The sequence below is a fragment of the Methylobacterium sp. XJLW genome (genome assembly GCF_003254375.1).
GTDB lineage: Bacteria > Pseudomonadota > Alphaproteobacteria > Rhizobiales > Beijerinckiaceae > Methylobacterium > Methylobacterium fujisawaense.
In genome coordinates this window covers 2163509-2219639 of record NZ_CP016429.1, presented here as the reverse complement: position 1 = coordinate 2219639, position 56131 = coordinate 2163509, and the positions used below count along the sequence as shown (strand labels likewise).

At 70.8% G+C, this 56131-nt stretch carries 53 protein-coding genes, 2 pseudogenes and 1 riboswitch (2 of these 56 cut by a window edge); of the genes and pseudogenes, 20 read left to right on the top strand and 35 right to left on the bottom strand.

Translation table 11 applies throughout. The features are described 5' to 3' along the window. Positions 1 to 578: the 5' portion of a peroxidase-related enzyme gene (locus A3862_RS10235; RefSeq protein ID WP_111473562.1), read on the bottom strand. It extends 1 nt beyond the left edge of the window; only the first 578 of its 579 coding nucleotides appear in the window; the start codon lies at positions 576 to 578; only part of the stop codon is in view: it crosses the left edge, with 2 bases visible at positions 1 to 2. A 717-nt stretch (positions 579 to 1295) separates the two neighbouring features. On the opposite strand from A3862_RS10235, the gene A3862_RS31490 reads away from it, so the two are divergent. After that, complete coding sequence (locus A3862_RS31490) at positions 1296 to 2168, top strand: hypothetical protein (RefSeq protein WP_158498468.1); 873 nt, start codon at positions 1296 to 1298, stop codon at positions 2166 to 2168. Between the two features lie 13 nt (positions 2169 to 2181). Here A3862_RS31490 and A3862_RS10225 read toward each other — a convergent pair whose 3' ends face one another. Beyond that, on the bottom strand, positions 2182 to 3141 hold the full coding sequence (locus A3862_RS10225; protein ID WP_052083692.1) for a YiiG family protein: 960 nt from the start codon (positions 3139 to 3141) through the stop codon (positions 2182 to 2184). 376 nt (positions 3142 to 3517) lie between these two features. Here A3862_RS10225 and A3862_RS10220 point away from each other — a divergent pair, with 376 nt between their 5' ends. Next, positions 3518 to 4114 carry an HD domain-containing protein gene (locus tag A3862_RS10220; RefSeq protein WP_053611335.1) on the top strand — a complete coding sequence of 199 codons (597 nt, stop codon included), beginning with the start codon at positions 3518 to 3520 and terminating at the stop codon, positions 4112 to 4114. 19 nt (positions 4115 to 4133) lie between these two features. Here the strand turns inward: A3862_RS10220 and A3862_RS10215 are convergent, their stop codons facing one another. From A3862_RS10215 to rho, 12 genes are all read right to left on the bottom strand, one after another. Beyond that, positions 4134 to 5294: a glutathionylspermidine synthase family protein gene (locus tag A3862_RS10215; protein WP_111473561.1), complete on the bottom strand. Its 1161-nt coding sequence runs from the start codon at positions 5292 to 5294 to the stop codon at positions 4134 to 4136. Then, complete coding sequence (locus A3862_RS10210; protein WP_236961928.1) at positions 5294 to 5995, bottom strand: DUF1190 domain-containing protein; 702 nt, start codon at positions 5993 to 5995, stop codon at positions 5294 to 5296. The genes A3862_RS10215 and A3862_RS10210 overlap by 1 nt, the downstream gene beginning before the upstream one ends. A 7-nt stretch (positions 5996 to 6002) precedes the next feature. Continuing rightward, complete coding sequence (locus A3862_RS10205) at positions 6003 to 6401, bottom strand: DUF350 domain-containing protein (protein WP_043353858.1); 399 nt, start codon at positions 6399 to 6401, stop codon at positions 6003 to 6005. A 220-nt stretch (positions 6402 to 6621) separates the two neighbouring features. Then, entirely contained in the window at positions 6622 to 7518 is an 897-nt protein-coding gene (locus tag A3862_RS10200) for a TIGR01459 family HAD-type hydrolase (RefSeq protein ID WP_043759579.1), read from the bottom strand. A gap of 127 nt (positions 7519 to 7645) precedes the next feature. Further along, on the bottom strand, positions 7646 to 8875 hold the full coding sequence (locus A3862_RS10195) for an extracellular catalytic domain type 1 short-chain-length polyhydroxyalkanoate depolymerase (protein WP_051044910.1): 1230 nt from the start codon (positions 8873 to 8875) through the stop codon (positions 7646 to 7648). Between the two features lie 201 nt (positions 8876 to 9076). Further along, entirely contained in the window at positions 9077 to 9799 is a 723-nt protein-coding gene (dnaQ, locus tag A3862_RS10190) for a DNA polymerase III subunit epsilon (protein ID WP_043759580.1), read from the bottom strand. A gap of 71 nt (positions 9800 to 9870) precedes the next feature. After that, a complete protein-coding gene (locus A3862_RS10185) occupies positions 9871 to 10086 on the bottom strand; it encodes a hypothetical protein (RefSeq protein ID WP_043353881.1) in 216 nt (71 codons plus the stop codon). A gap of 66 nt (positions 10087 to 10152) precedes the next feature. Then, entirely contained in the window at positions 10153 to 10791 is a 639-nt protein-coding gene (gene coaE / locus A3862_RS10180; RefSeq protein ID WP_043759582.1) for a dephospho-CoA kinase, read from the bottom strand. Continuing rightward, positions 10788 to 11636, bottom strand: coding sequence for a shikimate dehydrogenase (locus tag A3862_RS10175; RefSeq protein WP_043759584.1), 849 nt, complete (start codon positions 11634 to 11636; stop codon positions 10788 to 10790). Before A3862_RS10175 ends, coaE begins: the two co-directional genes overlap by 4 nt. Beyond that, entirely contained in the window at positions 11633 to 12634 is a 1002-nt protein-coding gene (locus A3862_RS10170) for a cation diffusion facilitator family transporter (protein WP_043759585.1), read from the bottom strand. The genes A3862_RS10175 and A3862_RS10170 overlap by 4 nt, the downstream gene beginning before the upstream one ends. A 12-nt stretch (positions 12635 to 12646) precedes the next feature. After that, positions 12647 to 13258 carry a Maf family nucleotide pyrophosphatase gene (locus tag A3862_RS10165; protein ID WP_043353868.1) on the bottom strand — a complete coding sequence of 204 codons (612 nt, stop codon included), beginning with the start codon at positions 13256 to 13258 and terminating at the stop codon, positions 12647 to 12649. A 373-nt stretch (positions 13259 to 13631) separates the two neighbouring features. Next, positions 13632 to 14981: a transcription termination factor Rho gene (rho, locus tag A3862_RS10160; protein ID WP_043386160.1), complete on the bottom strand. Its 1350-nt coding sequence runs from the start codon at positions 14979 to 14981 to the stop codon at positions 13632 to 13634. A 406-nt stretch (positions 14982 to 15387) separates the two neighbouring features. Between rho and A3862_RS10155 the strand changes: the two genes are divergently transcribed. The 5 genes from A3862_RS10155 to hisG all read left to right on the top strand — a co-directional run bounded on the left by A3862_RS10155 (position 15388) and on the right by hisG (position 20190). Continuing rightward, on the top strand, positions 15388 to 15891 hold the full coding sequence (locus tag A3862_RS10155; RefSeq protein ID WP_043353871.1) for a DUF3429 domain-containing protein: 504 nt from the start codon (positions 15388 to 15390) through the stop codon (positions 15889 to 15891). 147 nt (positions 15892 to 16038) lie between these two features. Then, on the top strand, positions 16039 to 17586 hold the full coding sequence (gene hisS, locus A3862_RS10150) for a histidine--tRNA ligase (RefSeq protein ID WP_043759587.1): 1548 nt from the start codon (positions 16039 to 16041) through the stop codon (positions 17584 to 17586). A gap of 78 nt (positions 17587 to 17664) precedes the next feature. Next, complete coding sequence (locus A3862_RS10145; RefSeq protein WP_043353874.1) at positions 17665 to 17907, top strand: hypothetical protein; 243 nt, start codon at positions 17665 to 17667, stop codon at positions 17905 to 17907. A 151-nt stretch (positions 17908 to 18058) separates the two neighbouring features. Then, on the top strand, positions 18059 to 19201 hold the full coding sequence (locus A3862_RS10140) for an ATP phosphoribosyltransferase regulatory subunit (protein WP_043759589.1): 1143 nt from the start codon (positions 18059 to 18061) through the stop codon (positions 19199 to 19201). After that, positions 19198 to 20190, top strand: a complete 993-nt coding sequence (gene hisG, locus A3862_RS10135; protein ID WP_043386169.1) for an ATP phosphoribosyltransferase — start codon at positions 19198 to 19200, stop codon at positions 20188 to 20190. Before A3862_RS10140 ends, hisG begins: the two co-directional genes overlap by 4 nt. Before the next feature lie 46 nt (positions 20191 to 20236). On the opposite strand, the gene A3862_RS10130 is transcribed toward hisG, so the two are convergent. The 3 genes from A3862_RS10130 to A3862_RS10120 form a co-directional block, all read right to left on the bottom strand. Continuing rightward, positions 20237 to 20590: a lysozyme inhibitor LprI family protein gene (locus tag A3862_RS10130; protein WP_043386172.1), complete on the bottom strand. Its 354-nt coding sequence runs from the start codon at positions 20588 to 20590 to the stop codon at positions 20237 to 20239. A gap of 67 nt (positions 20591 to 20657) precedes the next feature. Beyond that, positions 20658 to 21089, bottom strand: a complete 432-nt coding sequence (hemJ, locus tag A3862_RS10125; RefSeq protein ID WP_043346260.1) for a protoporphyrinogen oxidase HemJ — start codon at positions 21087 to 21089, stop codon at positions 20658 to 20660. A 10-nt stretch (positions 21090 to 21099) separates the two neighbouring features. Further along, the gene (locus A3862_RS10120; protein WP_043759592.1) at positions 21100 to 22251 is read right to left on the bottom strand and encodes a uroporphyrinogen decarboxylase; all 1152 of its coding nucleotides are present in this window, start codon (positions 22249 to 22251) and stop codon (positions 21100 to 21102) included. 463 nt (positions 22252 to 22714) lie between these two features. Between A3862_RS10120 and A3862_RS10115 the strand changes: the two genes are divergently transcribed. After that, on the top strand, positions 22715 to 23545 hold the full coding sequence (locus A3862_RS10115; protein ID WP_043346269.1) for a pyruvate, water dikinase regulatory protein: 831 nt from the start codon (positions 22715 to 22717) through the stop codon (positions 23543 to 23545). A 116-nt stretch (positions 23546 to 23661) separates the two neighbouring features. On the opposite strand, the gene crcB is transcribed toward A3862_RS10115, so the two are convergent. From crcB to A3862_RS10060, 10 genes are all read right to left on the bottom strand, one after another. Beyond that, a complete protein-coding gene (gene crcB, locus A3862_RS10110) occupies positions 23662 to 24051 on the bottom strand; it encodes a fluoride efflux transporter CrcB (protein WP_091955375.1) in 390 nt (129 codons plus the stop codon). Between the two features lie 83 nt (positions 24052 to 24134). After that, a riboswitch (Fluoride riboswitch) is annotated at positions 24135 to 24205 on the bottom strand. A 181-nt stretch (positions 24206 to 24386) separates the two neighbouring features. Further along, a complete protein-coding gene (locus A3862_RS10105; RefSeq protein WP_043346263.1) occupies positions 24387 to 24896 on the bottom strand; it encodes a hypothetical protein in 510 nt (169 codons plus the stop codon). A gap of 179 nt (positions 24897 to 25075) precedes the next feature. Next, positions 25076 to 25507, bottom strand: coding sequence for an EF-hand domain-containing protein (locus A3862_RS10100; protein ID WP_043346265.1), 432 nt, complete (start codon positions 25505 to 25507; stop codon positions 25076 to 25078). Positions 25508 to 25598: 91 nt separating this feature from the next. Next, positions 25599 to 26882, bottom strand: coding sequence for a BatD family protein (locus tag A3862_RS10095; protein WP_051976193.1), 1284 nt, complete (start codon positions 26880 to 26882; stop codon positions 25599 to 25601). After that, on the bottom strand, positions 26876 to 27796 hold the full coding sequence (locus A3862_RS10090) for a tetratricopeptide repeat protein (RefSeq protein ID WP_075381014.1): 921 nt from the start codon (positions 27794 to 27796) through the stop codon (positions 26876 to 26878). Before A3862_RS10090 ends, A3862_RS10095 begins: the two co-directional genes overlap by 7 nt. Further along, positions 27796 to 28725 (bottom strand): VWA domain-containing protein, encoded by a 930-nt coding sequence (locus A3862_RS10085; protein ID WP_111473560.1) that lies wholly within the window; start codon positions 28723 to 28725, stop codon positions 27796 to 27798. The genes A3862_RS10090 and A3862_RS10085 overlap by 1 nt, the downstream gene beginning before the upstream one ends. 172 nt (positions 28726 to 28897) lie before the next feature. Then, complete coding sequence (locus tag A3862_RS10075) at positions 28898 to 29935, bottom strand: VWA domain-containing protein (RefSeq protein WP_205782339.1); 1038 nt, start codon at positions 29933 to 29935, stop codon at positions 28898 to 28900. Next, positions 29932 to 30405 carry a DUF4381 family protein gene (locus tag A3862_RS10070; RefSeq protein WP_053611328.1) on the bottom strand — a complete coding sequence of 158 codons (474 nt, stop codon included), beginning with the start codon at positions 30403 to 30405 and terminating at the stop codon, positions 29932 to 29934. The genes A3862_RS10075 and A3862_RS10070 overlap by 4 nt, the downstream gene beginning before the upstream one ends. Positions 30406 to 30429: 24 nt before the next feature. Then, positions 30430 to 31299, bottom strand: a complete 870-nt coding sequence (locus tag A3862_RS10065; protein WP_043386180.1) for a DUF58 domain-containing protein — start codon at positions 31297 to 31299, stop codon at positions 30430 to 30432. A gap of 233 nt (positions 31300 to 31532) precedes the next feature. Beyond that, positions 31533 to 32534: an AAA family ATPase gene (locus A3862_RS10060; protein WP_051976195.1), complete on the bottom strand. Its 1002-nt coding sequence runs from the start codon at positions 32532 to 32534 to the stop codon at positions 31533 to 31535. A gap of 251 nt (positions 32535 to 32785) precedes the next feature. On the opposite strand from A3862_RS10060, the gene A3862_RS10055 reads away from it, so the two are divergent. The 3 genes from A3862_RS10055 (at position 32786) to A3862_RS31485 (ending at position 36376) form a co-directional block, all read left to right on the top strand. Continuing rightward, positions 32786 to 33496 carry an MgtC/SapB family protein gene (locus A3862_RS10055; RefSeq protein WP_043759600.1) on the top strand — a complete coding sequence of 237 codons (711 nt, stop codon included), beginning with the start codon at positions 32786 to 32788 and terminating at the stop codon, positions 33494 to 33496. Positions 33497 to 34191: 695 nt separating this feature from the next. Beyond that, a complete protein-coding gene (locus tag A3862_RS10050) occupies positions 34192 to 35772 on the top strand; it encodes a methyl-accepting chemotaxis protein (protein ID WP_100794027.1) in 1581 nt (526 codons plus the stop codon). A gap of 445 nt (positions 35773 to 36217) precedes the next feature. Next, positions 36218 to 36376 (top strand): hypothetical protein, encoded by a 159-nt coding sequence (locus A3862_RS31485; RefSeq protein WP_158498469.1) that lies wholly within the window; start codon positions 36218 to 36220, stop codon positions 36374 to 36376. 29 nt (positions 36377 to 36405) lie between these two features. On the opposite strand, the gene A3862_RS10045 is transcribed toward A3862_RS31485, so the two are convergent. Continuing rightward, complete coding sequence (locus tag A3862_RS10045; RefSeq protein ID WP_374701292.1) at positions 36406 to 37776, bottom strand: HD-GYP domain-containing protein; 1371 nt, start codon at positions 37774 to 37776, stop codon at positions 36406 to 36408. 195 nt (positions 37777 to 37971) lie between these two features. Here A3862_RS10045 and A3862_RS32030 point away from each other — a divergent pair. Next, a pseudogene (locus tag A3862_RS32030) lies at positions 37972 to 38308 on the top strand (IS110 family transposase); the annotation flags it as partial. A gap of 208 nt (positions 38309 to 38516) precedes the next feature. On the opposite strand, the pseudogene A3862_RS10035 reads toward A3862_RS32030, so the two are convergent. Next, a pseudogene (locus A3862_RS10035) lies at positions 38517 to 38609 on the bottom strand (IS6 family transposase); the annotation flags it as partial. A gap of 323 nt (positions 38610 to 38932) precedes the next feature. On the opposite strand from A3862_RS10035, the gene motA reads away from it, so the two are divergent. From motA to A3862_RS10015, 4 genes are all read left to right on the top strand, one after another. Next, positions 38933 to 39796: a flagellar motor stator protein MotA gene (gene motA / locus A3862_RS10030; RefSeq protein ID WP_043346294.1), complete on the top strand. Its 864-nt coding sequence runs from the start codon at positions 38933 to 38935 to the stop codon at positions 39794 to 39796. Between the two features lie 22 nt (positions 39797 to 39818). Then, positions 39819 to 40679: a flagellar motor protein MotB gene (locus tag A3862_RS10025; RefSeq protein ID WP_043346296.1), complete on the top strand. Its 861-nt coding sequence runs from the start codon at positions 39819 to 39821 to the stop codon at positions 40677 to 40679. A gap of 705 nt (positions 40680 to 41384) precedes the next feature. After that, positions 41385 to 42200, top strand: a complete 816-nt coding sequence (locus A3862_RS10020) for a DUF3658 domain-containing protein (RefSeq protein WP_043759602.1) — start codon at positions 41385 to 41387, stop codon at positions 42198 to 42200. Between the two features lie 259 nt (positions 42201 to 42459). Beyond that, positions 42460 to 43146 carry an SDR family oxidoreductase gene (locus A3862_RS10015; protein ID WP_043346306.1) on the top strand — a complete coding sequence of 229 codons (687 nt, stop codon included), beginning with the start codon at positions 42460 to 42462 and terminating at the stop codon, positions 43144 to 43146. 21 nt (positions 43147 to 43167) lie between these two features. Here A3862_RS10015 and A3862_RS10010 read toward each other — a convergent pair whose 3' ends face one another. After that, entirely contained in the window at positions 43168 to 43500 is a 333-nt protein-coding gene (locus tag A3862_RS10010) for a hypothetical protein (protein ID WP_236952744.1), read from the bottom strand. A 316-nt stretch (positions 43501 to 43816) separates the two neighbouring features. Between A3862_RS10010 and A3862_RS10005 the strand changes: the two genes are divergently transcribed. From A3862_RS10005 to rnhA, 4 genes are all read left to right on the top strand, one after another. Continuing rightward, positions 43817 to 44662, top strand: coding sequence for a C40 family peptidase (locus tag A3862_RS10005; RefSeq protein ID WP_043759604.1), 846 nt, complete (start codon positions 43817 to 43819; stop codon positions 44660 to 44662). Between the two features lie 223 nt (positions 44663 to 44885). Continuing rightward, positions 44886 to 45887, top strand: coding sequence for a 4-hydroxy-3-methylbut-2-enyl diphosphate reductase (gene ispH / locus A3862_RS10000; RefSeq protein ID WP_043346311.1), 1002 nt, complete (start codon positions 44886 to 44888; stop codon positions 45885 to 45887). 102 nt (positions 45888 to 45989) lie between these two features. Beyond that, the gene (locus A3862_RS09995) at positions 45990 to 46955 is read left to right on the top strand and encodes a homoserine kinase (RefSeq protein ID WP_043759606.1); all 966 of its coding nucleotides are present in this window, start codon (positions 45990 to 45992) and stop codon (positions 46953 to 46955) included. A gap of 7 nt (positions 46956 to 46962) precedes the next feature. After that, complete coding sequence (rnhA, locus tag A3862_RS09990; RefSeq protein WP_052083696.1) at positions 46963 to 47448, top strand: ribonuclease HI; 486 nt, start codon at positions 46963 to 46965, stop codon at positions 47446 to 47448. A gap of 429 nt (positions 47449 to 47877) precedes the next feature. On the opposite strand, the gene zwf is transcribed toward rnhA, so the two are convergent. The 5 genes from zwf to A3862_RS09965 form a co-directional block, all read right to left on the bottom strand. Beyond that, positions 47878 to 49404 (bottom strand): glucose-6-phosphate dehydrogenase, encoded by a 1527-nt coding sequence (gene zwf / locus A3862_RS09985; protein WP_043346314.1) that lies wholly within the window; start codon positions 49402 to 49404, stop codon positions 47878 to 47880. Between the two features lie 292 nt (positions 49405 to 49696). Further along, a complete protein-coding gene (locus tag A3862_RS09980) occupies positions 49697 to 51247 on the bottom strand; it encodes an efflux transporter outer membrane subunit (RefSeq protein ID WP_442919054.1) in 1551 nt (516 codons plus the stop codon). Positions 51248 to 51438: 191 nt separating this feature from the next. Then, positions 51439 to 54906: an efflux RND transporter permease subunit gene (locus A3862_RS09975; protein ID WP_043346320.1), complete on the bottom strand. Its 3468-nt coding sequence runs from the start codon at positions 54904 to 54906 to the stop codon at positions 51439 to 51441. Further along, positions 54903 to 55658, bottom strand: a complete 756-nt coding sequence (locus A3862_RS09970; protein ID WP_078947380.1) for an endonuclease domain-containing protein — start codon at positions 55656 to 55658, stop codon at positions 54903 to 54905. The genes A3862_RS09975 and A3862_RS09970 overlap by 4 nt, the downstream gene beginning before the upstream one ends. Before the next feature lie 101 nt (positions 55659 to 55759). After that, positions 55760 to 56131, bottom strand: partial view of an MdtB/MuxB family multidrug efflux RND transporter permease subunit gene (locus tag A3862_RS09965; protein WP_043759610.1) — the 3' portion only. 2754 nt of this gene lie beyond the right edge of the window; the window shows 372 of its 3126 coding nt (coding positions 2755-3126); its start codon lies beyond the right edge, outside the window; its stop codon occupies positions 55760 to 55762.

Sequence of the window (56131 nt, the reverse complement as noted above, 5' to 3'; positions counted from 1 at the left end):
CAGCCGCGCCCCAGCGTGTAGAATTCCGGGTTGGGCCGCAGGCCGGTCACGTTCGCCAGCCGGTTCGACAGGCCGAAGAAGGCCGCGATGGCGGCGATATCCCAGGCATCCGCGTCGTCGAAGCCGTGCGCCCCGAGCGTTTCGAACGCGGCCTCCCCCACGAGATGCGCGGACTGGCTGACCAGCATGGCGAAATCGAGCATCGCCTTCTGCCGATCGGTGAGGTCGGCCTTGCGGTAGTTGATCGCGACCTGATCGGCGATCAGCGGGTCCTTGGCGCGGATCCGGAGGATCGCACCGTGGGCGATCACGCAGTACTGGCACTGGTTCATGGCCGAGGTCACCACGACGATCATCTCGCGCTCGGCCTTGGTCAGGTTGCCCGGCTTGTCCATGAGGGCGTCGTGATACGCGAAGAAGGCTCGGAATTCCTCCGGGCGATGGGCGAGCACCAGGAACACGTTCGGGACGAAGCCGGACTTTTCCTGCACCGCCTCGATCCGCGCGCGGATGTCGGCCGGCAGATCCTCCAGGCGGGGGATCGGGAAGCGGCCGATCGGGGCGTGTGCGGCTGACATGGGCGCGCTCCTCGCGGATCGAGCCGGCGCCCGAGGCCGCCGGCCGTCCTGCGCAGGCGATAGACCGAACGGTCTCCTCAGCGCAATCGATCGCGGCCGCGCGCACCGGACCGGCCGCTTCCGATCGAGACCGGGTGAAACGTGGGTCCCGGGATCGGTCTCGCAGGGATGCTGTCGTGTGACGATCGCGGGATGCTGTGCGGCGCTCTCGCTCGTCGGGGCTGCCGGCATGCGTCACCGCGAAGATCCGGCCGACGGCACGATCGTGCGAGGCAGCCTTGACCGGGCGGCACGAAGCGGCAGCCGGTGCCCCTCGATCATCGACAGTTCGTTGAGCGATGCCTTTCTGTTTTGGCAAATAAATCTGTCAACAAAACCGTCCGACAGATCATGGAGAACGATCTCCGGGAATCAATGTCCGGTGGTTTCGCCGCGTACCCCTGTATCGCGCGCTCGGGTCGGGAGACGACATCCGCCAGGCCGGGCACACGGGTGCGCAGGCGACGCCGACGGCAGCGTTTTCACTCCGCCTCGACCCTGTGCGGGCTTCACGGTCGGCCTCAACTCTGCCCGAAAGCTTTCGTTCGGTCCGCCGACGATCCGGTGACCCGGGCTCCCGGCCCGTTCCGGGATGTGGCGGCGCGCTGGAGGGAGGATGTTGTGCTGCGACGGAAGACGCCTCCGCCGAAGCGATCACGGCCGGCAGGCGGCGGATCGATGCCCGGTCCCGCCCGGGCTTCCGGTCAGGCCTCGCCGAGAGCGGCGTTCGCGGAGCGCCCGGCCTTCCGGCCGCGGCGATGGCGGGCCGCGTGCCCCGTGCTGGCGCTCGGCTTCGGCCTGAGCGCGGGCGCGTCTGCCGCGCAGGCGGCTCCGGATTGCGCCGGGAGCCGGAGCCGGGTCGAGACGCTGATCTGTGCCGACCCCGCTCTGACGAGGCTGGACGACGAACTCAGGCGCCTGTTCGACAGGATCGCCGGGGAGACCCGTGGGATCGACGGAGAGACCGGCCGGGCGATCGACACCGTCGGTGCGGACCACGCACGCTGGCGCACGCGGATCCGCGATGCCTGCCCGGATGCCGCCTGCCTGGCGCGGGTCTATACTGCGCGGATCGCGCAGGTCCGGCGCGACTGGAGCGGGGCGCTGTCGGATACACCCGCGCTCCGGCACGTGGTCAATGCCCGTTTCGGCTTCTCCATCGACGTTCCCGCCGACCTCGTCGCGGAGCCGCCGCCCGACAACGGCGACGGGCAGGCCTTCCATTCGGCCGACGGCCATCTGCACCTGACGGTGTCGGGCCTGAACGACGGGCTCGACCAGGATCTCGACGCCGTCGTGGCCGCGGACCGGAAGACCTGCCTGCGGCAACCGCCCGAATACGGGGCGCGCAAGCCCGGCTGGATCGTGTTTTCCTGCACGACCGCCGACGGCATCCTGTACCGGAAGACCCTCCGGGCGGGCGGGCGCGGCGGCGCCTTCGTCACCCTGCGCATCCGCTATCCCGTGGCCGAGCGGGCGCGCTGGCAGGCGGCCGTCACCACGGCCGCGACCTCGCTGCGGCTGACGGAACCGGGCCGGGACAGCCGCTGACGGCGCCCCCCGATCACCGCGAGAAGGTCGTGGCCGTCTGCGCGGTCGAGACCATCGTGTTGTAGTCGTTCACGATCCAGGTCACGTCGCGCCCGGCGCCGCGGCGGGCATCCCCCTTGGCCTTGGCGAGCTTGGCGTCGAATTCGCGCAGCTTGCCGAGCAATGCGCGCGGCCGGCTCTCGAACACGTGGAAGGCGTTCGGGTTGGCGGCGCTGTACCCGTCCAGGTCCTTCACGGCGACGGCGTAGCGCCCGAGCGCGGCCTCGAAGGCCGCCATGTCGACGACCGGCTTGGCGTCGGTGGGCAGCAGGTCCATGACCTTGCGCGCCTCGGTCATCACGTTCGCGACGTGCCAGCGCGCCTTGCGGCCCTCCCGGGCCTCGATGGCGGCGAGTTCCAGCGCGTCGCTCTTCTCCTTCTCGACCCGCAGCGCGGCGTCGACCAGGGCACGCGCCGCCAGGAAGGCCGGCCCCGCGACGGCGAGCTTGGCGTGGAGCGCCTTGCCCTGCTCCATCTTGTCCGCGCGGTAATCCTGCCGCTCGTAATAGCCCTCCGCCTCGGTGATCGTCGGCGCGAGGGCCTGGTAGGCGGCGATGTAGCGCGTCATGGCGCCGTCGAGGTTCGGCATCGCGGGCGGCTGCGCCGTCGCGGCCTCCGCCTTCGCGATCTCGCCGCGGACATCGTAGAGCCCGTAGAGGCCGTAGATGATCCGCTCGCGGCCGGTCGGGCCGGTCTTCATGTTGACCCAGCTCTGATAGCGGCTGAGCGATTCCTGCGCCCGCAGGGTGCGGTTGAGGAGCCCGACATAGGCGTTGAGCTTGCGGATCGTCTCCTGCGCGGGATCGACATCGGGCTTGGACGCCTGACCCGCCGGGGCGGGGGCGGAGGCAGGGGCCTGTGCGCGAGCCGGGGCGGCGGCGAGCAGCGTCGTCAGAACCAGCCACGTGGTCGCTGTCAGGGTCCTCGTTCTCATGGGCGCGGGGGATCCTCCGGATTCGTTCAGCCCGTGTAGCCGGCGCCCGGCGTGAAGACCAGATGCGATAACCGGTGTCATCCGTCCAGTAGAGACCCTGTCACGGACAACGGCATTGCATTGCGCAAAATCGAAGATTGCATGATTGATCATGGATGTGGAGACGATGGTCTCGCCGGACGCGACCGATTCAGCCTTCGGACGCACAGCGCCGCTTGAACCGGGCGGCGCATGCGGATGTCAGGATTTGCGCCGGAGCGGGCCACGACAGGCCGGACGTTGCCCGACATACCGCGCGCGGACGGGCCATCGACGAACCCGGATCGGTGCGGTCCCGTCTCGTCCCGCGGAGGCGGATCGGATAGAGGATCGGACGATGCTCGACGGCCATCCCCGCATCCTGGCTGACCTGCGTGCCCGGCTGGCCGAGCCGCAGCGCGTCTATCACGGCCAGGCGCATATCGACGCGCTCCTGGAGGCGTTTCGCGCCCACCGCGCGACCGTCCGGAATCCCGACGCGGTGGAACTGGCGATCTGGTTCCACGACGCCGTCTACCAGCCGGGCGCCCCGGACAACGAGCGCCGCAGCGCCGCGCTCCTGCGGGTGCTGCTGGAGGGCGCGGTCCCGGCACCCACGCTGGCGGCGGCCGAGACGATGATCCTGGCGACCGAGCGGCACGCCGTCCCGGACGGTCTCCCGGCCGCGCTCGCCGCGGACGTCGCGCTCTTCCTCGATCTGGACATGGCGATCCTCGGGGCGGCCCGAGCCGCCTATGACGGCTACGCCGCGGGCGTGGCGCGGGAATTCGTCCCGGTCGTGGGCGAGGCCGCCTACCGGCAGGGGCGCGCGGCCTTCCTGCGGGGGGCCCTCGCATCCGGCCGGCCGCTGTTCGTCACCGCCCGGGCCCGGGCGGAGCTGGAGGGGCCGGCGCGGTCGAACATGCGGCGCGAACTCGCGGCGCTGGGCCGGTGACCGGCGACCCGGGCCGCGGTCACGGCGCGATGAGGTGCGGGACGAACCGGGCCCGGTCGGTGGTGATGAGGCCGTCCGACTCGCGCAGGCACAGGCCGGCGGGTCGATCGCCGACCATCCAGCTGCCGACCAGCGCGCGGCGGCCCTCGAAATCGGGCAACGCGGTCAGGGCCTGCCGCACGAAGCCTTCGCCGCCATAGGGGCCCTCGTCGCGCGCCGCGACGGCGCCGTCGCGCACGATCAGCACGTTGGCGCCCTCGCGCCCGTAGAGGGGCTTCCTCACGAAGCTCCGGCCCAGCGCGGCCTTGGCCGGGTCCTCCTCGAAATAGGTCGGCAGCAGGTTGGGATGGCCCGGCGCCATCGCCCAGAGATGCGCCAGCATCCCCTTGTTGGAGAGCACCGCCTTCCAGGGCGGTTCCAGGAACCGGGTCGATGCCGTGCCGACCGCGCGGCCGAACGGGTCGGCGAACATCCATTCCCACGGGTAGAGCTTGAACAGGCAGCCGATCGGGGCACCGGCCGCGTCCACGAAGCGCCCGTCCTCGGCGAGCCCGATCGCCTCGACCGGCAGGAAGGGGGCGGCGCGGCCGGCCTGGAGCGCGCAATCCTGGAGATAGGCCAGCGTGCCGCGATCCTCCGGCGCGTCGGGGAAGCCCGCGAAGGCGACGCCCTCCGGGGGCGCCACCACGGCGAAGCGCGCCACCAGCGCCTCGTGCAGGGTGTTGAACTGGTCGGCGCCGGCGGGAAGGCGTCCCCAGGCCAGCCCGTCCTCCAGCCACAGCCACTGGAAGACCGCGCTCTCGTAGAGGGCGGTGGGCGTGTCGGCGTTGTATTCGAGGAGCTTCGCCGGCCCGGTTCCCCCGTAGCTGAAGTCGAAGCGCCCATACAGGCTGGGGTCGCGCCGCTCCCAGCTCGCCCGGATCGCGTCCCAGGCATGCTCGGGGATCCGCAGCGCGGCGAGAATCGCTTCGTCGCGGACCGCCCGGTCCACGAAGGCGAGGCAGAGCTCGTGCAGCGCGGCGCTCGGCGCCTCGATGGCGTCCTCGATCTCGGCGAGGCTGAAGGCGTAGTAGGCGGTCTCGTCCCAGTAGGGGGCGCCGTCGAACGTGTGGAAGGCGAAGCCGGCCCGCGCGGCGTGGAGCCGCCAGTCGGGCCGCTCCGGGATCGCCACCCGGCGCATCAGCCGCCTCCGAAACCGCCCGTGCGGCCGCCCGAGCCTCCGGAGAACGCCGTCGCCCGCCCGGTGCCGCCGAAGCCGCCGCGGCTGATCGTGCGCGGGGTCGTGCTCGTGGTGCGGGCGACCGAGGCGGGGACATGGACCCGCGAGACGCCGCCCGCATAGGCGACCCGGCCGCCCGTGCCGGTGCAGTAGCCGCCCCCATGTCCGGCCGTCCCCGCCTCCGCCGCGTCGCGCTCCTCTTCGGGGGCGTGCGGGTAGAGCGGCTGGACCGGCAGGTCCTGCGCGTCCGTCCGCCCCATCAGGAAGGCGGCCATCACCGGCAGGTAGCGGCCGCGCGCGGCCTCCGTGACCGGCCCGCCCGGCGTGCAGCCGCCGGTCCCGTGGTGGCGCTGGCAATCGGCCTCGGTCTCGTAGCGCGGCGCCGTCGCCGCGTAGGCCTCCTGCGCGGTCTTGTAGGCGGCGATGCAGGCCTCGGCGCTGCGCAGCTGCTGGGCGATGCAGGCGCCGAGCGTCCCGTAGACGAGCGCCTCCTCCTCCCGCTGGGACGGGTCGAGGCCGCCGAGGGCCAGGGCGGCCGCGCCGGCGCCCGCGACCAGAACCAGCGACACGGCGGCCGAGCGCTTGGAGCGGCGGGCGGCGGCGAAACCGGTTTCGGGCGCGCCGACGGCTGCGGGGGCGGGGGCGGGGGCGGTCTCCGTCACCGGCCGCTCAATAGGTCATCGCGGCGGCGTTCACGACGCCGCCCGCCAGCGAGGCCGCGCCGAGGAGGAGCGCGGCGGCGGCGCGATCCTCCTCGATGCGCCGCGACAGGTCCGGCACCGCAAGGCGCACGAGCCAGTAGATCGCGATCTGGATCACGAGGGCGATCAGGCCCCAGATCAGGCAGTCGAGCAGGGACCGTGCGTTGTAGATCGCCACCGCCAGCGGCAGGGTGAAGCCGAGCAGGCTTCCGCCCAGCGCGATGGCCGCAGCCGTCACGTCCCGGCGGATCAGCGCGACCTCGTTATGCGCGGTGGCGAGGGTGTAGATCAGCAGGTAGAGGCCGATCAGTCCGGTCGCGGTGCCGAGATAGAGCAGGAAGTCCGGCAGTCCGGAGACCAGGGTCACGCAAGACCCGCCGTCTCACCGGCCCCGATCGTCGAAAGCACCGCAGCCGGACAGGTCTCCCGGTCGAATCGCATGACGAGCGAAGCGAATGTCGGAGCTGATTGTTGGACGCGGGATCGATTCACGCCCGTAAATCCACGCAATTTCCCGCGCGGTGTCAAGCTTGTCGCGGATTTCAGAGAGTTGGACTGACGGCAATACGCCGAGGTCCGGAAGGGCGCTACCAGACCAGCCGCTCGATCACCCCGTCCGGATGCACCGCCTGCCGGCCGAGCCACTCGGCCACGTCGCCCAGGCGGTGATGCGCGGCCGTGACGCCGAGTTCCTCCGCGTGGATGCCCCGGGCCACCAGCACGCTGGCGATGCCGAAGCCGCGGGCGCCCGCGATGTCGGTGCGGATCGCGTCGCCGATCGCCAGGACCCGCGCCGGATCCACCGGGGCCCCGGTGAGGGCAGCCCCCTTGGCGAGGGCCGCCTCGTAGACCGGGCGGTGCGGCTTGCCGGCATAGACCACGGGGCCGCCGATCTCCGCATAGGCCGCCGCGAGCAGGCCCGCGCAGGGGATCAGGCGGTTGCCGCTCTCTACGACGAGGTCGGGATTGGCACAGATCATGGTCAGCCCGCGGGCGGCCAGACGCTCCAGCTCCGGCCGGTAATCGTCCGGGGTCTCGCTGCGGTCGTCGAACAGGCCGGTGCAGACGACGAGGTCGGCCTCCGATTCCGGGACGAGGCTGAGGTCGAGCCCCTGGAAGATGCCGAGGTCGCGCTCCGGTCCGAGATGCCGGATCCGGGCGCCCGGGCGCGCGGCGATCAGGTCGTGGGTGAGGTCGCCCGAGGTCAGGATCGCGTCGTAGGCCTCCCGCGGCACGCCGAACCGGTCGAGGATGCGGCCGACGCCGTCGCCGGGCCGGGGCGCGTTCGAGACGAGGACGACCCGGCGGGGCCGCGCCCCCGGAAGGCCACGGAAGCGGATCAGCGCCTCGCCGGCGGCCTCGTGGGCCTTCTGGCCGTCATGCAGCACGCCCCAGACGTCGCAGAGGATCAGGTCGTACCGGTCGGCGACCTCGGCGAGACCCTGGAGGGTCGGGATCGGCGCGGGGGTGGCGGTCGCGGTCATGGAAGGTCCTGGAAGGTCCTGGATTCAAAAGGTCCGGGACCTTTTGTGGGTGCAGGGCAAAGCCCTGCGATACAGCAGGGCCGCGCCCTGACAACCCGCCAGAGTGCGCGGCCCTTGGGGAAACCCCTTACGGGCGCCGGGCCGGTCCCAGCCGGTGCTCGGCGAAGAAGTCGAGCATCGCCCGGGACGCGTCGGGCCCCTCGGGGTCCGTGTAGCTGCCGTCGGGGCGGCCCCCGGACCAGGCATGGCCGGCGCCGCGCACCCGCCAATCCTCGACCACGACCCGGCCCGCCTCGTCCCGGTAGCGGGTGCGGGTGAAGGGGTGGCCGCGGCCCTCGAAGGTCTCGGACCGGGCGATCAGACCGGCGACGTGCGCCTGGGCCAGAACCTGATCGGCGTTGCGCACGCTCACCGTGCCGTCGTCCTCGCCGTGGAAGATGATCGTCGGCACGCGGGTGGCCGGGGCCGGGCTGCCGAAAGCCGTGGCGGTGCCGAGGCCCGGGGCGCCGACCTGCATGGCCATCAGCGCCGAGCCGAGATCCCGGGCGCAGCCGGCCGCGAGGCCGGAATGCACGCCGACGGCGGCGAAGAGGTCGGGATAGGCGCGGGCGATGTTCAGGGCGGCGGCGCCCCCCGCCGACAGGCCGGCGATGTAGACCCGGGCCCGGTCGATCGGGTGCTCCGCCATGATGGCGCGGGCGAGGCCCGCGATGATCGCCGGCTCGCCCGTGCCCCGGCCCTGGTCCCGGGGCTCGTACCAGTTCCAGCAGCGCTGGGCATGGGCCTGACGGCTCTGGGCCGGGTAGGCCACGAACACGCCGGCGCGCTCGGCGAGGGTGTTCATGCCGGTGCCGGCGGCGAAATCGTCCGGATTCTGCGTGCAGCCATGCAGCATCACGATCAGCGGCGCGGCCGCGTCCGGATGGCTCGGGATGAACAGCTTGTACTCGCGGGTGCCGGCGGGCTCGGCATGGGTCAGGGCGACGAAGCGGCCCCCGGTCCCGCCCCCCCGGTCGGCGGGCGGCGGAGCGGGGTGCCGCAGCGGGTTGCCCAGGCCCTTCAGCACCGGTGCAAGGCCGCGCACGACCTGCCCCACCACCTCGCGCATCCGCGTCCCGGATTCCGCTGCGGGAATCTGCGGCACGGCCGACGGATCGGCGTGGTGCGGGGAAGAGTCTGTCGACGCGTGTTCAGCGGGTGCGGCCCTCTGGCCGGCTAGGCTGCGCTGGATCAGGGCGGTCGCCTCCTCGAGCCGGCCGAGGCCGGTCAGACGGGTGGCCTCGATCATGTCGGCGAAGGGCGACAGGCCGGTCTTGTCGTCGCGCTGTCCGTCGCGACTGCCGAAATTCTCGGTCATGCGTGCGCGCCTCACTGCCTCAATGTCTCTGTCACGGCCGGACCCGATGCGCCTGCGCCACCGCACGGGCATCGCATGAGCCGACCCTCACCATCTTGCGAGATGATGTGTCGAGGATGTTTTGTGCATTGCAATAAACGCCCCTGTGCAATGCGACAACCGTCGGCGCCGCGCAGCAGGCTTAGGGATCAGACCGCCGGATCAGACGGGATCGTCCGCCCCGATATAGTCGGCCCAGATCGCGGCAGGACCGAGGCTCGCGCGGAAGCCGTCGTGGCGGGCGCGCTCCGCATCGGTAAGACGGCTCCGGTAGGGACGGGGCGCCACGGGGGCCACGGCCTGGACGGAAGATCCGGCCACCGGGGCGGCTTGCTCCGCGTCCAAGAGCCCGAGGCTGGTCTGCTTGCCCCCGAGGAGCTCGACATAGACCTCGGCCAGGATCTGCGCGTCGAGGAGCGCCCCGTGCTTGGTGCGCCGGGTGTTGTCGATGCCGTAGCGGCTGCAGAGGGCGTCGAGGTTGTTGGCCGCGCCCGGATGCTTGCGCCGGGCCATCGGCAGGGTGTCGACCACGTCCTCCAGCCGGATCGGGGGCGGGGCGTTCGCGCCGAGCCGGGCGTATTCCATGTTGAGGAAGCCGACGTCGAAGGGCGCGTTGTGGATGACGAGGCGTCCGTCGGCCAGGAAGGCCAGCAGCTCGCCGACGATCTCCGCGAAGACCGGCTTGTCGGACAGGAACGCGTCGGACAGGCCGTGGACATTGAATGCCCCCTCGGAGACCGCCCGCTGCGGGTTGCAATAGCGGTGGAAGCTCCGGCCGGTGGGGATGTGGTTGAGGAGTTCCACCGCGCCGATCTCGATCAGCCGGTCGCCTCCCTTCGCCTCCGTGCCGGTGGTCTCGGTGTCGAGGACGATCTCGCGCAGCATGGGTCTCGCGACTCGCGGGGTGGGGGCGGACCCTAGCCGGATAAGGCGGAGGGGTTAAGCTCCCGTGCGCCTCAGCGGGACGTGTTGCGGTAGACGCAGACGGGTCCCCGGTCCTCGTAGCCGCCCGGACAGGCGGTGACGCAGGCGCCGGCCGCGAACTTCTTCGGTGGGGGGCAGCTGGCGGCGTACTGGGCCTGCGCGGGCATGGCCGCCAGCAGCACGAGAAGGGTCGCGGCCCCGAGGCCGCCGGACCGGACCGGATCCATCCCGCCGGAGTGCCGTGCCATCACGTCCATCCTGCCGTTCGTGTTCCCCCCGGAACGCAACCGCAGATATTCATCCGCGCGGGCATGTCATCCGGTGCCGTGGTGCGGCTCCGCACGATGCGCCGTGAGGCGCTCGACGATCCGCGCCACCTCGGCCTCGGCGGCGGGAAAACCCCGGCTCGTGTCGATGACGAAATCCGCCCGGGCGCGCTTCTCGGCGTCGGGCATCTGCTTGGCCAGGATCGCCGCGAAGGCCGCCTCGGTCATGCCGGGGCGGGCGAGCACCCGGGCGCGCTGGATCTCGGGCGGGGCGCTCACCACCACGACCGCGTCGCAGCGGCCCGCGCCGCCGGTCTCGTAGAGGAGCGGGATGTCGAGGACGACCAGCGGCGCCGCCGCGTGCCGCGCCAGGAAGTCCGTGCTGGCCGCCCGGACCAGGGGATGGACGATGGCCTCCAGCGCCGCCATCCGGTCGGGCGCGTCGAGCACCGCGGCGCGCAGCCGCGTCCGGTCGACGCCGCCGTCGCCGTCGAGCACGCCGGGAAAGGCCGCGCCGATCGCCGCGGCGGCCGCGCCTCCGGGCCCGTAGAGGGCGTGGACCGCGGCGTCGGCGTCGTGAACCGGGACGCCGCGGTCGGCGAACATCCGGGCGGTGGCGGACTTGCCCATGCCGATCGAGCCGGTGAGCCCGAGGATGACGGGTCCGGATCCGGCCTTCGGGGTCATCCGGCGAGATCCGCCACGATCCGGTCGCGCAGCGCAGGGGTGACGGCGGGGCGCGGGCCGAACCACGCCTCGAAGCCCGGCACCGCCTGGTGCAGCAGCATGCCGAGCCCGTCCACGGCCGCGAGCCCCCGGCGGCGCGCCGCCGCGAGGAGCTCCGTCTCCAGGGGTGCGTAGACGATGTCGGCCACGGCCGCCTCCGCCGGCAGGGGCGACAGGTCGATGGCGAGGGGCGGCTGGCCCTTCATGCCGAGGGACGTGGTGTTGACCAGGAGACCGGTCCCGGCGAGCGCCGCCGGCAGGTCGTCCCAGGCGAGCGCCGCGCCGATGCCCGACGCGAGCGCCGCCACCGCCTCGGCCCGGGCCGCGGTGCGGTTGGCGACCCAGATGCGCCGCAGGCCCCGCTCGGCCAGCCCGACCACGATCGCCCGCGCGGCGCCGCCGGCGCCGAGCACCAGAGCGGTGCCGCCCGCCCGCGCCGGCCAGGCTGCGCCTAAGGTGTGGTCGAGATGGGCGCAGAAGCCCGGCGCGTCGGTGTTGTCGCCGCGGATCCGCCCGTCGGGCTCGACCACCAGGGTGTTCACCGCGCCGATCGCCTTGGCCCGCGGCGTCAGGGTGTCGGCCAGCGCGAACGCCGCCTCCTTGTGGGGGATCGTGACGTTGCCGCCCCGGAAGCCCGAATCCGGCAGGGCGCGGATGAAGTCCGGAAACGCCGCCGGCGGCACGTCGAGCCGCTCGTAGGAGCCCGGGATCCCGTGCGCGGCGAGCCAGTAACCGTGGATCAGCGGCGAGCGCGAATGGGCGATCGGGTGGCCGACCACGAAGGCGCGGGGATTCGCGACGCTCATGCCGCGCAATCCTGCGCGAGGCGGCAGGCCGGGCCGCCGGCCTCCTCGATCTGCAAAGTCGCGTGGCCGATGCCGAACCGGGTGCGCAGGCCCTCGGCGGTCTCGTTGAGGAAGCCGTTGCCGGGGTGGCCGTGAGCCTGATGCCCCTCCGCCATCACGAGATGGACGGTCAGGGCGATGCTGGTGGTGCTCATGGGCCAGATATGCAGGTCGTGCAGGCCGGCAACGCCGGGCCGTCCGAGGAGGAAGCCGGTCACGGCATCGGGAGAGATCTGCGGCGGCACGGCGTCGAGGGACATCGCCACGCTGTCGCGCAGCAGGCCCCAGGTCGCCCAGACGACCAGAGCCGCGATGACGAGGCTGACCGCCGGGTCGAGCCAGGCGAAGCCGGTGAGCTGGATCACGAGGCCCGCGATCACGACCCCGGCCGAGACGGCGGCGTCGGCCGCCATGTGGAGGAACGCCCCGCGGACGTTGATGTCGCCCTTGGCGCCGCTGACGAAGAGCCACGCGGTGAGGCCGTTGACTAGGATTCCCACCGCGGCCACCACCATCACGGTCGTGCCCGCGACCGGCTCCGGATGGACCAGCCGGACCAGCGCCTCCCAGATCACCGCCCCCATGGCGATCAGCAGGACCACGGCGTTGAACAGGGCGGCCAGGATCGAGGAGCCGCGATAGCCGTAGGTGAAGCGCGCGGTGGCGCGGCGGCGCACCAGCAGGGCGGCGATCCAGGCCGCCGCGAGGCCCAGAACGTCCGAGAGGTTGTGGCCGGCATCGGCCACCAGGGACATGGAGTTGCTGAGATAGCCGTAGGCCGCCTCGATCACCACGAAGGCGGTGTTGAGGACGATGCCGATGGCGAAGGCCGTGCCGAAATCCTTCGGCACGTGCGCGTGGCCGCCGTGGCCGCCATGGGCATGGCCTCCGTGAAAATGGCCTCCGTGAGCGTGGCCGTCGTGGGAATGGCCGTCGTGGGAATGGTCATGCCCGGCCAAGGGGAGGCTCCCTCAAAAATCCAGAACCCCGGCCCCGCGCAGGCGGGCGAGGAGCGGCAGCAGCGGCAGGCCCAGCACGGTGCTGTGGTCGCCCACGACCGATTCGAACAGGTGGATCCCAGGCCCTTCGAGCTGGTAGCCGCCGACGCTCGACCGCACCCGTGCCTCGCCGGCACAGCCCACATAGGCCGCGATGGCCCTTTCATCGAGGGGGCGCAGGGTCAGCCGGGCGGTCTCCACGAAGGCGTCCTGCACCGCCCCGGCCAGGACCACGGCGGAATGCAGGGCGTGGGTGCGGCCGGACAGACGGGCGAGCTGGGCCCGGGCGGCCTGCGCATCGGCCGGCTTGTGGAACACGGTGCCGTCGAGATCGAGCACCTGATCGGCGCCGATGACGATCCGGCCGGGATGGCGCGCCGCCACCGATTCCGCCTTCGCGCGGGCGAGCACCAGGGCGAGGTCGGGCGGGGACAGGCCGGCGCACTCCGCTTCCAGGGCGCGCTCGTCGACATCCGGGGCGGCGGTCTCGACCGGCAGGGCGGCGCTCTCCAGGAGGAGGCGCCGGGTCGGGCTGGTCGAGGCGAGGAGGAGCGGATCCGGACCGGTCCAGGGCGAGCGGAGCATCGCGCCAGTGTCACGGATCCGGGGATCGGTGCAAGCCGGGGATCGCCCGGGCTGCGACGAGCCCCGCCGCCGGGATGGACCGGCCGGCGGGGCTGTCGCGGCGCCGATACGCAACCTGGCGCCCGAAGAGGACCTTGGCAGGGAGGGGTTAGGAGACTGTCAACGGCCGCATCGCGGAGCCGGTCGCTTCCGTGCCGCGGCGGGACAGAGGCACACCGGCCCTCCAACCCTCCCCCTCATCCTGAGGTGCCGTAGCGCAGCGGAGGCCTCGAAGGAGGCCACCGGATGCCCTGCGATCCCTGGAGCTCTCCTTCGAGGCGGCTGCGCCGCATCCGAGGAGGCGACGGGTTGGGATGCCCGTTGAACCGGCGCCTCAGGTGTTCATCGAGTCGAAGAAGTCGCTGTTGCTCTTGGTCTGGCGCAGCTTGTCGAGCAGGAACTCGATCGCGTCGGTGACGCCCATCGGGTTGAGGATGCGGCGCAGCACGTAAGTCTTCTTGAGCGAATCCGGCGGGACCAGCAGCTCCTCCTTGCGGGTGCCGGAGCGGGTGATGTCGATCGCCGGGAAGATGCGCTTGTCGGAGACCTTGCGGTCCAGGATGATCTCGGAGTTGCCGGTGCCCTTAAACTCCTCGAAGATCACCTCGTCCATGCGCGAGCCGGTGTCGATGAGCGCGGTGGCGATGATCGAGAGCGAGCCGCCCTCCTCGATGTTGCGGGCCGCGCCGAAGAAGCGCTTGGGCCGCTGCAGGGCGTTGGCGTCGACACCGCCGGTCAGCACCTTGCCGGAGGACGGCACCACGGTGTTGTAGGCGCGGCCGAGGCGGGTGATCGAGTCGAGCAGGATCACGACGTCGCGCCCGTGCTCCACGAGGCGCTTGGCCTTCTCGATCACCATCTCGGCGACCTGCACGTGGCGGGTGGCCGGCTCGTCGAAGGTCGAGGCGATGACCTCGCCCTTCACCGAGCGCTGCATGTCGGTGACCTCCTCGGGCCGCTCGTCGATGAGCAGCACGATCAGGTAGCACTCGGGGTGATTGAGGGTGATCGACTGCGCGATGTTCTGCATCAGCACGGTCTTACCCGTGCGCGGCGGCGCCACGATCAGGGCGCGCTGGCCCTTTCCGATCGGCGCCACGATGTCGATGATCCGCGGGGAGAAATCCTTCTTGGTCGGGTTGTCCAGCTCGAGCTTGAACCGCTTGGTCGGGAAGAGCGGCGTCAGGTTGTCGAAGTGGACCTTGTGCTTGATCTTCTCCGGGTTCTCGAAGTTGATCGTGTTGACCTTGAGGAGCGCGAAGTAGCGCTCGCCGTCCTTGGGGCCGCGGATCGGGCCCTCGACGGTGTCGCCGGTGCGCAGGCCGAAGCGGCGGATCTGGGTCGGCGAGATGTAGATGTCGTCGGGGCCGGGCAGGTAGTTCGAGTCGGAGGAGCGCAGGAAGCCGAAACCGTCCTGCAGCACCTCGACGGTGCCCGAGCCGATGATCTCGACCTCCTTGGCAGCGAGCTGCTTCAGGATGGCGAACATCAGCTCCTGCTTGCGCATGGTCGAGGCGTTCTCGACCTCGACCTCCTCGGCGAAGGCCGTCAGGTCGGTGGGCGTCTTCGACTTGAGGTCCTGGAGCTTGACCTCGCGGACGCCCTCGAGGGCGGCGGGCATGGTGGGCGCATCGGCCGGCTCCGCGGTCTCGATGTCGGCGAGGGCGTCGGGGTTTGGCGTCATGGGGTGTCTTGCAACCGACGGAAGAGGTGGGAGGGCCGGTTCAGTGCCAGGCACCCGGGGGATGGGCGCCGAAGAGCGGGCCGCGCTGCGGCGAGGGGCCCGGGGTCAGATTGGCGAAACCGATGAGGCAGGACCCTCGCGGCTCACGGGCGCGCTGCGGCGCAGACCTTGTGATGAGGGCGCAGTAGAGATAACGCCTTTTTCGCCCGCACTCAAGGGCCCGGCGCGGGATGCCGGCGCGGGGACCGCAAAGGCCCGGCCGCAAGGGCCTCGCCGGGGCGCCGAGCCGGCGCTAGAGAGGCAAGCCCGCAGACGGGGTCATCGGAACCGGGCCGGCGCGCGGCCGTTCCCCGTCCCGGTGCTGCAGCGCAGCAGACCGTCCAACCGAGAGTCCCCCCTGACCGCCATGCGCGACGACGCTACCGGACGCACCCTCACCACGCGCGAGCCGCGCCGGATCCCCTGGCTCGACCTCGTCTTCGGCTTCGGCCCCATGGTGCCGATCGCCGTCGGGGCCGCGGTGGCGTGGTGGCTGAACGGCCAGCCCCTCGATTATCTGGTGGCGCTGTTCACCCTGCTCTATGCGGCCTCGATCCTGCTGTTCCTGGCCGGGGTGCGCCGGGGCGTCAGCTTCCGGACCGAGGGCGGCCCGCAGGTGTCGCAGCTCGTGACGATGCTGATCCTGTACGGTCTCGGGCTGGCCAGCCTGTTCACGGCGGTGATGGGCAAGGCCGTGCCGGCGCTGGCGATGCTGATCCTCGGCTACGCCGCCATCGGGATCCTCGACCCGATCGCGGCGCGCGCCGGCGAGGTGCCGCTGGCGCATGCCCGCCTGCGTCCGCTGCAGATGCCGATCGCCGTGGTGAGCCTCGCGGCCCTGCTCTGGCTCAAGCTGACGGCGCCGTACTGAGCCCCGCCAATCGAAGCCCCGCCAACCGAATTCCCCTTTCGCGCGGCATGCTTTAGAGCCCGGCCAAGGGTTCTCCGCCCGGCGGAGACGATTCAAGATCCGATGCCGGACCCGGGCTCCGGGTCCGCGAGAAGCGAACGCGCGCACATGTCCAAGGCCGACACCCCCAAGGCCGAGAAGGCCGAGACCTTGAAGCCCCGCCTGCCGCGCGGCTTCGTCGACCGGCGCGCCGGTGAGATCGCCGCGCAGGGGCGGATGCTGGAGACGATCCGCAAGAGCTTCGAACTCTACGGCTTCGAGGCCCTGGAGACGCCCTTCGTCGAGTACACCGAGGCGCTCGGCAAGTTCCTGCCCGACCTCGACCGTCCGAACGCGGGCGTGTTCTCGTTCCAGGACGACGACGAGGCGTGGCTGTCGCTCCGCTACGACCTGACGGCGCCGCTCGCGCGCTTCGTCGCCGAGAACTACGACGCCCTGCCCAAGCCGTATCGCAGCTACCGGGCCGGCTACGTGTTCCGCAACGAGAAGCCGGGGCCGGGCCGTTTCCGCCAGTTCATGCAGTTCGACGCCGACATCGTGGGCGCCGGCAGCGTCGCGGCCGATGCCGAGACCTGCATGCTGATGGCCGACACGCTGAACCGCCTCGGGCTCGGCGGCCAGTACGTGGTCAAGGTCAACAACCGGAAGGTGCTCGACGGCGTCATGGAGGCGATCGGGCTCGCCGGTCCCGACAAGGCCGGCCAGCGCCTGACGGTCCTGCGGGCGATCGACAAGCTCGACCGGCTCGGCGTCGACGGGGTGCGCGACCTCCTCGGCGCCGGCCGCAAGGACGAGAGCGGCGACTTCACCAAGGGCGCGGGCCTCGACGCGACGGCGATCGGCCGGATCCTTGCCTACGTGTCGTTCCAGGCCGATGCCGGGGACGGCGCCGACAAGATGGCGTTCTGGGAGAAGTTCTTCGCCGGCTGGCACGACGCGGTCGGCGAGTCCGAGACCGGCCGGGAGGGCATCGCCGAATTGCACGCGATCATGCGCCTCTGCGCCGCCGCCGGCTACGGCCACGACGTGATCCGCGCCGATCCGAGCGTGGTGCGCGGCCTCGAATACTATACCGGCCCGGTCTACGAGGCCGAGCTGACGTTTCCGGTCACCAACGAGGACGGCCAGACCGTGCGCTTCGGCTCGGTGGCGGGCGGCGGGCGCTACGACGGGCTCGTCGGGCGGTTCCGGTCCGAGCCGGTCCCGGCCACCGGCTTCTCGATCGGCGTCTCGCGGCTGTTCTCGGCCCTGCAGCTCGTGGGCAGCCCCCTGCTCGCCGGCGCCGAGGCGCCCGGGCCGGTGGTGGTGCTGGTCCTCGACCGGGAGAACATGGCCGATTACCAGCGGCTGGTGGCGCTCCTGCGCGCCGACGGCATCCGGGCGGAGCTCTACCTCGGCGCCGCCGGCATGAAGGCGCAGATGAAATACGCCGACCGCCGGCGCGCACCCGTGGCGGTGATCCAGGGCTCGAACGAGCGTCTGGCCGGCGAGGTCCAGATCAAGGACCTGATCGCGGGTGCCCAGGCGGCCGAATCCATCGCCAGCAACGCCGAGTGGAAGGCGGCGCGGCCCGCGCAGATCTCGTGTCCGGAGGCCGATCTGGTGGCGCAGGTCCGCGCCGTGCTGGCCCGGCATTTCACGGCTTCGGAGACCTGAGGCGCGCAGGTCGAACGCGGCGGCTCCGGCGGCGTTATCCTCGGTCGGTTCCGTGGAGGGGTCGGGGGAGATGTCGGGATGCGCGCGAAGATCCTCATCCTGTCGGCCGGCCTGATCTGCGCCGGGACAGGCCCCGTCTGGGCCGCCCGGCCGGTCCTCGACCGGTTGCCGAGCGCCGTCGCCCAGGCCACCCCCGGGACCGGCAGCGCCCCCGTCCTGAGCGCCGGGATCGCCGGAGCGCCGGCCCTGACCGTGATCGCCCGCCGCAAGCCGGTCCGGCGCCCCCGCGGGGCGCGTCTCGGCGGCGGCCGGCCGCTCTGAGCGGCTGCTCCGAGCGGGTGAAGTCTGTGGCGCCGTAGCGCGTATCGGTCCGCGGTACGGGGACCTGCGCAGTCCTGCGCACCGCACCGCCCTGCGACGTGTCGCCAAGTCCGGCCACGGTTGCTACAGAGCGCCCGCGAGGATGGATCCGATGACACGACCGGAGGCAGGCGAGACGGGGGCGGGGGACGCGGCGCGCACGCGGCTGCTCGCGCATCTGGCGGCGGCGGGCTATCGGCCCGTGACGCCGCCGGTGCTGCAGCCGCTGGAGCCGTTCCTCGAATTGTCGGGCGAGGACATCCGCCGGCGGATCTTCGTCACGCAGGATGCGGGCGGCGCCGAGCTGTGCCTGCGGCCGGAATTCACGATTCCCGTCTGTCGCCTCCACCGGGCGGAGGCCGACGGGCAGGTGGCCGATTACAGCTATTGCGGTCCGGTCTTCCGCCTCGCCGCCGACGAGCCCGACGAGTTCTTCCAGGCCGGCATCGAGTCGATCGGGCGCACCGACACGCCGGCCGCCGACGCCGAGGTGCTGGGTCTCGCCCTCGAGGGCCTCGCCCTGTTCGGCCGGACCGATCCGGCGGTGCGGCTCGGCGACATGGGGCTGACCGTGGCGCTCCTCGACGGCCTCGCGGTCCCGCCCGCCGCCAAGCGCCGGACGCTCCGGGCGCTGGCCGCCGGGCGCTCGCTGGACGTGGTCACCAACGGCGCCGAGGGGACCCGCCCGGAGGATCCCCATGCGGGCCTGCTGGCGGCGATCCAGGGCCAGGACCCGCGGGGCGTGCGCGCCTTCGTGGAGGACGTGCTGGCGATCGCCGGGATCTCGGCGGTGGGCGGGCGCAGCGCCGGCGAGATCGCCGAGCGCTTCCTCGCCAAGGCCTCCGCGCAGGCCCATGGCGGGGCCGGGCTCAACGCCGAGAACCGCATCCTCCTCGACCGCTACCGGGCCATCGCCGGCCATCCGGATGCCGCCGCCCGCGACCTGCGGGCGCTGGTGGCCGACGCGGGCATCCGCCACGACGCCCTCGCGGCCGCCCTCGACCTGTTCGAGGAGCGCACCGGCTTCATCGCGGCCCGCGGGCTGCCGATCGAGCGGTTCCGCTTCCAGGGCGGCTTCGCCCGCAACCTCGACTATTATACCGGCTTCATCTTCGAGGTGACCGAAGGGCAGGGCCCGATCCTGGTCGGCGGCGGCCGTTACGACGGCCTGCTCGGCCATCTCGGCAGCCCGGCGCCCCTGCCCGCGGTGGGCTGCACCTTCTGGATCGCGCGCGTGGCGGGAGCCGGCCGATGAGTGCTTCGGACGCGACCGCCATGCCGCTGATCCTCGCCGTGCCATCCAAGGGCCGCCTGCAGGAGAACGCCAGCGCGTTCTTCGGCCGGGCCGGTCTGAAGCTCGCCCAGGGCGCCGGCGCCCGCGACTACCGGGGCAAGCTGCTCGGCGTCCCCGACGTCGAGGTGCGCTACCTCTCGGCCTCCGAGATCGCCGCGCAGCTCGCCTCGGGCGCCGCCCATCTCGGCGTCACCGGCGAGGACCTGATCCGCGAGACCCTGCCGGACGTGCGCGGCCAAGTGGAGCTGCTGACGCCGCTGGGCTTCGGCAACGCCACCGTGGTGGTCGCCGTACCCCAGGCCTGGATCGACGTGCGCGACATGTCCGACCTCGACGAGGTCGCCGCCGGCATGCGCACCCGCCACGGGCGGCGCCTGCGGGTCGCCACCAAATACGTGAACCTGACCCGCCGGTTCTTCGCCGAGAAGGGCGTCGCCGATTACCGGATCGTCGAGAGCCTCGGCGCCACCGAGGGGGCGCCGGCGGCGGGCTCGGCCGAGATCGTGGTCGACATCACCACGACGGGGGCGACGCTCTCCGCCAACGCCCTGAAGGTGCTGGACGACGGCATCATCCTGCGCTCGGAGGCGAACCTCGTCGCCTCGCTGAAGGCGCCCTGGGGCGAGGGCCAGCGGGCGGCGCTCCGCACCGTGCTCGGCCGCATCGCCGCCGAGGAACGCGCCCGGACCACCCGGGAGGTGCGGGCCGCCCTGCCGGAGAGCGGCACCATCGACCTCGCCACCCTGGCGGGCCTGCACGAGGCCGAGCTGCCCTACGGCGCCCCGAAGGGCCCGGAGGGCGAGATCGTCCTGCGCTGCCCTGAGGGCGCGGTGTTCGACCTCGCCGGCGCCCTGGTCGAGGCGGGGGCGCGGGCCGTGACGGTGCGGCGGGTCGACTATGCCTTCGCGGCCGAGAACCCGCTGGCGGAGCGGCTGCTGGCGCGGCTCTGAGGAGGGCGGACCGTCGTGGTGGTGTCCTTGCGGACCACCGCGACGGCTACGGGCCCTGCTTGGCGAATTCGGACAGCACCCCGCGCAGCACCTTGAGCCGCCCGTCGTAGGCGGCTGTCAGGCAGGCGACGTCGCCGCTGCAGGCGCGCCGCTCCGTCAGCCACGCCTCCTGATCGTCGCGCAGCTTGGCTTGGCCGCCCATGGGCAGCACGCTCTTCAGGATCTCGAACCGGGTCGCCATCTCGACGTCCCGGTCGTTGAGCGGGAGATGGGCACAGATCGCCTTCTCGTCCGGAGCCTCGGCCCTGTCGCACGGGAAGCTCGCGGCCCGGGCAGCCGGGGCGGCGATCGGAGCCGCGAGGGCGGCGAGGGCCAGGGCGAGGACGAGCGGCTTCGGCATGGCCAGGCAACGGCCCGGCGGCGGAAAGGCTCCGCGCAGCGCGGCAGCCGGGTGAATCGAACCGGGATCAGAAGCCCGGCTTGACGATCGCCAGGATGACGATGCCGATCATGAGAAGCGTCGGCACCTCGTTGAGCACCCGGTAGAACCGATGACCGCGGGTGTTCCGGTCGGCGGCGAAATCCTTGACCATCCGGGCGAGCCAGCCATGGATACCGGTCATCGCCAGGACCAGCGCGAACTTCGCCTGGAGCCAGGGGCTCGCATAGAAGCCGCTCATCCAGGCGAGCGCCACCCCGAACAGCCAGGTGGCGATCAGGGCCGGGTTCATGATCGCCTTGAGCAGGCGGCGCTCCATCACCTTGAAGGTCGCGCTCTGCGCCTCCGAGCCTGGCGGCAGGCTCGCATGGTAGACGAACAGCCGCGGCAGGTAGAGCATGCCCGCCATCCAGGCGATCAGGCTGATGACGTGGCCGGCCTTGATCCAGTCGTACAGCACGGGCGCAGCCTCAACCCTGGCCGCGCAGCCGGTCGAGCATCCGCTCGACATGGGCCACCGGCGTCTGGGGCGTGATGCCGTGGCCGAGGTTGAAGATGTGCGGCCGGCCGGCGGTCGCCTCCAGGACGGCATCCACCGCCGCGTCGAGGGCCGCGCCGCCCTCGATCAGCGTCTCGGGATGGAGGTTGCCCTGCGTCACCGTGGTGGCCGGCACCGTCGCTCGCAGGGCCTTCAGGTCCACCCCCCAGTCGACGCCGACGGCATCGGCGCCGGTCTCCGGCACCACCCGGGCATGGCCGTCGAGGCCCGAGCCGCGGGCGAACACGATGATCTTGGCGCCCGGCACCCGGGCGCGGACGCCCGCCACCATCCGGGCGATCGGCTGCAGGGACCAGCGGGTGAGGGCGTCCGCCGCGGGCGCGCCCGGCAGGGCGCTCTCCGCCACGTCGCCGACGGGCTCGACGGTGCCGTCGGAGGTCGGCACGGCGAGGGGCAGCGTGCCGGCATGGGACTCGAAGATCTGCACGGCGTCGGCGCCGGCCTCGAGCTGGCGCACGAGGTAATCGGTCTGCACCGTGACGAGGCGGTCGATCAGCGCGTCCACCAGCGCCGTGTCGCCCTCGGCCAGCGCCCGCGCGGGGGCGAGGTCCGGGGTGCCGCGACCGCCGATCATGTAGCTCGCCACCGTCCAGGGGGCGCCGCAGAAGCCGAGCAGCGTGGTCTCGCCGGGCAGTTCCGCGCGCAGCCGGGTCACCGTCTCGAAGACCGGTGCGAGATGGGTCATCACCGCCGGGTCGCCGGCCTCGCGCAGCTTCGAAAAGGCCTCCCGGCCGTCGAGGGGATCGAGGCGCGGCCCCTCGCCCTCCACGAAGCGCACGTCCTGACCGAGCGCATGGGGCACGACCAGGATGTCCGAGAACAGGATCGCGGCATCGAAGCCGAACCGCCGGATCGGCTGGAGCGTCACCTCGACGGCGAAGTCGGGGCTGTAGCAGAGGTCGAGGAACGAGCCGGCCTCGGCGCGGGTCGCCCGGTATTCCGGCAGGTAGCGGCCGGCCTGCCGCATCATCCAGGCGGGGGGCGGACCGATCGCCTCCCCGTCGAGGACGCGCAGCACCTTCCGCTCGGACTTGCGCTCCGTCCCCGTCATCGTCGTTCCCATCCCGTATCCGTCATCCCGCATGCCCGTCGGCGGGCCTCCTGTCGAGTCGAGGCGCGCCGATCCCCACACGGGCCCCTTCGAAAAGAAAAGAGAGAATCTAGGACTCTGTTTTTTCTCTTGGGGGGCCGAATCACGGGGGCACAAAAGCGTCCACAGGCGGTCCCCGGCGCCGCGCCGTTAACGAGGCTTTAAAGGATTTGCTCCATCTTGCGAGAACGACCAGATCCGACAGCGCCTTGGCAACGCCGAGTCGTGTGCGGACCCCGGACGCGTCCCGGATTCTCCCAGTGAGGCGGAATCCATGCGCCCCGATCGTCTGCCTGTGAACGGCGGAGTCGATAGCGCGCACCGGTATCGCCCTGGACCGGCCCGGCGGGGCATCCTATCCACACTCATCGACTCCCCTGGCGGCCGGCGGTGGACAACGTGGGCGCCGCGAAAGGCGACCGCAGAGGCGATCGGAATGGGCCGCAGCTACTTCCACCTCCACCTCGTCTCCGACTCCACCGGCGAGACGCTGATCAATGTCGGGCGCGCGGCGGCCGCGCAGTACGAGGGCGTGTCGGCGATCGAGCACGTCTATCCGCTGGTGCGCTCGGCCGCGCAGCTCGACCGGGTGATCTCGGAGATCCGGGCGGCGCCGGGTCTCGTCCTCTACACCCTGGTGGGGGGCGACCTCGGCGAGCGGCTGGAGGAGGTCGCCCGGGAGACCGGCTCGCCCTGCCTGTCGGTGCTGCGGCCGGTCCACGACCTGCTGCGCGCCTATCTCGGCGCCGAGACCACAGCCCGGCCCGGCGCCCAGCACATGCTGAACGCCGAGTACTTCAAGCGCATCGACGCGATGAACTTCACCCTGGCCCACGACGACGGCAACCTGCCGGAGGATCTCGAGGACGCGGACGTCATCCTGCTCGGCGTCAGCCGGACCTCGAAGACGCCGACCTCGATCTACCTCGCCAATCGCGGCCTCAAGACCACCAACCTGCCGCTGGTGCCGGGCATGCCGCTGCCGCCGGCGATCGAGCGCGCCCGCAAGCCCCTGGTGGTCGGGCTGTTCGCCTCGCCGGAGCGGATCGTGCAGATCCGCCAGAACCGGCTCTCCAGCCTCAACGCCGACGAATCGTCCCTCTACGTCGACCGCTCGGCGGTGGCGGACGAGATCACCGCCTCCCGCCGGCTGTTCACCCGGAACCGCTGGCCGACCATCGACGTGACGCGCCGCTCCATCGAGGAGACCGCGGCGGCGATCGTCGACCTCTACCGCGACCACCGGCTGAAGTTCATCGCGGATTGAGAGGGGTTTCCGAAGGGCTCAGCCCTTTGGCGGGGTCCGGGGGCGGAGCCCCTGAACGACCCGGGCTCCGCCCCGGATCCGCAAGAGGTCGCAGCCCTTTTGAAGCCGGGACGGCCTCAGCTGCCGCTCAGGACCGCCCGCACCAGGGTGAGGCCCGCCACCAGCCCGATCAGACCGGTCGCCACCGAGGCCCCAACGTAGAGGGCGGCGGCGGCGGTCTCGCCCCGGTGGTACAGGCTGATCGCGTCGAGGGAGAAGGTCGAGAAGGTGGTGAAGCCGCCGAGCACGCCCGTGGTCAGGAACAGCCGTGCCGGGTGACCCGCCGCGCCGCGCAGGGCGAAGCCCTCGGCGAGCACGCCCATCAGGAACGAGCCCAGCACGTTGATGATCAGCGTGGCCAGGGGGAAGCCGAGGCCCGGCAGCAGCCGGGCGACCGCCACGTTGATCCCGTGGCGGCACCCGCCCCCGAGCCCGGCTCCGACAACGACGATGAGGGTGTTGATCATGCCGGCCCTTCCTGTTCGGTCGGGCAGCCACGTCCTGTCGCGGCTTCGGCGCACGGCCCCACCGCGGACGGCTGAGGCGCGCCCGTGCGGTAGGAGCCATCAGCCCGGCCTCCGAGTCGGGCGGTTGTCGGGGCGCTCCATCCCCATCGGGACAGGCTTAGCGCAGGATGCCGGGAAGGGGAATCCGGTTTTCCGGCTCACGCGCTGGTGGGTCGGGGGGCGCGGCGGGTTCACAGATCGGTTCGGATCGGCGCGGGTCCCCTCCCGTGCGGGAGAGCGGACCCGCGCCCTGTCATGAACCCACCGCGCTGGATCGATCGGCGAAGCCGCAAGGCTCAGCGGGCGTAGGCGAAGTGGCTGCGCTGCTCGATCTGGGCGGCATAGAAATCCTCGACCACCTCGCGGACCACCTCGGCCAGCTCGTCGCCCCGGTGCTCGTCGAGCTGGATGTCGCTGCCGACGGTCCGGCCGATGGCGCAGCTCGCAGCCCCCGGCACGAGGCGCTCGTTGTAGCGCTGGTTCAGGCCCGAGACCGAGATGTAGTTGCTGCCGCCGAGTTCCGGACCGTACTTGATCTTGATCTTCTGCTCGGTGTCGGTCCCGCGCAGCCGCGCGCAGAGGCTGATGAAGTTGTCCTGATCGATCTTGGCCTCGAGGCCGGTGATGCTGCCGTGGACGTTGTCCTCCTCGTTGAGCACCTCGGCCATGAGGTTCAGGACGCCGACCACCGGCTCCAGCGCCCGGGCGCCTTCCTCCAGGAGTTTCTTGCGGAAGTCGTTGCTGCGGGCATCCGCCTCCTGCAGCCGCGCGCGGAACCTGTCCTTGACCTCGTTGGCGCGTGCCATCGCGCTCCTCCCTGGTGGTTCATCCGATGCTTTGCCGCCCGGATGACCGAAACCTACGAGGCCAATTCAGATGACGCAAGATAGTGCAAAATATTGATGCCTGCCCAGAACTTGAGCCGTTGCACAGGAATAATACTTGCTCATGGACTGTGCAACGGCGGAGTCTCCGGGATCCGCGCCTATTTCAGGAGCTGCAGCAGGCTGCGTCCGGCTGGGGTCTTGAGTTCCTTGGCGTCGAGCGTGCCGTCCTTGTCGGGATCGGCCGCCTTGAAGCGCTGCTCGACCAGGGCGAGGTATTCCTTGCGGTCGAGGGTGCCGTCGTTGTCGGTGTCGGCGGCCTTCAGGTCCGTCTTGCTGACCCGGCCCTTCAGCTCCTTGGCGTCGACGGTCCCGTCCTTGTCGGTCTCGGCGGCGTCGAAGACCTTGCCGGCCGCGGCCTGGGCCTCGGCCAGATCGATCGTGCCGTCCTTGTCGGTGTCGACCATCTTCAGCGTGCGCTCGGTGCCGGAGGACCGGGCGAAGGCCGCCGACGGCAGCGCGGTGGGGACGACCAGGCCGAGGACGAGCATCGCGGCCAGCGCACATGCGGGTCTGTTCAGGATCGCGGGCATGAACGAAATCTCCGGTGGCGATCAGCGCCGGCAGCCCAAGCCGCCATGCGGCGCGCCGTTCCCGGAGGCGCGTTCACAAGCCGACGATCAGTCAGCGGGCCGGACCGTCGAGGGGGGCGAGCCGGTCCGGTTCCCGGGCCGCGGCGGCGACCGGTTCGGACCGGGACAGGGCGTTGGCCAATGCCCTCAGGTCCGGGACCGGCGCGCCCGAGGCGCCGAACACCGACCGGTCGAGAGCCGCGAAGGATGCGACAAGACCGGGCCGCGCCCGCCAGATGCGAGCCAGGTCCGGCGCTTCCCGCATCGCCGTGTCCAGGACCGCGCGGAACCCGGCGGGATCTCCGGAACGGGCCGCCGCCTGCAGCGCGCGCCGGGTCGGGCGGGACAGGCGCAAGGAGGGCCGGCCCAGGCCGAAGCCGATCAGCGCCAAGCCCAGCCCGAAGGCGGCCAGCGCCGAGGCGGCGACCACGAGCGGCGAGGGGATCGCGGGGGGCGCCCGGTCGGTCTCCCGGTCGGGCAGGCCGCCGCCGATCTGCCGGGCCGGGATCTCGGTCTCGCGCATGGTGCGGGTGTTGGTGTCGAACCACGGGATCGCGATGGCGTCGAGGGGGATGATCTCCGGCACGCCGGGCTTCACGTCCCACTGGTAGGTGGCCCGCGCCACGGGGCCCGAGGGGGTCAGCAGGGTCTCGCGGGTGACGGGGCCCGCGAAGGTGATGATGCCGCGCGTGCGCATGACCGGCCGGGGCGGCAGGCCCTCCGCGACCATGCCCTGCGCCTCCAGGGTGACGATCCGGCGGGTGGTCTCGCCGACCTTGATGGTCTCGGGATCCGGGCTCCAGGAATCGGTGATCGCCACGTCCTTGGCCGGCAGCCACCAGGGCTCCTTGGCGTCGGGGCCGCCGCTGGGCTCGGTCCATTGTGCGACCGGGAAGGGGATCGGCTTCGAGCGCACCTCGACCACCCGCCGCTCGCCGACATCGTTGACGGTGAGCTTGTGGGTGAACGGCTCGATGGTGAACTGCCCGGCATGGTGTGGGAAGACCGCCACGGTGCGGTCGAACGCGATGGCGCTCTGGCCGTCGGGAAGCTTGGTCTTGCTCCAGTGATCCCGGCCGAGCTGCGTCCAGGAGAAGTTGGCGAGGGAGGGCTGCACCACCTCCTCGAGCAGGATCGGCTGCTTGTAGACCCCGTGGATCTTCAAGAGCACCATCTCGCGGGAGAAAGGCGCGCTGTTGCCGTTCAGTTCGGCGGTCACCGTCAGGGTGAGGTCGCCCGGCTCGATCTCCGCGCGGGCGGGGAGGGGAGCGAGGAGGGGGGCGAGGAGGAGGAGCGCGCGGGCGCGCCTCTCGAAGATCCCAGAAAAACTCACCACGGGTTGCTCCCGGCGGGAATCGCGGTGCCGGCCTCGACCCGGCGGGTCTGCTCGGCGCGCAGGCGCAGCTTGAGATAGCGGCCGGGATCGTCCGGCAGGGTCTGGAGCCAGAGCCGGTCCGGTCGGATCTCGTGGGCCTCGAAGCTCTTGGTCACCCGGCGGACCTCGCGCTCGGGCGCCTCGGCCACCATGGCGGAACCGCCCCCGGTCCGGCCCCGGCCCGCCGCGTCGCCGGCCGAGCCCCGGGCCTGGCCCTTGCCGGTGTCGATCGATTGCTGCTCGGCCTTGCCCCGGCGGGACACCTTGCTGTTGCCGGGCAGCGACGCGCTGGCGTTCGATTCCTTGTTGCCGGCGAGCCCCTCGCCGCTGGAGGCGGCGTTGATGTCGTTGTTCTGGTCCTGGTTGGCGGTGTTGTTGTAGCGGGCGCCGTACTGGGCGGTGCCGTTGGCGATACCGCCGCCGGGCCCGCGATCGATCACCTCGGCCCGCATCCGGGCGATCAGCGAGCGGTTGGCCTGGGCGTCGGCATCGCGGGGGTTGAAGCGCAGGGCCTCGTCGTAGGCCGCCAGCGCGCCCTCGAGGTCGCCCGCCTTCGCGAGCGCGTTGCCGAGATTGTAGCTCGCGCGCCGCCCGCCGGTGCGGAACAGCGCGATCGCGTCCGCGTAGCGGCCGGCCTCGTAGAGCGCGGCGGCGCGCCAGGCCGGATCGACGAAGACGTCCGCGGCCAGCCCCGGCAGGCCGAGGCCCATCAGCAGGCGCCCGAAGCCGGTCCGGGGCTGCGAGACGGCGAGCAGCGCCAGGAGGCCGATCCCCGCCAGCGCCAGGCCGGCGATCCGGGCGCGGCGGCGCCAGCGCGGCGGCAGGCCGGCGCGGAGCGGGACGGCGAAGCCCGTGTCGGGGAGGGTGAGCCGCATCAGGCGCTCCTGCGGAACAGGACCAGGACCGGCAGGGCCGCCAGCAGCAGCAGCCAGCGCCCGAGATCCGCATAGGCCAGGACGCCGTAGCCGCCCGCCGCGAGGTGCTGACTGAGCCCGGCGCCGACCGCGTCGAGCACCGGGCCGGGGGTCGCGATGTCGGCGACGGTGCCGCCGCCGGCCCGGACGAGGGCGTCGAGGGCGGCCCGGTCGGGCTTCGGCGCGCCGGGCGGCAGCGGCTTGTCGGCGGGGACGAACAGCGCCTGGAGCCGCCAGCCGTGCTCGGCGATGGCGCGGGCCTCGCGGATGGCGGCCTCGCCGATGCCGTCGCCGTCGCTGATCAGCACCACGTCGGCCGCCACGACGTTGGCCTCCGCCAGGGTGCGGCGGGCCAGCGCCAGCCCGCGCTCGGGATGGGTGCCGCGGTCCGGCACCGTGTCGGCATCGAGGGCGAACAGGGTTGTACCGAGGCTGTCGCGGTCGGTGGTGGTGGAGGCGGCGAGGTAGGCGTCGCCCGCGTAGACCACGAGGGCGACCGCCCGGGTGCCGGCGGCCTCGGCGACGGCGGCGGCGGCCTGCCGGACGCCCTGGAGGTTGCCGCCCTCCGTGACCGAGCGGGACAGGTCGACGACGATCACGGTCTCGTCGAGGTTGCGGAAGGTCCGCCCGTCCGCCCGCTCCACAGCGGGGCCGGTGAGCGCGAGGGCGATCAGGCCGGCCGCCAGGGCGGCGGCGAGGTTCGCCTGCCGCCGGCCGCCCAGCACCGCGCCGGTGCGGGCGAGGTGGGCCATCAGCGCCGGATCCACCGCCCGGGCCCAGTCGCCCAACGGCGCCGAGCGCCACGCGGCGCGGAGCGCCAGCAGGACGACCACCGGGATCGCCAGGAACCACCAGGGGCGCAGCAGCGCGAAGGCGTCGAGGAAGCTCATCGGGCGGCGTCTCCCACCCGGATCCCCTCATCCCGAGGTGACCGCGCAGCGGGCCTCGAAGGAGGGCTCCAGGGATCGCGCGGCCGGCGGGAGGGCTCCTTCGAGGCCTCCGCTGCGCTCGGGCACCTCAGGATGAGGGCGTGTGCCGGACAGGCGGCGAAACGTGGATCCATCACGCCCCCCTCCGGCTGGCCAGCAGGGCGGCGGCGGCCAGCAGCGCCAGGGCGGCCGGCCAGGGCCAGAGGTCCCGGCGGAGGGGCAGGGGCGGAGCCAGGGCGCGGCCGCCCTCGAGCCGGTCGATGGCGTCGGCGACGCGGACCAGATCCTCGGTGGTGCGCACCCGGAACGCCTCGCCGCCGCTCGCCTGCGCCATGTCGCGCAGGGTCTCGGTGTCGACCACGTCCTGCTCGCCATCGGCATCGGCCATGTCGCGGGGCCCCAGCGCGATGGTGTAGATCTTGATGCCCAGCGTCTTGGCGAGGTCCGCCACGTCCTTGGGGGCGGTCTGGCCGGCATTGTTGGCGCCGTCCGAGAGCAGGATCACGGCTTTCGCGGCCTTGGCATCGGACTGCCTCCCGGAGGCGGCCTCGCCGTCCGCATCCCGCGGGTCCAGGCGGCGCAGGGCGAGGCCGAGGCCGTCGCCGATCCCGGTGGAGCGGCCGCTGATGCCGATCGTCGCCTCGTCGAGGGCGCGGGCGACCGCGGCGGTGTCGAAGCTCAGGGCCGCCGCCACGTAGGCCTGGTCGGCGAAGATCACGAGGCCGATCCGGTCTCCGGCCCGGCGGCGGATGAAGTCGGTGCCGACGCGCTTGACCGCGGTGAGCCGGTTCACGGTCTCGCCGTCGAGGGCGAAGTCGCGCCGCTCCATCGAGCCCGACAGGTCCATGGCGATCATGATCTCGCGGCCCGAGGCCGGGAGCGCGGCCGCCGGCATGACGAGGCGCGGACCCGACAGGGCCGCCACCAGGGCGATCCAGAGCGTCCAGGTCAGCAGGGCCCGCCGCCGCCCCCGGGCCGCGAGGTCGGCGCCGGAGCGCGCCCCCCCCACCAGCGTGCCGGGCACGCGCAGGGCGCCGCTGCCGCCCTCGGGCTCGGCCGGGATCAGGCGGGCGGCCAGAAGGGGCAGGGGGAGGGCCAGGAGCGCCCAGGGCGCGGCGCAGTCGAAGGCCAACAGGAGGGCGCTGAGCCATGCGGGCAGGAACGCGCTCATGCCCGCAGCCGTCCGATCAGGCGGCCGAGTTCGGCGTCCAGGGCGTCGAGGTCGGGATCCTGCCGCCGGTACAGCCCGTCGGCGAGCACCCGGCCGGCGCCCCGGGTGAAGAAATCGGTCCTGAACAGCGCGTCCAGGCGGGCGGCCCAGTCGGCGCCCGTCGCCCGGGCCTCGGTCTCGCCGCCGAGGGTCCGGCCGAGACGGCGCAGGAGCCGGGCCTGGGCGACGAGGCGCGCCTCCGGATCGAGGTTCCGGCTCCGGGCGAGTTCGGCCAGCGCCGCCCGGCGGATGCCGGCCCGCGCCCGGCCGCGCCCGTAGCGGACGAGCCCCACCAGCAGGGCGGCGAGGAAGCCCAGAGCCGCCGCGGCGACGACCTCGCCCTGCAGGGCGCCGGCGGCGCCGCCGGGCAGATGCAGGCCCCGGAGCTGATCGAGGGACAGGGGAATCTCGGCGGGAGTGACGGGGTTCATCGGATCGGACCGCCGTGTCGGACCTCACAGCACCGCATCGAGGCGCTCCATGAGCGGCGCATAGGCCTCCGGGCCGGTCTCGACGTCGAGGCGCACGCCCGCGATGCCGCGCCGGGCATAGTCGGCGAGCCGGGCCTCGGCGGATTCGCCCGCCGGCCCGGCCGCCGTCGGCAGCGCGGTCCCGCGGCGGCCATCCGCGAGGGCGAAGGGGTAGTATCCCGGTGGCCGGGCGCGCTCGAAGGCGTCGCTCACCAGGATCAGCCGGATGGCGATCCGCTCGGCGAGCAGCGTCAGGAGCTCGTCGAAGCCCGGGCCGGGATCGTCGAGGGCGCTGGCGATGACGAGGTGGCCGCCGGCCGGCAGCAGGCTGCGGGCGAGGGCGAGGGTCGCTTCGAGCGGCGGCTCCGCGTGGGCCCGCGAACCGGACTCGGTCCCGAGGGCGTCGGCATGGGCCTGGGCGAGGGCGCCGGTCACCGCGATCATGGCGCGCTCGCCGCCCGCCGGCCGCAGCACGGTCGGTGCGCCGGCCGAGGCCACCGCGAGGCCGACCCGGCCGCCATCGGCCGCGACCCGCCAGCCGAGCAGCGCCAGGGCCTCGGCGGCCGCCACCGAGCGCAGGGCCCGGCGGGTGCCGAACAGCATGGAGGGCCGGAAATCGGCGAGCAGCACCACGGCGCGGTCGCGCTCGTCGTGGTGGGTGCGGACATGCAGCTGCCCGGTGCGGGCCGTGGCGTTGCGGTCGATGAAGCGGCGGTCGTCGCCCTCGGACCAGAGGCGGACATCCTCCGGCTCGGAGCCGCGGCCGCGGCGCCGGGTGACGATGCCGCCGGGCAGCCCTGCCAGGGTCCGGGTGGCGGGCGCGGAACCCCGCCGGGCGAGGTGGCGCAGGCCCATCAGCGCCTCGCCCGAGAGGTGGATGCCCGCGGCGCTTCCCGTTCCTCCCCCCTTTGCGGGGGCCCCGGCCGTCAGGCCGGGTCGGGCGAGGGGAGCGACGCTTCCGGACGGGTCGCGACGGGCGCCATTTCCTGATCCGTCGCGCTGCCCCGCTCCCCCGCTGCCGCGCAGGGTCTCCTCCCCCGCAGAGGGGGGCGGGGAAGCACGTCCCGGAATCCGGAGCCCGAACACCGTCAGAGCGCCCGCACCCGCTGCACCAGTTCGCCGACGAGGCCGCGCGCCGTCTTGCCCTCGGCGGCCGCCCGCCAGGTCAGGCCGATGCGGTGGGACAGGGCGTCCCGGGCGAGGTCCGTGACGTCCTCGGGGATGACGTGGTCGCGGCCCCGCAGCCAGGCCCGGGCCTTGCCGGCCATCATCAGCGCCAGGGTGCCCCGCGGCGAGGCCGGGTGCTCGATCATGGCGCGCAGGTCCGGGGCCGCCGCATCCGTGCGGGTCGCCGCCACCAGCCGCACGAGATAGTCCTTGAGGGCCGGCGACACGTAGGTGGAGAGCGCCGCCTCCCGGGCCGCGCGCACATCCGCCAGCGACAACCGCATGGTCATGGCGTCGACGTGGTGGGTGATCTCGCCCTCCACGAGGTCGAGGATCGCCCGCTCCGTGGTCTCGTCGGGCATGTCGACCACGACGTGCAGCAGGAAGCGGTCGAGCTGCGCCTCCGGCAGCGGGAAGGTGCCGGCATGCTCGATCGGGTTCTGGGTCGCCACGACCATGAACGGATCGGACAGGCGGTGGGTGGTCCCTGAGACCGTCACCTGCCCCTCGGCCATGGATTCGAGGAGCGCCGACTGCACCTTCGGCGGCGCGCGGTTGACCTCGTCCACCAGCACGAGGGCGTGGAACAGGGGCCCCGGCAGGAACTCGAAGGTGCCGCTGTCCTGGCGCCAGACGGTGGTGCCGGTGAGATCGGCCGGCATCAGGTCCGGGGTGCACTGGATGCGCGCGAAGGAGCCGTCGAGCCCGTCGGCGAGCCGCTTGACCGCGCGGGTCTTGGCCAGCCCCGGCGCGCCCTCGATCAGCAGGTGGCCGCCGGTGAGCAGCCCGATCAGCAGGCGCTCGACGAGGCCGGCGCTGCCGATCAGGCCGCGCTCCAGCCCCTCGCGGAGCGCCATGACGCGGCCGTGCAGGGCGTCGTCGGGAACGGTGTCGGGCCGACGCTCGGCGAGGGCGCCGCTCATACGCGGACGCATCCTGTGCGGCAGGATCTTGCGCTGCGGGATCTTGCGCGGACCCCGTCCGCCGCTCGGGCCGTGTGCTGCATCCTGCACGTCTCCTCGACCGGGTCCCGAATTCTTAAGGGATCCTCAGGCTCTTGCCGGTGTGCCCGCTGCCCGGTGCGGCCGTCAATCCCGGTTCGGATACGCTTACGGATCCGGGCCGGGCCATGGTGTCACGGTTTCGTCACCTCCCCGCTTCCATGAGACCGCGGATGACCAGCTACGCCGCCTTCCCCGAAGAACTGAAATCCGCCATCGGCCTGCTCGTGGCCTTCGTGCTCGGCACGGTGATCGGGGCCGAACGCCAGTACCGGCAACGCACCGCGGGCCTGCGGACGGCGGTGCTGGTCGCTGTGGGAGCGAGCGCCTTCGTGGATCTCGGCATGCGGCTCACCGGCCCGGACGGGGGCGTCCGCACGGTGGCCTATGTGATCTCCGGCATCGGCTTCCTCGGCGCCGGCGTGATCATGAAGGAGGGCATGAACGTCCGCGGCCTCAACACGGCCGCGACCCTGTGGTGCTCGGCGGCCGTCGGGGCCTTCTGCGGTGCGGACCTGCCCCTGGAGGCCGTGTTCGTGATGGTGACGGTTCTGGCCTGCAACACCGCGCTCCGGCCGCTGGTGAATGCCATCAACCGCGCGCCGATTCGCGAATCCGCCACCGAGGCGACCTACGAGGTCCAGGTCACCACGGCGCCCGGCGAGGCCGGTCCGGCGCAGGATCTGCTGGTGGAGCGCCTGGAGGCGGCGAACTACCCGGTCGGCAGCGTCGAGGTGGAGGAGCGGGGCGAGACCGCGGTGGATGTGGTGGCGACCCTGACGGCCAGCGCGGTGAAGGCCGAGGAGCTCGACGCCGTCACGGCCGAACTGGCCCGCGCCCCGGGCATTCGTCACGCCACGTGGTCGGTCCAGACCGCCGACTGATCTGTTTTCGGCTCAAAGCTCGGTCCGTTCGACCGGAGCGGCGGCTGGTTCCGATCCAAGTCGGTCGTCCAGGTTGCCCTCGGAACTCATCCGAAGCGGTCGTTGAAAAAGGGGATAGTGACTCAGCAGCCACAGCGGAGTGAACACGCACTTTGAGCGGGAACCGCTGATCATGAGCGCAGTTTGCGAGCCCATGACCCAACTGTCCAGCTGACCCGACCGATCACCCCTAACCGTATCGACGATCTTCATGGCCCTAGGGATCGGCTGCCTAAGTGCGGCCATCGCTATGGCTTTGATATAGGGGCAGATCACCGCAATCGGGCTGGTACCCAGCGCTGCCATGCGGCCGCCAACCCAACCCAGCCGCTCAGCTGATGATGCAAATGTTACAAAAGCAGACGCTCCAGGTTGCGTTGAACGCTCTATAAAAGCAAATTAAAGAGTCATTAATGCAATCTAAATCGAATATTTACTCTGATAGCGCTTGAGGAATTTAACCTGCATCAATGTAGGCCTGACGCACGTTCTGCGCACTCGCAGGAAGGGCCGACATCCGCGCGATGGGCAATAACTCTACGACATCAATCCCGCAGCGGCGCCGAAAGCTCACGCTAGCGATCAAAATCAGCTTACTCGGCACGCTGTTACTCGTCTTCGCCACAACGTGTCTCGCAACTCTGCTGATCGTCCAAATGCGTGGTGAATTGCTTACTCGCGCGGAGGCCTCGCTCGACAACAATCTGCGACTTCTTCAGCAACTTCTCTCGGATGAGGGCACCGCTGGATCGTTCAGCGTCCGGGATGACCGCTTGTATGTTGGCTCGCACGCTATCGACACCGCCGATAGCGCCGTGGACCGGGTGCGAAGAATCATCGGTGGCACCGCGACTATCTTTCGAGGTGACACGCGCGTGGCGACCAACGTGATCAAGCCAGATGGCACGCGCGCCGTCGGCACCAAGCTGGCGCCGGGCCCGGCCTACGAGGCCGTGCTAAGCCGAGGGGTCCCGTACCGCGGGGAGGTGGATGTACTGGGGACGCCCTACTTGGCGCATTATGAGCCGATCCGAGACGCCGCCGGAACCGTCATCGGGATACTCTACGTGGGCGTGAAGCTGTCTGACTTCCTGGCCGGCGTCGATGCGGCCCTCCGGCAGACGGTCCTCATAGGGCTTCTAGTGACACTCGCCGCCGTTGGTCTCCTCTGGCTGGCGTTGCGTCGTGCCCTGGCTCCGTTGACGAGCCTGCGCGTGATCATGGGCCATCTGTCCGAGGGCAATTTGGCGGTTACGGTCGTCGGCACGCAGCGCACCGACGAAATCGGTGCGATGGCTGCCGCTGTACAGGTGTTCAAGGACAATCTCGTCCGAGCCCGCAAGTTGGAAGAGGAGACGGCCTTAGTCCGCGCCTCGGCGGAGGAGCAACGCAAGCGCGCCATTTGGGCGATGGCTGACGGCTTTGAGGCCGCGGTGGGTAGCGTAATTGGCATGGTCTCGTCCTCGGCCACCGAGTTGCAGGCCACCGCCCAGCAGATGACCACGACCGCCCATGAGACGGCGAGCCAGTCGACCACCGTCGCGGCCGCTGCCGAGGAGGCCGCCACCAACGTCAACACGGTCGCGGCCGCGGCCGAGGAGCTTGGCTCGTCGGTGCAGGAGATCGGCCGGCAGGTGCAGGGCTCGGCCCATCTCGCGCAGGCCGCGGTGGGCGAGGCCGACCAGACCGCCCACCTCGTCCAGGCGCTTAGCCAGAACGCCGCGCGGATCGGCGACATCGTCGGGATGATCTCGGCGATTGCCGGCCAGACCAACCTGCTGGCCTTGAATGCCACGATCGAGGCGGCCCGCGCCGGCGCCGCGGGGCGGGGCTTTGCGGTCGTGGCCTCCGAGGTGAAGGCGCTGGCCGAGCAGACCGCCAGGGCCACGCACGAGATTTCGGGGCAGATCGCCCAGATCCAGGCTTCGACCGGCCAGGCGGTCACGTCGATCGCGGGCATCACTGGCCGGATCCGGGAGATCAGCGACGTGGCGACCTCGATCGCGGCAGCGGTGGAGCAGCAGGGTGCGGCCACGCAGGAGATCGTCCGCAACGTCGCGCAGGCTTCGGCGGGGACGAACGAGGTGACGGGCAACATCGCGGGCGTGGCGCAGGCGTCGGAGGAGACGGGGGCGGCGGCCAGCCAGGTCCTGTCGGCGGCCTCCGAGCTGTCGCGGCAATCCGAGCATCTCGGCGCCGAGGTCGCCCGCTTCCTCACAACCGTCCGCGCAGCCTGACACGATCCTATAGACGCAATCTTCGGTTATTCGACTGAACCGTCGAGTGTCGGCTTCCGCCTCACCCCCGTGCGGAGGCGGACGGGCAGAAAAGCACCCCCAGCGGTCATTTAGGGGCGACTGTCGACGGGACTGGAACTGGCCGAAAGCGGCCGGTCCGCTTCGGCGCAGGCCCGCCGGAAAGCGGATGGCCTCCTATCGACCCGACGTCGCCCGTGAGGCCGGATCGTGCGGTCCCCGGAAGCGGACGAAGGCGCCCTCCTTCCGGCGGGGCCAGCGTGATGAGGATAGCTACAACCAGAAAGTAAAACGAGGTTGTATTAAATACAACGGACGTTCCTATCAGAATGTATCGATGCGTCGTGCTCTCTGGGCTTGCAAAGCGGGCGACGTCCGGATGGCAGCCGCCCGCCCTCACGCCTCTCTCCGCCAGGAATCTCGGACCATGATCACCCGCGCCCTCGACGCACTGTGCCTCAGTGCCCTGGGTTCGACGGCCCTGGGATGGGCGGTGCGCACGGTCGTCATCGTGGCATCCCGGACTGTCGCGCCCCGCAGCGAGGCTGCCGGCGGCCGGCCCGGCCCGATGGCGCCGGCCCGGTAGGCAAGAGGATCGGTGAGCGGCGATGCGGCTCAGGCCGCCCGGGCGAGATCCCCTTCGATCGCGGCGAGCGCCCGCTCCAGCGCCGCGAAGCAGGCCGGATCGAACGCTGTGCCGACATCCGCCCGCATGATGCCGAGCGCCTTCTCAAGCGGCATGGCGGCCCGGTAGGGTCGGTCGGCGGTCAGCGCGTCGAACACGTCGGCGACCGAGACGATCCGGATCTCGGGTACGATCGCATCGCCCTTCAGCCCCCGTGGATAGCCCTTGCCGTCCAGCCGCTCATGATGGCCGCCGCCGATACAGGCCATCTCGTGAAACACCGCCACGCGGGCCAGGATGGTCTCCGACAGGGCGGCATGATTGCGCATGTCCTGCCACTCGGCATCGTCCAGCTTGCCGTTCTTGTCGAGGATCGCGTTCGAGACCCCGAGTTTGCCAATGTCGTGCAGGAGCGCGGCCCGCTTGAGCCAGCGGCGGCGTTCCGCAGTAAAGCCGAGTTCGGCCGCGATCATATCGGCGTAGACCGCGACCCGCTCGGAGTGGCCGGAGGTGAAGGGGCTCTTGGCATCGATGATCTGGGCGAACGCGCGGGCGATGTCGTCGAGGTAGTCCTCGTCCACCGCGATCGGGCTGACCGGTGCCAGGGCGAACACCGCCGCCTCGACCTCATCCGAACCCAGAACCTCCCAGAAGCCGGGTTCGGCCGCGACCGCTTCGAAGCAGGCGACGACCTGCGGGTCGAACCATGTGCCAGAGCGCGCCCGCACCTCGGCGATCGCGGCCGAAGGGCCAGCTGCGGCGTGGAAGACGTCGACCACCTGCGCGAGCAGCGCCACACGGGCGTAGAGCGGGATCGCAGCGCCCGTGAGGCGGTCCGGCCGGCCGCTGCCATTCCAGTGCTCGTCCAGCGCGTGGATGGCGTCGCAGACGCTCGTCGAAAAGCGGAGCTGCCGGGCGATCGCGGCACCGCGCTGGCAGCGGGTCTGTATGAGCTCGTCGGCGATCGCTCCGCCGTTCTGCAAGATATTGAGCACCGCGCGGAACCGTTCGGCCAAGCCTGCCTTCAGGCCCGTGTGAGCGAAGACAAACCCCAGCACCTTCGGCAAGCTGTCGCTCACCGTCTTGAAGTCACGTTTGAAGCTGAGGTCGTCGGATAGATAGAGCTCACAGATTCGCGCGGCGTTGCTTGAGCAGCCGAGATCCTTCAGCATGATCGTATGGTAGAGTTCCCATAGCTGAAGGTCGGGCAGGCCCATCGCGCGGCCGATGTGGAAGCCGATCCATGTCGCACGAATGCAATGCCCTACGGGCTGGCCTTCCGTCAGATCCAGGGCATGGCTCAAGGCACCCAGGATTTCCGACAGGTGTACGGTCTGTGTCTCTGCGTCACCGCTCGCCACGATTCGCATTAGTATAGCCCAAACTCGTGCCTTATAGGCCGAATGACTATCTCCCAAAAATAATGAAACCGTTCATTGACGGTCGTTCCCATGCGTTCTCATCTCGGCCGGGGACCGCCGCAAAACCACCCTGAGCGTTGGGGTCGACGTCCCCCGACGGCATCGCTGTGCCAGAGCGGCGGTGTTGCGACACCCCTGCAGGCGGCATCCCCGGGTGGGGTGAGCACCGGCGGGATCGATCCGGTCGAGTCGGTTTTCCAGGGGCACCGCTCGGATGCGAGAGGCACAGCCGTGGGTCGCACGATGCTGCGGCGTGATCCGGGGCGGGCGTTCGTCGCGACACCTCCCCGATGCATGGGCGCGATGGAGATCTGCGCCGGTGCTCGTCACTGGGCATGCGGGATAGGCTTGGCCGGTCACGACACGCGGCTCAATCCCTCCGGCATGCGTGAAGCCGTTCGCGAAGCGGCAGAAGAGCGCCATGGCCGACGCGGAGGCGATCTGCGGCGCGGCGCCCGACGCTGCGGTTCGCACGGGGATCCCGACACAGCTGGGGCGAGGTCGGCCGGCATGCTGTCGCGCCAGCCGCGCATGCGGGTCACCGTCGCCCTGGCGGACATGATGGCGCGGATCGTCTGGGCGTTGATGGCCCACGGGGCGCCTGCGGAACTCCGGCCACGGCGTAACCGCCATGCCGCGAGGCGGGAGGGATGCGGGGACGGTCGTCCATCGCCCCGGCGTCACGCCTTGTTCGCCGCGGGAAGTCCGAAGCAGCGGGCCAGCATCGGGTGCCGCTCGCGCACGGTCCATGCACCGGCAAAGCCGAAGCCCTTCACCGGCAAAGCCGAAGCCCTTGCGCAGCCCCAGCATGCCGTCCGAGCCGCAGATCATGCGCGGGCTCTGGGGATGGAGCGGCGGGGATGGAGCGGCAGGCTCGGCGGCTAGGCCCAACGACCCGCGAACCTGCGCGTTCGCGTGTGCGACACGCCTGCACCCGTCACGCCGGGTCAAACCCGCTCGACCCCACGCTGGGACCGACCGTCCCATAATCCTCCGGCGGCCGCTCTAAACGCAGCATTAACCTTGTTCAGTGATTTGCTGGATCCTTGAAAGCTTCGCGGGGGCCGTACCTGCCGCCGCGCAAGGATGGCAAATCATGCGGCTGATCGTCGGCACACTGATCGTCTTCGTCTGCGTGTTCGGCAGCTACGCGGCGATGGGTGCCCACTTGGCAGTCCTTTGGCAGCCGTTCGAGTTTGTCATTATCCTCGGTGCAGCCATCGGTGCCTTCGTCATCGGCAACACAGGGCCGGTGCTCAAGGCCGTGCCCGCCATGCTGGGCACACTGATGAAGGGCCCCAAATACACGCAGAACTCCTATGTCGAACTGCTGGGGATGCAGTATTCACTGTTCAAACTCGCGAAGCAGAAGGGTTCGATGGCGCTCGAGCCGCACATTGAAAACCCGGGCGAGTCGACGCTGTTCAACGCCTTTCCGACCTTTGCAGCGAATCATCACGCGGTCGAGTTTGTCTGCGACTACATGCGCATGGTGTCGCTGGGTGCCAACAACGTCCATGAGATCGACGCTCTCATGGATCAGGAACTGGAGACGCACCACCAAGAGCAGGAGCGGGTCGTGTCTGCCATGCAGGCGCTCGCCGACGGAACACCGGCGCTCGGCATCGTCGCCGCCGTGCTCGGCGTGATCAAGACGATGGGGGCGATCAAGGAGCCGCCGGAGGTGCTGGGGCATCTGATCGGCGGCGCGCTCGTCGGCACCTTCTTTGGCGTCTTCGTCGCCTACGGCTTCTTCGGGCCCATGGCGCAGTCGCTCAAGAGCCTCTTCGAGGCCGAATCCAAATACTACCTTTCCCTCAAGGCGGGTCTGCTCGCCCACATCGGCGGCCAGCCGCCGGTCATGGCAATAGAATTTGCCCGCAAGTCTCTGATGAGCGACGTCCGCCCGACCTTCAGCGAAGTGGAAGCGGCAACCGCCGCTCTGCCCGCCCAGATCTGACCCGCTATCCGGCAGGGATTCGATGACCACGATCATCATCAAGAAGGTCAAGAAGGCCGCACACGCCCATCACGGCGGGGCCTGGAAGATCGCCTATGCGGACTTCGTGACCGCCATGATGGCGTTTTTTCTGCTGATGTGGCTGATCAGCATGACGACGCAGGAGCAGAAGATCGGTTTGGCGGAATACTTCTCGCCGGCGGCTTTGAGCCCTGCAACCAGTGGCGCGGGCGGGATCCTATACGGCACCGCCCTGGACACGTCAGGCAACAAGCCGTCCACGCCCCGCGACGCGGAGCGGGGTTCTGCCGAGCGGGAGGACAGAGTGCGCCCGACCAGTCCGGGCCGCACCAGCGATCTCGATGCCAGCCGCCCGGCCGCCAGCACGGAGGTGAACTACAGCGCCATAGCCAGCCTCCGGCAGGCGCTCCAGACGATGCCCGACATCGCCGAGCTGTCGAAGAACATCGTGATCGAGCAGACCAAGGAGGGCGTGAACGTGTCCCTCGTGGACCAGGACGGCCGCGCCATGTTCCGCGAAGGCTCTGTCGACCCCTACGAGCGCACCCGTCGCGTGCTGGAGGCGCTCGCGCCCGCCCTGCGCCGGCTGCCCAACAGCCTGTCGATAACCGGCCACACGGCCGCCGCGCGCCCGGGCTCGGCGCGGACCGCCGAACCCTGGAATCTCACCGCCGGGCGTGCGCTCGCCGTGCGCGAGATCCTGTCGGGTGCCGGGGTTCCCAACGACCACTTCTCGTCCGTGGTGGGACGCGCCGACACCGAGCCGGTTTTCCCCGACAATCCCTACATCGCGCCGAACCGACGGGTGACGATCACTCTGCTCAATGCGAGCCCGCCGGTGCCCCCGAACCTGCTTCGTTGACGACGAGGCACCGCGCCGCCTCGGACGACAACGGCGAATCGCCGTCGAGGCCCCCCATCGGATCATCGTGGCGCATCACGCACTTTGCGCAGGACCACAGGCTACACCGTCGCTTCTGGCGCGCGTGCGGAGACGGAGCGGGCGGCCTACGAACAGGCCCGGCGCGTCTGCGCCGCGCGCCTTCCGTCAGCGCCCTCAGCGGATCCCCAGGATCCACCCCCAGGGGAGGGGGTCGGCCTGTCGGGATGGCTTTCGAGGCGCGGGAACGAATGGAGGTCGCGGTCAGGCCACGGGCCTCAAGCCGCACGGGGCGAGAGACCGCCGAGAAATCAACCCCAGAGACCTGAGCGGCGTCCGCTTCCCCCAACTCGACTCCCGAGAGCGGACCGGCGGCAAACCACCCATCTGAGACGCTCGGAGGTTATCGGCGCCAGCAGGGCATGGCCGAAAGAGGAACGACCGCTTTGGAGAAGGCTGGCCAGAGAAGCGGACGGCCTCTTATCGACCCAACATGGTCGCCCAGACGCGTCTCCCCTTTGCCCGAAACCGGACGCGAGACCGACGCTTGGCGACGAGGGCTCACGAGACCCAGGGTGCTGTCACCGAACGTTACACAGAAGCCCAGCAGGGTCACACCGCAGCTACGTCGCGTGGTGACAAAGCTTCCAGCCGCCCTGACCACTATGCGGCGATGGAGGATCACAGATGCCCGGTGAGGCCGAAGTCATCCACGTGGCGTGGGGTGCAAGCAGGGCGGACACCATCCGTGACGCTCTTCGGTCACAGGGCGACGAAGCGCGGGTCATCGCGCTCTCGGGCGACCTGAATTTCGGCCCCATCAATCCGCCGGACCCAGATATTCGACACGCGTGGCTCAGAGCCGTCCTGCGACCCGATCCCTACGCCGACCAGCGCGAGGCAGAGGAGCCATGGATGGAAGCCACGTCGACCCGCGTGCATCCCGTCTATTGGGTTTGCATGAGCGACGCGACCGAGCACGCCAGTTTCCTCGAATTTGCGTTCCGCATGAATGGCCGCCCCTTCGACATCATCGACGCCACAGCCCTCGACTTCGTCACGCGTGACGGCGTCCGAAGGCCCTGGTCGCTCGGGATCATGCGTCGCGAGGACATCATCGCGTCCCGCCTGAGGGACAGGCGACGTGTCTTCTCTCGCTCCGAGTGCAATGCTGCCGCAGCGAGGTGGGCAGCATTGAGGAGCGAGGATGCACCTCTGCGCATCGTGCGCAATGGCCGCTTGGTATCGGCACCGCTGACACACTACGACGCCGTGCTCATCGCTCAGGCCGCGACAGACTGGGAGGTCGCGGCGAGGGTGATCGGTCGCACCTTGCACCACCTCGCCGTTGAGGTTGATCCGCCGGGTCAGGGCGTCAGCGATATCGTGCTGTTCGGTCGTATCCAGGCCCTCGGGGATGCGGGAAACCTTGAGATCAAGGGACCGGGACCGGGAATGCGCGATTACGAGATCAGGAAGCCCACCGCCGGTTTAACAGCCTGAGGTGTCAGATGAGGGGCGGCTGCCCGGCATCCGCATACCGAGGCTCTTGTAGCGGGTCTGGATGGTAAATTGAGCGGACGTCTCGTTCTGCGCCGCTGATCCTCCAAAGGAGACCGGCGGAAAACCACCCGACCCGGACATTCGTCCGGTCACGCGGATCACGTGCGAACCCCGGGCTCGGCCCGTTCGAGACCGAACCCCGGTCACGCAACCTCCGCGGCCGATCGAACCTTATCCGGCCGAGACCCGGAGACCGACCATGACCCAATCGCAGAAGCACGCGCTGATCGTCGGGGCCTCGCGGGGCCTGGGGCTCGGCCTCGTCGAGACATTCCTGGCCCGCGGCTGGCGCGTCACCGCCACCCAGCGCAGGCCGTCCCCCGCCCTCGCCGGCCTCGGCTCGGAGGCCCTGCGCGTCGAGACCGCCGACATCGACGACGATCCCGGCGTCACCGCCCTGCACGACCGGCTGGCCTCCGAGCGCTTCGACCTGATCTTCGTGGTGGCCGGTGTCGCCACCCTGGCGCACGACCCGGCGCACGCGGTGCCCCGCGATGTCGCCGCGCAGGTCTACCTCACCAACGCGATCAGTCCGATCCGCTTCGCCGAGGCCTTCCTGGATCGCCTCGTCCCTGGTGGCAGCATCGCGCTGATGAGTTCGATCCTCGGCAGCGTCGGCCTGAACGAGACCGGGGGCTGGGAGACCTACCGGGCCAGCAAGGCGGCGCTGAACACCCTGGCGCGCAGCTTCGAGATCCGGCACCGGGCGGAGAACGTCTCCGTGCTGATCCTGCATCCGGGCTGGGTGCGCACCGAGATGGGCGGGGCGGAGGCCGACATCGACGTGGCGACCAGCGTCACAGGCCTCGCCGACGTGATCGGGGCGCAGCTCGGCCGGCCGGGCGCCCACTACCTCGACTACCGGGGCGAGACGCTGGCTTGGTGACGCGGTCGTCCTGACGGCCGCTCAGCGGCGCGGGTCGAGGGGCCGGCTGCGCCGCTCGATCACCACGGTCGGGCGGGTGCGGCGCTCGACCACCACGGTGCGGGGTGCCCGGCTCGGGCTCGCATGGGTCAGGATCCGCTCGGGGACGCGCTCCGGCTTGGCCTTCTTGGCCGCCAGGACGTGCGGGCGGACCTCGTCGGCCGGCAGGCCCATCAGGCCGGCGGCGATCTCGACCTGCTGCTCGACATCGTCGGCGAGGTCCTGCGCGGCGGCGACCGCCTCGTTCACCGTCGGCGGCTCGCGGCGGACGCGGATCGGCGGCAGGTCGGCGAAGCTCTTCTGTGTCTTCTTCACGGGGCGACTCGCGGTCTTCATAACTTCGAACATAGCGCCTTCCGCGCGGGTTGTGCAGTGCATCAAAAACGTGTGATGGGCGCCTTGGGCACATGTCTCGCGAATCCGGAACGGAGATGTGACGCGCCCCGGGGCATCCGACGCCTCATCGGCCGGGCATCCGAGCAATCCGGCGGCGGAATCAGGGCCGTCCAGGCCCCCGTACCGCTCGGCGCGGCATAGTGGCGCAGAGGAGCGTCCGGAAGCGTCGCTCCGGCGCGACTGCGCTGACCCGCCCGTCAGCCCGGCAGGGTCGGATTCATGGTAGGATCTGCGCATGAGCGAACCCCTCGATCCCCGGCTGACTCCGGCCCGGCCGCATGTCGCCGATCTCCGCCTGCGGGACCGCGTCACGGCGGCGCGCTACGTCGCCGGTACGCCGCGGCGCGTGACCGCGCCGTCCGCGCCGCTGCGCCGCGAGCCCGATCCCGGCGCGGGGCTCGACACCGAGGCGCTCCTCGGCGACGCGGTTGATCTCTACGACGCGGCGGAGGGCTTCGCCTTCGTGCAGCTCGCCCGCGACGGCTATGTCGGCTACCTGCCCGCCGACAGCCTGGGCCCGGCCGATCCGGAGCCGACGCACCGCGTCACGGCCCTGCGCACCTTCCTGTACCCCGAACCGGACCTGAAACGGCCGGTCCTCGGGCATCTCAGCCTCGGCGCCCGCCTCGTGGCGACCGGTGAGTCGGGCGCGTATCTGGAGACCCGGGGCGGCTATGTGTTCGCCCGGCATTGCGCCTCCGTGGAGAGCCGCGAACCGGATTACGTGGCCACGGCCATGCGGCTGGCCGGGACCCCCTATCTCTGGGGTGGGCGCACCAGTCTCGGGCTCGACTGCTCCGGTCTGGTGCAGCTCTGCCTGGACATGGCGGGGCTGCCCTGCCCCCGCGACGCCGACATGCAGGAGAGGGCCCTCGGGCAGGCATTGCCCCTCGACCTCGCGCGCCTGCGCCGGGGCGATCTCGTGTTCTGGCGTGGCCATGTCGGGCTGATGCGCGATCCCGAGACGCTGATCCACGCCAACGGCCACCACATGGCGGTGGCGGCGGAGCCGCTGGCGGAGGCGGTCGCCCGCATCGAGGCGCACAGCTTCGGCGCCGTGACGGGCATCCGGCGGCTTTAGCCGGCTGTGCCGGCGTCCTGCGCAAAGACGAGACGGGTGTCGCTCACGAAAACCGTCTGTCCCCACCGCGGACGGCGCAGCGGCCCTGCGTGACGCTCTGCGAACGGCGCGGGTCCAATTCCCGCGGCAATCGTGCTACAGAGCGGCTCCGCTTCCCTCTTCCCGCCCGGTTCCTGGGCCAGTCCTGTTGACAGGACCGCCCCGCCCTCGCCACATCCCCCTCATGACCGTCGAAATCGCGACCACCGAGCCCGTTCCGGGCACCGCCGGCAAGCCGCCGCTGGAAATCCTGCTCTGCGCCCCCCGCGGCTTCTGCGCCGGCGTGGTGCGGGCCATCGATGTCGTGGAACGGGCTCTCGCCATCTACGGGCCGCCCGTCTACGTCCGTCACGAGATCGTGCACAACAAGTACGTGGTCGAGAGCCTGAAGCGGAAGGGCGCCGTGTTCGTCCGCGAACTCGACGAGGTGCCGGACGGCGGCGCCCCGGTGATCTTCTCCGCCCATGGCGTGGCGAAGACCGTGCCGGCCAACGCCGATTCGCGCGGGCTCACCACCATCGACGCCACCTGCCCGCTGGTGACCAAGGTCCACCGCGAGGCCGAGATCCATCACAAGCGCGGCCGCCACGTGCTGCTGGTCGGCCATTCCGGGCATCCGGAGGTGGTGGGGACCATGGGCCAGCTGCCCAAGGGCTCGATCACCCTCGTTGAGGATCTCGACCAGATCGCGGCTCTCACCCCGGACAATCCCGACAACCTCGCCTGGGTCACCCAGACGACCCTGTCGGTGGACGACACAAGGCACATCGTCGACGCCTTGAAGAAGAAGTTCCCGACCATCACCGGGCCGCACAAGGACGACATCTGCTACGCCACCACGAATCGCCAGGAGGCGGTGAAGCAGGTGGCCCCGCTGGTGGACGCTCTGATCGTCGTCGGCTCGTCGAACTCCTCGAACTCGCAGCGCCTGCGCGAGGTCGCCGAACGCGTCGGCTGCCCGATCACCCGTCTGGTGCTCCGCGCCGAGGAGATCGACTGGCCGGCCTTCGAGGGCATCCGCAAGCTCGGCCTGACCGCCGGCGCCTCGGCGCCCGAGGTGCTGGTGGAGGAGATCATCGACGCGTTCGCGGCCCGCTACGACGTGATCGTCGACACGGTCTCGACGGTGATCGAGGACATGGTCTTCCCGCTGCCGCGGGAGCTGCGCAGCGAGGCCGCCGAGTAGGCGGTCCAGGCCGACACGCGGGCCTGAGGCTCGGCATGCTCTATGCGGGGGCGCTTCGGCGCCCCTTGCCATGTTGACCTTCCGAAATCAGAGCGCGAACACGTGGCCGTCTACACCGAGGTATCCGACGCGGCGCTCGCCGACTTCCTGTCCGCCTACGCGATCGGCAGCCTGCTCTCCTTCAAGGGCATCGCAGAGGGGGTCGAGAACTCGAATTTCTTCCTGCACACCACCCAGGGCTCCTACATCCTGACCCTCTACGAGAAGCGGGTCCGGGAACAGGACCTGCCGTTCTTCATCGGGCTGATGGAGCACCTCTCGGCCCGCGGCCTCGCCTGCCCGCAGCCCGTGCGGGACCGGGCCGGCCAGGCCCTCGGACAGCTCTGCGGCCGCCCCGCCGCCATCGTGAGCTTCCTGGAGGGCGTCTCGGTCAAGACGCCGGGCGTCGAGCATTGCCGGGCGCTCGGCCGGGCGCTGGCCGAGCTGCACGCCGCCGGCCGGGACTTCCCGATGGTGCGGGAGAACAACCTCTCGGTCTCCGCATGGCGGCCGCTCTTCGCGCAGGCCGAGGACCAGGCCGATTCGGTCGAGCCCGGTCTCGCGGCGCGCACCCGGTCCGACCTCGCCGTCCTCGAGGCACACTGGCCGCGGAATCTGCCAAGCGGCGTGATCCACGCGGACCTGTTCACCGACAACGTCTTCTTCATCGGCGATGCCCTGTCGGGCCTGATCGACTTCTACTTCGCCTGCACGGACGCCTTCGCGTATGACCTCGCGGTCTGCCTCAACGCGTGGTGCTTCGAGGCCGACGGCACCTTCCACCGAGACATGGCGGCCGGGCTGATCGCCGGCTACGAGGCGGTGCGGCCGCTCGAATCCGCCGAGGTCGCGGCCCTGCCGATCCTGTGCCGGGGCGCCGCGCTCCGCTTCATGCTCACCCGGCTGGTGGACTGGCTGAACGTGCCCCCGGGCGCCCTGGTGAAGCCGAAGGATCCGCGGGAATTCGATCGCCGGCTCACTTTCCACCGGCAGGCCCAGGACGCGCGAGATTACGGGCGGCCGCGCTGAGGGCCCGGTGAGCGCCGACGCGACCGGGCCGGGCGGCCAGGCCGCGGCCGAGCCGAAGCGCGTCACGATCTACACGGACGGCGCCTGCTCGGGGAATCCCGGGCCCGGCGGCTGGGGCGCGATCCTGATCTTCGGCGACACCCGGAAGGAGCTCTCGGGGGGCGAGGCCCACACCACCAACAACCGCATGGAGATCCTGGCGACGATCGAGGCGCTGGAGGCCCTGAAGCGCCCCTGCCGCGTCGACCGGTTCACGGACTCCCAGTACCTGCGCCAGGGCATCACCAGCTGGATCCACGCCTGGAAGGCCCGGGGCTGGCGCACCGCCGACAAGAAGCCGATGAAGAACGAGGATCTGTGGCGGCGGATCGACGCCGCTCGCGAGCGGCACGACGTGGCGTGGCACTGGGTGAAGGGCCATGCCGGCGACCCGCTCAACAACCGGGTCGACGCGCTCGCCGTCGCCGCGATGCTGCCGTTCAAGCGCCGCTGAAACCGGATCCGGGTTCAGCGCTCCGCGACCACGACCGCGCCCTCGTTTCCCGCTCGGCGGCCACGGCGGAGCGCCGTGCAGGAAGCGGATGGTCGCGTCGGCCACATCGTGCGCGATGACGGAACGACGGTGCACGACCGGCTCCCGCCCGCTGGGCAGACGGCCGGGTCGATCGAGCGCGGGACGATCCCTCCAGCAGGCCGCTCTTCGCGAACCGCTCGTCGAGGGCGATGGCGGGAGCCGGGTTGTCGAACGCCGTCAGATCGTCGATGGCGTCGCGGTCCGGAAAGCGCCTGTCGACGGTGACGCGCCCCCGCCCGAGGCAACCCTCTCGACGCCGGAAGGCTGTCGCATCCTCACGAATGGGGAAGGCTTTGGGGAAGGCTATCGTACGGCCGCCTGGCGGAGAACCGATCAGGCGGCCCCTTCTCAGTCGGTCTCGCCGTCGAGACCCAGCCAGTGGCGGCCGTCGCGAGCCAGGAGTGCGTCGGCTTCCTTCGGGCCGGCACTGCCCGCCGGATAGAAGGTCACCTCTCCCTGCGGCCAGCCCTTGAGCAGCGGATCGACCGCCGCCCAGCCGGCCTCGATGTTGTCGGCGCGCTGGAACAGCGTCGCGTCGCCGGTCATGCAATCGTAGAGCAGCGTCTCGTAGCCGACATTCGGCCGGTCGGCGAAGAAGTCCTTGTAGCGGAAGCCGGACCGGACCCGGCCGATCGCCATCTGCGGCCCCGGTACCTTGACGTTGAATTCGGTGCTGACCCCGTGATCGGGATCGATCTGGATCCGCATCACGGTGGGCGCGAGATCGGCGGTGGGCGTGTCCTCGAACATCTTGAACGGCGCCGGCTTGAACAGCACCGCGATCTCGGTGCGCCGCCCGGTCATGCGCTTGCCGGTGCGGACGTAGAACGGCACCCCGGCCCAGCGCCAGTTCTCGATGTTGAGCTTCAGGGCGATGTAGGTCTCGGTGACCGAGTCCTTCGCCACGTGCGGCTCGTCCCGGTAGGCGGGCACGTCGCGCCCCTCCGAGGTGCCGGCCGTGTACTGGCCGCGCACCGCATCCTCGGGCGGGATCGGCTTCACGGCCTCGGCGAGCTTGGCCTTCTCGGTGCGCACGGCCTCCGCGTCGAAGGAGTTCGGCGGCTCCATGGCGACCATGCAGAGGAGCTGGAACATGTGGTTCGGCACCATGTCGCGCAGCGCCCCGGTCGGCTCGTAGAAGCCGCCGCGCTCCTCGACGCCCACCGTCTCGGCCGCCGTGATCTGGATGCTGTCGATGTATTCCCGCCGCCAGACCGGCTCCAGCAGCCCGTTGGCGAAGCGGAACGCCATGATCGACTGCACGGTCTCCTTACCCAGGAAGTGGTCGATCCGGTAGAACTGGCTCTCGTCGCCCTGTTTGAGGATCCGGGCATTGAGCGCCCGGGCCGATTCGAGATCGGAGCCGAACGGCTTCTCGATCACCACGCGGCGGAAGCCGTCGCCCTCCTGCTTGAGCAGCCCGGCCTGACCGAGCCCGTCCACGATGGTCCCGAAGAAGCGGGCCGCCACCGCGCAGTAGAACACCGCGCTGCCGGTGACCCTCTGCTTCACGGCCGCGTAGGTCTCGGGCTTCTCGAAATCGCCCTTGAGGTAGTGGAGCCGGTCTCGGATGAAGCCCCAGCTCTTCGGGTCGATGTGGTCGGCGTGGAACTCCGAGGTCGGGTCCTTGCTGAACGCCTCCAGGGTCTGGGTGAGGTTGTCGCGGAGGGATTCGTCAGTGCCGTCGTTGTGGTCGATGCCGAGGATCGAGAAGCCTTCGGCCAGGAGCCCCGCGCCCGCGAGATTGTAGAGCGAGGGCATCAGCAGGCGCTTCGTCAGGTCGCCACCGGCCCCGAAGATCACTAGCGTACAGGGCGGTGCCGGCTGCGTGCCGCAGGCTGCCGTATCCTTGAGGGCTGTCGTCGGCTCGGCCATCCCTGACTCCCGTCTGGCTGCAGTGCGGCAAACCGGCCTGACAACCCGCTACGGCGAGGCCCGTTCCGGCGCCTATGGGGCTATGCTGCGCCGGGTCCAGGATCAAGGAACCCCGCATGCATACCCGGTTCCTCGAACCCTGAGCCCACAGCCACGTCTTCCGGGGCGACCGACACCGTCACGCCCTTCGACGCCGCCGGACTCTGGGCCGCTTTGCGACGTCGCGCCGATGCGGAGGGTTGCATCACCGGACGGCCTCGACCGGAAGCCGGCCGCCCGCGCCCGCAAATCCCTACTCGTCGGGGCGCACCGCCTGCCCGCCCCGGTCGATCGGCAGGCTCGGACCCTTCAGCTCGGAATCGCTCGGCAGCGAGCGCACGTCCCACCCGCCGCCGAGGGCGCGGATCAGCGTGACCGCCGCAGTGAAGCGGCTCAGCCGCACCTGGAGGGCGTTGACCTCGTTGTTCACGAGCAGGCTCTGCGCGGTCACCACCGTGGTGAAGTTCTGGGTGCCGGCCCGGTACTCGTTGAGGGTGATCTCCACGGCCTTGCGCGACAGGTCCACGGCGGTGTCCTGCGCCTTCTGCTGCTGGCCGAGGATACGCAGGGCCGCCATCTGGTTCTCGACCTCGGCGAAGGCGGCCAGCACCACCTGCCGGTAGCCGGCCACAGCAGAATCGTAGCCGGCCTCGGCCGAGCGCAGGGCCGCCGTGCGGGCGCCGCCGTCGAACAACACCTCGCTGCCGGAGGCCGCCACAGACCAGACCTGGTTGGCGGCCGAGAGCAGGCCGTTGCGGGTCGCCCCCGAGATGCCGCCCTGGGCCGAGATGGTCACGGTGGGGAAGAAGGCCGCCACCGCTACGCCGATGCGCTCGCTCTGCGCCTGGACGAGGCGCTCGGCCTGGGCCACGTCCGGGCGCCGTTCCAGGAGGTCGCCGGGGATGCCCACCGGCACGCCGGGTGGATTGCGCGGGATTCCGGCCACCGGGATCGACACCTCCGAGGGCGGGCGCCCGATCAGGGTGGCGATGGCGTTGACGTACTGCACGCGGGTCAGGCGCACCGCGATGGCCTGGGCCTCGATGGTCTGGACCTGGGTCTGCGCGGTGATCACGTCGGACCGGGCCGCGACGCCCGCGGCGTACTGGTTCTCGGTGATCGCCAAGGTCTTCTTGAAATTCTCGACGTTCTCCTCGAGCACCTTTTGGAGCGAATCCGCGTAGCGCACCGTCAGGTAGTCGGCGGCGATCTCCGCTTGGATGCTCAAGCGGGTCAGCGCGAGGGTGGCGGCGTCGGATTGCGCCAGGGCCGCCTCGCTCTCGATGGTCCGGCGCGTGCCGCCGAACAGGTCGAGCTCCCAGCTCGCCTGGCCGAGCAGCGCCACGTTGGTGCGTGTGGTGGTGCCGCTGCCGGTCCGGGTGATGCTCGGCGCGCCGATCACCGTCGGATACAGGGCGGCCTGCGCGGAGGCGACGAGGGCCCGGGCCTGCCGGTAATTCGCCACCGCCTGCCGGAGGGACTGGTTGTCGACGTCGACGAGGCGGATCAGCCGGTCGAGATTCGGATCCCGAAAGACCCGCCACCAGTCGCCGCGCTCCACGGCGTCGTTGGGCCGGGCCTCGCGCCAGCCGTTCTTGCGCGCCGCGACATAGGCCGGGCTGTCCTCGCGGACGCCGCCCTGCTTGTAGGCGAAGGGCGTCTCCACAGAGGGCCGGGTGTAGTCGGGGCCAACCACGCAGCCGGCGAGGAGCGGGGCGGCGAGGAGGAGGGATGCGAGGGTGCGGCGCCGGCGATTGGCAGCGGCAGGTTCGCGGCTCAACAATCCGACGGACGCAGCCGTCATGCCTACCCGCGCCCTCATGCTGAGGTGCCGGAGCGCAGCGGTGTCCTCGAAGGACGGCTCCAGCCAGATGCGCGATCCCTGGAACCCTCCTTCGGGGGCCGCTGCTGCGGGCACCTCAGGATGAGGGCGTGGGTTGGACAGATGTTCACACCCGACCGGAGCCGCCGCTGTTTCACGTGAAACCTTAACCATCACTCTCCGGCCGGCAGCGCCGCTTCTCCGCCCCGTCCCGCGCGCCTGCGCCGGTTGAGCACCCTGTGCCGGAGGCGATCGAGGGTGAGGTAGACGACGGGGGTGGTGTAGAGGGTCAGGATCTGGCTCACAATCAACCCGCCGACGATGGCGATGCCGAGCGGGCGGCGCAGCTCCGCGCCCTCGCCGTTGGCCAGGATCAGCGGCACGGCGCCGAGCATGGCCGCCAGCGTCGTCATCATGATCGGCCGGAAGCGCAGGAGACAGGCCTCGCGGATCGCGTCCACGGGATTCGCGCCCCGGGTCCGCTCGGAATCGATCGCCACGTCGATCATCATGATCGCGTTCTTCTTCACGATGCCGATGAGCAGGAACACGGCGATCAGCGCGATGATGGTGAAGTCGGTGCCGGTCACCAGCAGCGCCAGCACGGCGCCGACGCCGGCCGAGGGCAGGGTGGAGAGGATCGTCAGCGGGTGCACGAAGCTCTCGTAGAGGATCCCCAGGACCGCGTAGACCGCCAGGATCGCCGCCAGGATCAGGAGCGGCTGGCGGGAGGCCGAGGCGACGTAGTTCTTGGCCGCGCCGGCATACTCGCCGTGGATCGTGGCCGGGAGCTGCAGGGAGGCCATGGCCCGGTCGATGGCGTCGGTGGCGTCCGACAGGCTCTTGCCCGGCGCGAGGTTGAACGAGATCGTCGTCGCCACGAACAGGCCCTGGTGGCTCACCTGCACGGGGGCGCTGCCGGGCTCGATCCGCGCGAAGGCCGAGAGCGGCACCATCGTCTCCTTGGCGGCCGAGACGGGCGCGCTCGACGAGGCCCCGCCCTTGCTCGCCGCGATGGCGTTGGAGGAGGCGTTGCGGGCCGAGTCGGACGCGATGGCGGCGGCGTTCGAGGCGGTGTCGGCCGTGCTGGTGGCGGAGGCGGCGGCCGCCGCCGCGACGGCGCCCGCGCTGCCCGAGCCGCCCACCGCCCCGGAGCCGGTGGCGGCGCCGGTCGCGGCACTCGCCGACGACCCGCTGCCCGGGCTGCTGGTGCCGGTCGCCGTGTTGATGTTGACGGTCCCGCCCGCCGCCACCGTGCCGGCGACCGCGTTGGTGGTGGCCGAGCCCGGCGCGTTGCCGCCCGAGGTCGAGACGTAGATCTGCTTGAGCGTCTCCGGCGTCTCCAGGTAGCGCGGCGCGATCTCCATCACGACGTGGTACTGGTTCAGCGGATTGTAGATCGTCGAGACCTGACGCTGGCCGAAGGCGTCGTAGAGGGTGTTGTCGATCTTGATCGGCGTGATGCCATAGCGGAACGCGGTCGCCCGGTCGATCACGACCCGGCTCTCCAGCCCGCCCTCCTGCTGGTCCGAGGTCACGTCCGCGAAGGTCGGATCCTTCTGCAGGGCCGCCACCAGCTTCGGGGCGGCGGCGAACAGCTCCGCGGCGGTGTCGCCCTGAAGGGTGTACTGGTACTGGGCGAAGCTCTGGCGCCCGCCCATCTGCAGGTCCTGGCGCGGGAAGACGTAGAGGCGCGCCCCCGCAACTTGCGCGAGCTTCGGCCGCAGCCGCGCCATGACCGCGGAGATCGGCGCCCGCTCGTTGAGCGGCTTCAGGCCGACGAAGACGTTGGCCGAGTTGGTGCCGCGGCCCCCCGTGAAGCCGACGACGCTTTCCACCGCCGGATCCGCGCCGACGATCGCGGTCGCCTGCTTGAGCTTCTTCTCCATGGACTGGAACGAGATGCGCTGGTCGGCCTGGATGCCGCCCATCATCTGCCCGGTATCCTGCTCGGGGAAGAAGCCCTTCGGGACGATGATGTAGAGGTAGACGTTGAGGCCGACTGTGGCGAGCAGGCTCAGCAGCACGAGCCGCGGATGGGCGAGCGCCACCGCGAGGGTCCGTTCGTAGGCGCCGAGCAGACGCGAGAAGCCGCCCTCCAGCATCCGGATCAGCCAGTTCGGCCGGCGGCCCGCCGGGGGTTCGCCGTTGGGGCCGTGCCCCTCGGCCCGGAGTAGCCGGGCGCACATCATCGGCGTCGTGGTAAGCGAGAGGACCAAAGAGATCAGGATCGACAGCGACAGGGTGACGGAGAATTCCTGGAAGATGCGCCCGACGAGGCCGCCCATCAGCAGGATCGGCAGGAACACCGCGATGAGCGACAGGCTCATCGAGATCACCGTGAAGCCGACCTCCCGGGCGCCGATCAGCGCCGCCTGGAGCCGGGGCTTGCCCTCTTCGATGTGCCGCTGGACGTTCTCCAGCACCACGATGGCGTCGTCGACCACGAAGCCGGTGCCGATGATCAGCGCGGTCAGCGACAGGATGTTGAGCGAGTAGCCGAGCAGGTACATCGCCGAGAAGGTGCCGATGATCGAGATCGGCACGGCGACCGCCGGGACCAGGGTCGCCCGCCAGGAGCGCAGGAAGGCGAAGACCACCAGGATGACGAGGCCGACCGCCACCAGCAGCGTCTCCTCGGTGGCCGAGAGCGAGGCGCGGATCGTGGCGCTGCGGTCGCCGGTGAGCTTGATGTCGATGCCGCCCGGCAGCGCCGCGGTGATCTGCGGCAGGGCCTCCTTCACGGCGTTGATGGTCTCGACCACGTTGGCGCCGGGCTGCTTGTAGACGAACAGCAGCACGCCGGGCTTGCCGTTGACGATGCCGAGGTTGCGCTTGTCCTCGACCCCGTCGAGCACCTCCCCCACGTCGGTGAGCTTCACCGCGGCGCCGTTGCGGTAGGCCACGATGATGTCGCGGTAATCGGCGGCCTTGCGGCCCTGGTCGTTGGCGTAGAGCTGGTAGCGGCGGTCGCCCGCATCGATCTCGCCCTTGGGCGAGTTGGCGTTGGCCGAGGCCAAAGCCGCCCGGATGCCTTCGAGGCCGATGCCGTAGTTGAACAGGGCCGTGGGATCGAGCTCGACCCGCACCGCCGGCAGGGACGAGCCGCCGATATCGACATTGCCGACACCGGGCAGCTGCGACAGCTTCTGCTGCACCACGGTGGCGGCGGAATCGTAGACCTGCCCGCGGGTGAGCGTCTCCGAGGTCATGCCGAGGATGATGATCGGCGTGTCGGCGGGGTTGAACTTCCGGTAGGTCGGGTTCTGCCGGAGCGAGGCCGGCAGGTCGGCGCGGGCCGCGTTGATGGCGGCCTGGACGTCGCGGGCCGCACCGTCGATGTCGCGGTTCAGGCCGAACAGCAGCACGATCCGGGTGGAGCCGAGGGCGTTCGTCGACGTCATCTCGTTGACGTCGGCGATGGCGCCGAGCCGCCGTTCGAGCGGCGCCGCCACGGTGGTGGCCATGGTCTCGGGCGAGGCGCCGGCCATCTGCGCCTGGACGAGGATGACCGGGAAGTCGATCTGCGGCAGCGGCGCCACCGGCAGCTTCAGGAAGGCGAACACGCCCGCCAGCAGCACGCCGATCGTGAGCAGCGTGGTCGCCACCGGCCGCCGGATGAACGGCTCGGAGATGTTCACGGGATGGGGCTCCCGTGGGGTGGGTGGCTGGCTGGCGCATCCTCACCGGAAGAGAAGCGACCGATGCCGCATCTCTCCCTCCCCCCTCTGCGGGGGAGGGTGGCCCCTGCGTCAGCAGGGGTCGGGAGAGGGGACCCGGGTTCTGGATAAGGCGAGGCCTTCATGACGGGCGCGGCCGCATTCTGCACCGTCGCTCCCCTCTCCCGACCCCCTTCGGGGGCCACCCTCCCCCGCAGAGGGGGGAGGGAAGAGCTACGTCCTGACCGCGCCGCGATAGCTGCACCGACCGCTTCCAGCACAGCGTACAGATTGCTGAGCACAACCTCGTTCGGGAAGCGCAGAACCGTGAAGCCCTGGCGCTTCAGCCAAGCATCGCGCTTCGCATCGCGGAGACGGCGTCCCTCCGTCTCATGCGGCTCGCCGTCCAGCTCGACGATCAGCCGTGCAGAGGCGCAGAGGAAGTCGGCGATGTAAGGCGGGATCGGAACCTGACGGCGGAATTTCAGGCCGTGAAAGCGCCTGCCGCGCACCTGCTGCCAGAAGGCATCCTCAGCCCGCGTGTAGGATTGCCGCTGCTCTCGGGCAAAGGCGCGCAGGCGTGGATCGGGCCTGCCGTAACGCAGGTCGTTCCGAGGTGACCCTGAGTCGGACCTGTCACACGCCCTCCCGCCCCCCTCTGCGGGGGAGGGTGGCCCCCGAAGGACGTCGGGAGAGGGGAGCGACGCATCCGGAAAGGTCGCGACGGGTTCCATATCCTGAACTGTCGCGCTGCCCCTCTCCCGACCCCTGCTGACGCAGGGGCCACCCTCCCCCGCAGAGGGGGGAGGGGATGCCTTGGAAACGTCCCGCTTCGTCATGGCAGGACCTCACCACGCTCCAACCCGGGCCCCCGCCGCCCGGAAATCCGCCGCTCCAACCGGTCGAACGCCAGGTAGATCACCGGCGTCGTGAACAGCGTCAGCACCTGGCTGACGATCAGGCCGCCCGCGATGCAGATGCCGAGCGGCTGGCGCAGCTCCGAGCCCACGCCGGTGCCCAGGATCAGCGGCACCGCGGCGAACAGAGCCGCCAGCGTCGTCATCAGGATCGGCCGGAAGCGCAGGAGGCAGGCCTGGAAGATCGCCTCCCGGGGCTCCAGCCCGTCCTCGCGCTCCGCCTGGAGCGCGAAGTCGATCATCATGATGGCGTTCTTCTTCACGATGCCGATCAGCAGGACGATGCCGAT

Bases quoted from the DNA above. Each gene is read 5' to 3' on its own strand.
- A3862_RS10175 (WP_043759584.1), bottom strand. From the start codon at position 11,636: ATGAGCGTCGCGAATCCCCGCGCCTTCGTGGTCGGCCACCCGATCGCC.
- A3862_RS10085 (WP_111473560.1), bottom strand. From the start codon at position 28,725: ATGAGCTTCCTCGACGCCTTCGCGCTGCTGCGCCCCTGGTGGTTCCTG.
- A3862_RS31490 (WP_158498468.1), top strand. From the start codon at position 1,296: ATGCCCGGTCCCGCCCGGGCTTCCGGTCAGGCCTCGCCGAGAGCGGCG.
- A3862_RS10050 (WP_100794027.1), top strand. From the start codon at position 34,192: ATGCGTGGTGAATTGCTTACTCGCGCGGAGGCCTCGCTCGACAACAAT.
- crcB (WP_091955375.1), bottom strand. From the start codon at position 24,051: ATGATCAACACCCTCATCGTCGTTGTCGGAGCCGGGCTCGGGGGCGGG.
- A3862_RS10100 (WP_043346265.1), bottom strand. From the start codon at position 25,507: ATGCCCGCGATCCTGAACAGACCCGCATGTGCGCTGGCCGCGATGCTC.
- A3862_RS10065 (WP_043386180.1), bottom strand. From the start codon at position 31,299: ATGGGCCTGCGCCACCTCGCCCGGCGGGGTTCCGCGCCCGCCACCCGG.
- A3862_RS10105 (WP_043346263.1), bottom strand. From the start codon at position 24,896: ATGGCACGCGCCAACGAGGTCAAGGACAGGTTCCGCGCGCGGCTGCAG.
- rho (WP_043386160.1), bottom strand. From the start codon at position 14,981: ATGACGCCAAACCCCGACGCCCTCGCCGACATCGAGACCGCGGAGCCG.
- A3862_RS10220 (WP_053611335.1), top strand. From the start codon at position 3,518: ATGCTCGACGGCCATCCCCGCATCCTGGCTGACCTGCGTGCCCGGCTG.
- A3862_RS10155 (WP_043353871.1), top strand. From the start codon at position 15,388: ATGCGCGACGACGCTACCGGACGCACCCTCACCACGCGCGAGCCGCGC.
- A3862_RS10145 (WP_043353874.1), top strand. From the start codon at position 17,665: ATGCGCGCGAAGATCCTCATCCTGTCGGCCGGCCTGATCTGCGCCGGG.
- A3862_RS10070 (WP_053611328.1), bottom strand. From the start codon at position 30,405: ATGAACCCCGTCACTCCCGCCGAGATTCCCCTGTCCCTCGATCAGCTC.
- A3862_RS10075 (WP_205782339.1), bottom strand. From the start codon at position 29,935: ATGAGCGCGTTCCTGCCCGCATGGCTCAGCGCCCTCCTGTTGGCCTTC.
- A3862_RS09980 (WP_442919054.1), bottom strand. From the start codon at position 51,247: ATGACGGCTGCGTCCGTCGGATTGTTGAGCCGCGAACCTGCCGCTGCC.
- coaE (WP_043759582.1), bottom strand. From the start codon at position 10,791: ATGACCCCGAAGGCCGGATCCGGACCCGTCATCCTCGGGCTCACCGGC.
- A3862_RS10025 (WP_043346296.1), top strand. From the start codon at position 39,819: ATGACCACGATCATCATCAAGAAGGTCAAGAAGGCCGCACACGCCCAT.
- A3862_RS10165 (WP_043353868.1), bottom strand. From the start codon at position 13,258: ATGCTCCGCTCGCCCTGGACCGGTCCGGATCCGCTCCTCCTCGCCTCG.
- A3862_RS10055 (WP_043759600.1), top strand. From the start codon at position 32,786: ATGACCAGCTACGCCGCCTTCCCCGAAGAACTGAAATCCGCCATCGGC.
- A3862_RS31485 (WP_158498469.1), top strand. From the start codon at position 36,218: ATGATCACCCGCGCCCTCGACGCACTGTGCCTCAGTGCCCTGGGTTCG.
- A3862_RS10115 (WP_043346269.1), top strand. From the start codon at position 22,715: ATGGGCCGCAGCTACTTCCACCTCCACCTCGTCTCCGACTCCACCGGC.
- A3862_RS10200 (WP_043759579.1), bottom strand. From the start codon at position 7,518: ATGACCGCGACCGCCACCCCCGCGCCGATCCCGACCCTCCAGGGTCTC.
- A3862_RS10130 (WP_043386172.1), bottom strand. From the start codon at position 20,590: ATGCCGAAGCCGCTCGTCCTCGCCCTGGCCCTCGCCGCCCTCGCGGCT.
- A3862_RS10215 (WP_111473561.1), bottom strand. From the start codon at position 5,294: ATGCGCCGGGTGGCGATCCCGGAGCGGCCCGACTGGCGGCTCCACGCC.
- A3862_RS09970 (WP_078947380.1), bottom strand. From the start codon at position 55,658: ATGGAACCCGTCGCGACCTTTCCGGATGCGTCGCTCCCCTCTCCCGAC.
- A3862_RS10005 (WP_043759604.1), top strand. From the start codon at position 43,817: ATGAGCGAACCCCTCGATCCCCGGCTGACTCCGGCCCGGCCGCATGTC.
- zwf (WP_043346314.1), bottom strand. From the start codon at position 49,404: ATGGCCGAGCCGACGACAGCCCTCAAGGATACGGCAGCCTGCGGCACG.
- A3862_RS10225 (WP_052083692.1), bottom strand. From the start codon at position 3,141: ATGAGAACGAGGACCCTGACAGCGACCACGTGGCTGGTTCTGACGACG.
- A3862_RS10020 (WP_043759602.1), top strand. From the start codon at position 41,385: ATGCCCGGTGAGGCCGAAGTCATCCACGTGGCGTGGGGTGCAAGCAGG.
- ispH (WP_043346311.1), top strand. From the start codon at position 44,886: ATGACCGTCGAAATCGCGACCACCGAGCCCGTTCCGGGCACCGCCGGC.
- A3862_RS10195 (WP_051044910.1), bottom strand. From the start codon at position 8,875: ATGACCGAGAATTTCGGCAGTCGCGACGGACAGCGCGACGACAAGACC.
- A3862_RS10015 (WP_043346306.1), top strand. From the start codon at position 42,460: ATGACCCAATCGCAGAAGCACGCGCTGATCGTCGGGGCCTCGCGGGGC.
- A3862_RS10090 (WP_075381014.1), bottom strand. From the start codon at position 27,796: ATGCGGCTCACCCTCCCCGACACGGGCTTCGCCGTCCCGCTCCGCGCC.
- A3862_RS10060 (WP_051976195.1), bottom strand. From the start codon at position 32,534: ATGAGCGGCGCCCTCGCCGAGCGTCGGCCCGACACCGTTCCCGACGAC.
- dnaQ (WP_043759580.1), bottom strand. From the start codon at position 9,799: ATGCTGCGCGAGATCGTCCTCGACACCGAGACCACCGGCACGGAGGCG.
- A3862_RS10140 (WP_043759589.1), top strand. From the start codon at position 18,059: ATGACACGACCGGAGGCAGGCGAGACGGGGGCGGGGGACGCGGCGCGC.
- hisG (WP_043386169.1), top strand. From the start codon at position 19,198: ATGAGTGCTTCGGACGCGACCGCCATGCCGCTGATCCTCGCCGTGCCA.
- A3862_RS10120 (WP_043759592.1), bottom strand. From the start codon at position 22,251: ATGGGAACGACGATGACGGGGACGGAGCGCAAGTCCGAGCGGAAGGTG.
- A3862_RS10185 (WP_043353881.1), bottom strand. From the start codon at position 10,086: ATGGCACGGCACTCCGGCGGGATGGATCCGGTCCGGTCCGGCGGCCTC.
- motA (WP_043346294.1), top strand. From the start codon at position 38,933: ATGCGGCTGATCGTCGGCACACTGATCGTCTTCGTCTGCGTGTTCGGC.
- hisS (WP_043759587.1), top strand. From the start codon at position 16,039: ATGTCCAAGGCCGACACCCCCAAGGCCGAGAAGGCCGAGACCTTGAAG.